Annotated in this window: 50 protein-coding genes and 1 pseudogene (1 of these 51 only partly in view); 9 read left to right on the top strand and 42 right to left on the bottom strand. The window is 43.6% G+C overall.

The window, feature by feature from the left end:
* Positions 1–1,997 carry the 3' portion of a TonB-dependent copper receptor gene (locus Xkoz_RS05545; protein WP_099141224.1) on the top strand. 1 nt of this gene lie to the left of the window's left edge, so 1,997 of the gene's 1,998 nt are visible here — the last part of the coding sequence; the start codon is cut by the window's left edge — 2 of its three bases fall inside, at positions 1–2; its stop codon occupies positions 1,995–1,997.
* Between the two features lie 99 nt (positions 1,998–2,096).
* Here the strand turns inward: Xkoz_RS05545 and Xkoz_RS05550 are convergent, their stop codons facing one another.
* The gene (locus Xkoz_RS05550; RefSeq protein ID WP_099141225.1) at positions 2,097–2,588 is read right to left on the bottom strand and encodes a MarR family winged helix-turn-helix transcriptional regulator; all 492 of its coding nucleotides are present in this window, start codon (positions 2,586–2,588) and stop codon (positions 2,097–2,099) included.
* Between the two features lie 290 nt (positions 2,589–2,878).
* On the opposite strand from Xkoz_RS05550, the gene Xkoz_RS05555 reads away from it, so the two are divergent.
* Both Xkoz_RS05555 and Xkoz_RS05560 read left to right on the top strand, forming a co-directional pair.
* Complete coding sequence (locus Xkoz_RS05555; RefSeq protein WP_099141226.1) at positions 2,879–3,796, top strand: EamA family transporter; 918 nt, start codon at positions 2,879–2,881, stop codon at positions 3,794–3,796.
* Positions 3,797–4,393 carry an NADPH-dependent FMN reductase gene (locus Xkoz_RS05560; protein ID WP_099141227.1) on the top strand — a complete coding sequence of 199 codons (597 nt, stop codon included), beginning with the start codon at positions 3,797–3,799 and terminating at the stop codon, positions 4,391–4,393.
* A gap of 289 nt (positions 4,394–4,682) precedes the next feature.
* Here the strand turns inward: Xkoz_RS05560 and Xkoz_RS05565 are convergent, their stop codons facing one another.
* Together Xkoz_RS05565 and Xkoz_RS05570 are read right to left on the bottom strand one after the other, a co-directional pair.
* Positions 4,683–5,108 (bottom strand): N-acetyltransferase, encoded by a 426-nt coding sequence (locus Xkoz_RS05565; RefSeq protein WP_208615208.1) that lies wholly within the window; start codon positions 5,106–5,108, stop codon positions 4,683–4,685.
* Between the two features lie 25 nt (positions 5,109–5,133).
* Positions 5,134–6,540 (bottom strand): MFS transporter, encoded by a 1,407-nt coding sequence (locus tag Xkoz_RS05570; RefSeq protein ID WP_099141228.1) that lies wholly within the window; start codon positions 6,538–6,540, stop codon positions 5,134–5,136.
* 105 nt (positions 6,541–6,645) lie between these two features.
* Between Xkoz_RS05570 and Xkoz_RS05575 the strand changes: the two genes are divergently transcribed.
* Both Xkoz_RS05575 and Xkoz_RS05580 read left to right on the top strand, forming a co-directional pair.
* Entirely contained in the window at positions 6,646–7,428 is a 783-nt protein-coding gene (locus tag Xkoz_RS05575; RefSeq protein ID WP_099141229.1) for a helix-turn-helix transcriptional regulator, read from the top strand.
* 674 nt (positions 7,429–8,102) lie between these two features.
* The gene (locus Xkoz_RS05580) at positions 8,103–11,183 is read left to right on the top strand and encodes an autotransporter domain-containing protein (RefSeq protein WP_099141274.1); all 3,081 of its coding nucleotides are present in this window, start codon (positions 8,103–8,105) and stop codon (positions 11,181–11,183) included.
* Positions 11,184–11,329: 146 nt separating this feature from the next.
* Here Xkoz_RS05580 and Xkoz_RS05585 read toward each other — a convergent pair whose 3' ends face one another.
* From Xkoz_RS05585 to sbnA, 8 genes are read right to left on the bottom strand one after another with little or no spacing between them, the layout of a single operon-like run.
* Entirely contained in the window at positions 11,330–12,247 is a 918-nt protein-coding gene (locus tag Xkoz_RS05585) for a hypothetical protein (protein ID WP_099141230.1), read from the bottom strand.
* A gap of 3 nt (positions 12,248–12,250) precedes the next feature.
* Complete coding sequence (gene asnB / locus Xkoz_RS05590; RefSeq protein ID WP_099141231.1) at positions 12,251–14,068, bottom strand: asparagine synthase (glutamine-hydrolyzing); 1,818 nt, start codon at positions 14,066–14,068, stop codon at positions 12,251–12,253.
* A gap of 25 nt (positions 14,069–14,093) precedes the next feature.
* Positions 14,094–15,266, bottom strand: coding sequence for a fumarate--(S)-2,3-diaminopropanoate ligase (gene ddaG, locus Xkoz_RS05595; RefSeq protein WP_099141232.1), 1,173 nt, complete (start codon positions 15,264–15,266; stop codon positions 14,094–14,096).
* A 10-nt stretch (positions 15,267–15,276) separates the two neighbouring features.
* Entirely contained in the window at positions 15,277–16,554 is a 1,278-nt protein-coding gene (gene ddaF, locus Xkoz_RS05600) for a dapdiamide A synthase (RefSeq protein ID WP_099141233.1), read from the bottom strand.
* Positions 16,542–16,862 (bottom strand): hypothetical protein, encoded by a 321-nt coding sequence (locus tag Xkoz_RS05605; RefSeq protein WP_244183402.1) that lies wholly within the window; start codon positions 16,860–16,862, stop codon positions 16,542–16,544. The genes ddaF and Xkoz_RS05605 overlap by 13 nt, the downstream gene beginning before the upstream one ends.
* Positions 16,859–17,239: a TauD/TfdA family dioxygenase gene (locus Xkoz_RS05610; protein WP_099141234.1), complete on the bottom strand. Its 381-nt coding sequence runs from the start codon at positions 17,237–17,239 to the stop codon at positions 16,859–16,861. Before Xkoz_RS05610 ends, Xkoz_RS05605 begins: the two co-directional genes overlap by 4 nt.
* 3 nt (positions 17,240–17,242) lie before the next feature.
* Entirely contained in the window at positions 17,243–18,277 is a 1,035-nt protein-coding gene (gene sbnB, locus Xkoz_RS05615) for a 2,3-diaminopropionate biosynthesis protein SbnB (RefSeq protein WP_099141235.1), read from the bottom strand.
* Positions 18,278–18,297: 20 nt separating this feature from the next.
* On the bottom strand, positions 18,298–19,266 hold the full coding sequence (gene sbnA / locus Xkoz_RS05620) for a 2,3-diaminopropionate biosynthesis protein SbnA (protein ID WP_099141236.1): 969 nt from the start codon (positions 19,264–19,266) through the stop codon (positions 18,298–18,300).
* A 672-nt stretch (positions 19,267–19,938) separates the two neighbouring features.
* On the opposite strand from sbnA, the gene Xkoz_RS05625 reads away from it, so the two are divergent.
* A complete protein-coding gene (locus Xkoz_RS05625; RefSeq protein ID WP_244183403.1) occupies positions 19,939–20,727 on the top strand; it encodes an MFS transporter in 789 nt (262 codons plus the stop codon).
* 302 nt (positions 20,728–21,029) lie between these two features.
* On the opposite strand, the gene Xkoz_RS05630 is transcribed toward Xkoz_RS05625, so the two are convergent.
* Positions 21,030–22,973, bottom strand: a complete 1,944-nt coding sequence (locus Xkoz_RS05630; protein ID WP_099141237.1) for a pyridoxal phosphate-dependent decarboxylase family protein — start codon at positions 22,971–22,973, stop codon at positions 21,030–21,032.
* A gap of 460 nt (positions 22,974–23,433) precedes the next feature.
* Positions 23,434–24,300 carry a dimethyl sulfoxide reductase anchor subunit family protein gene (locus tag Xkoz_RS05635; RefSeq protein ID WP_099141238.1) on the bottom strand — a complete coding sequence of 289 codons (867 nt, stop codon included), beginning with the start codon at positions 24,298–24,300 and terminating at the stop codon, positions 23,434–23,436.
* Between the two features lie 364 nt (positions 24,301–24,664).
* On the opposite strand from Xkoz_RS05635, the gene Xkoz_RS05640 reads away from it, so the two are divergent.
* Together Xkoz_RS05640 and uspE are read left to right on the top strand one after the other, a co-directional pair.
* Positions 24,665–25,420: an FNR family transcription factor gene (locus Xkoz_RS05640; protein WP_099141239.1), complete on the top strand. Its 756-nt coding sequence runs from the start codon at positions 24,665–24,667 to the stop codon at positions 25,418–25,420.
* A 118-nt stretch (positions 25,421–25,538) separates the two neighbouring features.
* Positions 25,539–26,483: a universal stress protein UspE gene (uspE, locus tag Xkoz_RS05645; protein ID WP_099141240.1), complete on the top strand. Its 945-nt coding sequence runs from the start codon at positions 25,539–25,541 to the stop codon at positions 26,481–26,483.
* 35 nt (positions 26,484–26,518) lie between these two features.
* On the opposite strand, the pseudogene Xkoz_RS22565 reads toward uspE, so the two are convergent.
* From Xkoz_RS22565 to Xkoz_RS05790, 28 genes and pseudogenes are all read right to left on the bottom strand, one after another.
* Positions 26,519–26,665: pseudogene (locus Xkoz_RS22565) on the bottom strand (class II fructose-bisphosphate aldolase); the annotation flags it as partial.
* Between the two features lie 28 nt (positions 26,666–26,693).
* Positions 26,694–27,932, bottom strand: coding sequence for an MFS transporter (locus Xkoz_RS05655; RefSeq protein ID WP_167386561.1), 1,239 nt, complete (start codon positions 27,930–27,932; stop codon positions 26,694–26,696).
* Positions 27,922–28,956: a carboxymuconolactone decarboxylase family protein gene (locus tag Xkoz_RS21530; protein ID WP_208615209.1), complete on the bottom strand. Its 1,035-nt coding sequence runs from the start codon at positions 28,954–28,956 to the stop codon at positions 27,922–27,924. The genes Xkoz_RS05655 and Xkoz_RS21530 overlap by 11 nt, the downstream gene beginning before the upstream one ends.
* A gap of 134 nt (positions 28,957–29,090) precedes the next feature.
* A complete protein-coding gene (locus tag Xkoz_RS05670) occupies positions 29,091–29,288 on the bottom strand; it encodes a hypothetical protein (RefSeq protein ID WP_099141242.1) in 198 nt (65 codons plus the stop codon).
* A gap of 197 nt (positions 29,289–29,485) precedes the next feature.
* Positions 29,486–30,340, bottom strand: a complete 855-nt coding sequence (locus tag Xkoz_RS05675) for a tagatose bisphosphate family class II aldolase (RefSeq protein ID WP_099141243.1) — start codon at positions 30,338–30,340, stop codon at positions 29,486–29,488.
* Positions 30,341–30,349: 9 nt separating this feature from the next.
* Positions 30,350–30,784 (bottom strand): PTS galactosamine/N-acetylgalactosamine transporter subunit IIA, encoded by a 435-nt coding sequence (agaF, locus tag Xkoz_RS05680; RefSeq protein WP_099141244.1) that lies wholly within the window; start codon positions 30,782–30,784, stop codon positions 30,350–30,352.
* A 9-nt stretch (positions 30,785–30,793) separates the two neighbouring features.
* Positions 30,794–31,654, bottom strand: coding sequence for a PTS system mannose/fructose/sorbose family transporter subunit IID (locus tag Xkoz_RS05685; RefSeq protein ID WP_099141245.1), 861 nt, complete (start codon positions 31,652–31,654; stop codon positions 30,794–30,796).
* The gene (gene agaW / locus Xkoz_RS05690; protein ID WP_099141246.1) at positions 31,644–32,411 is read right to left on the bottom strand and encodes a PTS N-acetylgalactosamine transporter subunit IIC; all 768 of its coding nucleotides are present in this window, start codon (positions 32,409–32,411) and stop codon (positions 31,644–31,646) included. The genes Xkoz_RS05685 and agaW overlap by 11 nt, the downstream gene beginning before the upstream one ends.
* A gap of 10 nt (positions 32,412–32,421) precedes the next feature.
* Positions 32,422–32,904 carry a PTS N-acetylgalactosamine transporter subunit IIB gene (gene agaV, locus Xkoz_RS05695; RefSeq protein ID WP_099141247.1) on the bottom strand — a complete coding sequence of 161 codons (483 nt, stop codon included), beginning with the start codon at positions 32,902–32,904 and terminating at the stop codon, positions 32,422–32,424.
* 14 nt (positions 32,905–32,918) lie between these two features.
* Positions 32,919–34,073, bottom strand: a complete 1,155-nt coding sequence (locus Xkoz_RS05700; RefSeq protein ID WP_099141248.1) for an SIS domain-containing protein — start codon at positions 34,071–34,073, stop codon at positions 32,919–32,921.
* A 1-nt stretch (position 34,074) separates the two neighbouring features.
* The gene (locus tag Xkoz_RS05705; protein ID WP_099141249.1) at positions 34,075–35,364 is read right to left on the bottom strand and encodes a D-tagatose-bisphosphate aldolase, class II, non-catalytic subunit; all 1,290 of its coding nucleotides are present in this window, start codon (positions 35,362–35,364) and stop codon (positions 34,075–34,077) included.
* A 42-nt stretch (positions 35,365–35,406) separates the two neighbouring features.
* On the bottom strand, positions 35,407–36,180 hold the full coding sequence (agaR, locus tag Xkoz_RS05710; RefSeq protein ID WP_099141250.1) for a transcriptional repressor AgaR: 774 nt from the start codon (positions 36,178–36,180) through the stop codon (positions 35,407–35,409).
* 398 nt (positions 36,181–36,578) lie between these two features.
* A complete protein-coding gene (locus Xkoz_RS05715; protein WP_422646079.1) occupies positions 36,579–37,496 on the bottom strand; it encodes a tyrosine-type recombinase/integrase in 918 nt (305 codons plus the stop codon).
* 481 nt (positions 37,497–37,977) lie between these two features.
* Positions 37,978–38,952: an anthrax toxin-like adenylyl cyclase domain-containing protein gene (locus Xkoz_RS05720; protein ID WP_167386562.1), complete on the bottom strand. Its 975-nt coding sequence runs from the start codon at positions 38,950–38,952 to the stop codon at positions 37,978–37,980.
* A gap of 130 nt (positions 38,953–39,082) precedes the next feature.
* Positions 39,083–40,621 carry an NAD(P)/FAD-dependent oxidoreductase gene (locus Xkoz_RS05725; RefSeq protein WP_099141253.1) on the bottom strand — a complete coding sequence of 513 codons (1,539 nt, stop codon included), beginning with the start codon at positions 40,619–40,621 and terminating at the stop codon, positions 39,083–39,085.
* Between the two features lie 25 nt (positions 40,622–40,646).
* Positions 40,647–41,045, bottom strand: a complete 399-nt coding sequence (locus tag Xkoz_RS05730) for a DUF805 domain-containing protein (RefSeq protein WP_099141254.1) — start codon at positions 41,043–41,045, stop codon at positions 40,647–40,649.
* A gap of 137 nt (positions 41,046–41,182) precedes the next feature.
* Complete coding sequence (locus tag Xkoz_RS05735; protein WP_099141255.1) at positions 41,183–42,478, bottom strand: 4-aminobutyrate--2-oxoglutarate transaminase; 1,296 nt, start codon at positions 42,476–42,478, stop codon at positions 41,183–41,185.
* A gap of 36 nt (positions 42,479–42,514) precedes the next feature.
* Positions 42,515–43,267, bottom strand: coding sequence for a cache domain-containing protein (locus Xkoz_RS05740; protein ID WP_099141256.1), 753 nt, complete (start codon positions 43,265–43,267; stop codon positions 42,515–42,517).
* A 36-nt stretch (positions 43,268–43,303) separates the two neighbouring features.
* Positions 43,304–44,053: a FadR/GntR family transcriptional regulator gene (locus Xkoz_RS05745; RefSeq protein ID WP_099141257.1), complete on the bottom strand. Its 750-nt coding sequence runs from the start codon at positions 44,051–44,053 to the stop codon at positions 43,304–43,306.
* A 53-nt stretch (positions 44,054–44,106) separates the two neighbouring features.
* Positions 44,107–44,880, bottom strand: coding sequence for a nuclear transport factor 2 family protein (locus tag Xkoz_RS05750; protein WP_099141276.1), 774 nt, complete (start codon positions 44,878–44,880; stop codon positions 44,107–44,109).
* A 26-nt stretch (positions 44,881–44,906) separates the two neighbouring features.
* A complete protein-coding gene (locus Xkoz_RS05755; RefSeq protein WP_099141258.1) occupies positions 44,907–46,337 on the bottom strand; it encodes a gamma-aminobutyraldehyde dehydrogenase in 1,431 nt (476 codons plus the stop codon).
* A 186-nt stretch (positions 46,338–46,523) separates the two neighbouring features.
* Positions 46,524–47,306 (bottom strand): ABC transporter permease, encoded by a 783-nt coding sequence (locus Xkoz_RS05760; protein ID WP_099141259.1) that lies wholly within the window; start codon positions 47,304–47,306, stop codon positions 46,524–46,526.
* Between the two features lie 4 nt (positions 47,307–47,310).
* Positions 47,311–48,117: an ABC transporter permease gene (locus tag Xkoz_RS05765; RefSeq protein WP_099141260.1), complete on the bottom strand. Its 807-nt coding sequence runs from the start codon at positions 48,115–48,117 to the stop codon at positions 47,311–47,313.
* Positions 48,101–49,156, bottom strand: a complete 1,056-nt coding sequence (locus tag Xkoz_RS05770) for an ABC transporter ATP-binding protein (RefSeq protein WP_244183404.1) — start codon at positions 49,154–49,156, stop codon at positions 48,101–48,103. Before Xkoz_RS05770 ends, Xkoz_RS05765 begins: the two co-directional genes overlap by 17 nt.
* 225 nt (positions 49,157–49,381) lie before the next feature.
* Positions 49,382–50,617, bottom strand: coding sequence for an HlyD family secretion protein (locus Xkoz_RS05775; protein ID WP_099141261.1), 1,236 nt, complete (start codon positions 50,615–50,617; stop codon positions 49,382–49,384).
* Positions 50,610–52,049 (bottom strand): TolC family protein, encoded by a 1,440-nt coding sequence (locus tag Xkoz_RS05780; protein ID WP_099141262.1) that lies wholly within the window; start codon positions 52,047–52,049, stop codon positions 50,610–50,612. Before Xkoz_RS05780 ends, Xkoz_RS05775 begins: the two co-directional genes overlap by 8 nt.
* A complete protein-coding gene (locus Xkoz_RS05785) occupies positions 52,042–53,238 on the bottom strand; it encodes an ABC transporter permease (RefSeq protein ID WP_099141263.1) in 1,197 nt (398 codons plus the stop codon). Before Xkoz_RS05785 ends, Xkoz_RS05780 begins: the two co-directional genes overlap by 8 nt.
* Positions 53,231–53,968, bottom strand: coding sequence for an ABC transporter ATP-binding protein (locus Xkoz_RS05790; protein WP_099141264.1), 738 nt, complete (start codon positions 53,966–53,968; stop codon positions 53,231–53,233). The genes Xkoz_RS05785 and Xkoz_RS05790 overlap by 8 nt, the downstream gene beginning before the upstream one ends.
* A 357-nt stretch (positions 53,969–54,325) precedes the next feature.
* Here Xkoz_RS05790 and Xkoz_RS05795 point away from each other — a divergent pair, with 357 nt between their 5' ends.
* Entirely contained in the window at positions 54,326–54,601 is a 276-nt protein-coding gene (locus tag Xkoz_RS05795) for a hypothetical protein (protein ID WP_099141265.1), read from the top strand.
* 84 nt (positions 54,602–54,685) lie between these two features.
* On the opposite strand, the gene Xkoz_RS05800 is transcribed toward Xkoz_RS05795, so the two are convergent.
* Positions 54,686–54,930: transposase (locus Xkoz_RS05800; RefSeq protein WP_208615210.1), on the bottom strand; the 245-nt coding region annotated here is incomplete at its 5' end.

Below are 54,930 nucleotides of genomic sequence, written 5' to 3' on the forward strand. Positions count from 1 at the left end.
TGTCTACTACACAATTATTTCGTATAGCTCCTCTGACAGCAGCTTTAACTCTTGCACTTGCCATACCAACGGGTGGCTGGGCTGCCAATGCGGAACATTCCAAAGATACAAAAGGAACGCATATTGCCCATGATAATGAAACTGTGATAACCGTAACTGCACCGGCAATCTCACCACTTGAGGTATTTTCTTCACTAAAAACGCCCCGTCAACCCGTGCCTGCCAGTGATGGTGCTGATTATTTGAAAACCATCCCCGGTTTTTCACAGATCCGTAACGGTGGTACTAACGGTGATCCAGTATTTCGCGGTATGTTCGGTTCTCGCCTGAGAATGCTGATTGATGACAGTGAAATTTTGGGTTCTTGCGGCGGGCGTATGGATGCGCCAAGTTCTTACATTTCACCAGAAAATTACGATGTTCTGAGTTTAGTCAAAGGCCCACAAACTGTACTTTGGGGGCCGGGAAATTCAGCGGGAACTATCCGTTTCGAGCGTATTCGCCCGCAGTTTGAACAGGCTGACGCTCAAGGTAATATCAGCACAGTGATTGGATCTAATCATCGTTGGGATGGCAATGCTGATCTCAGTATTGGTAATGAACTGGGCTATATCCGCTTGATCGGCAATAAATCCCGCTCCAATGATTATAAAGATGGTGATGGCAAACGCGTTCCTTCCCGTTGGGATAAATGGAATACTGATATCGCATTGGGCTGGACACCTGATAAAAATACGTTACTGGAATTAAGCGCTGGACAAGGTGATGGTGAAGCCCGTTACGCCACGCGCGGTATGGACGGTTCCCAATTTAAGCGCAAAAGTTTTGGTGTGCGTTTTGAGAAATCTAATATTGGTGACGTGTTTGATAAATTCGAATCCAATTTTTATTACAACTACACCGACCATGTGATGGATAACTATTCCATGCGCCACTCAGAAAAGAAGATGGTTTCAGAACCCGATCGCCTGACAATGGGTGGCCGTATGATGGGAACTTGGATTTGGGAAGATTTCAAGTTACAAAGCGGTATAGATATGCAAACTAATGTTCACGGTACCAACACCGATCGTAAAATGGCTAAAGCGGAAAGAAAGGGATGGGTGAAAAACACCCGTTTCCGTGATTACGGTATTTTTAGTGAATTAACCTGGGATGCAACTGAGCAGAGTAAAGTGATCGGTGGTGCCCGTTTAGATCGTGCTACAGCCTATAAATATGCCACCCAACAAGAGCGTAAAGAAACCCTGCCCGCTGGCTTTATTCGGTTTGAGCATAACCTAAAAGATGCCCCTATCATGTTCTATGCCGGCGTGGGTTATACCGAGCGTTTCCCTGATTACTGGGAGCTGTTTTCAGGAAAAGCGAACGAAAATGCTTTCACTAAGATAAAGACCGAAAAAACGACCCAGTTAGATATCGGGACTCAATATAACGACAACCATCTGAAAGGTTGGGTGTCAGCCTATATAGGTAAAGTGAATGACTTTATCCTGTTCGATTATGACAACAACACTGACCGCAACGTGAATGCCACTATTATGGGCGGAGAAACGGGGATGGCTTATAAGTTTAATGAAAACTGGAAAACCGATGCCAGCCTGGCGTATTCCTGGGCGCAAAATAACACTAATCATCGTCCATTACCGCAGATCCCGCCTTTGGAAGCACGTTTTAGCCTGACCTGGGAACATGGTGATTGGACGAGCAGTGGTTTGCTGCGTCTGGTAAATAGTCAACATCGGGTAGCCATTAATGAAGGTAACGTAGTCGGCAAAGACTTTGATAGCAGTAAAGGCTTCGCCCTTCTATCTGCCAATGCAACCTATAAAGTGACTCAAAACATTCAGGTCAGTGCCGGGGTTGATAATCTTTTTGATAAGACCTATAGCGAGCACCTCAATTTAGCGGGAAATAAGGGGTTTGGTTATTCCGGCAACACGGCAATAAACGAGCCAGGGCGGACTTATTGGGCAAGGGTTAATGTTAAGTTCTGATACTCTCTATTCTTAAACCTATCCCGCCCTGGCTTATGTCAGGGCGGATCTTTTTAAGAAAAGCGATAATTCATCGCGATTATCAAGAAATTTTCAGCTTCAGCCAGTTAATTCATGAGTCAACAACCAATGCCGCAACAGTGTGGCAAGCTGCTCTTGCTGGGTTTCTGTCAAAGGTTCGAGGATCGCTTTTTGATTTTGTACATGGCTTTCCACGGCCTTGTCTATCAACGCCTTTCCTTCTTGAGTCAAAAAAACCTTACAGCTACGTCGGTCTTCTTCGTTGGCAATACGGCCAATCAATCCTCGCTGTACCATATGTTCAATACGGGTGCTCATTGCCCCAGAAGTTAGCATAACGGATTGATACAGTTCAGTCGGTGTAATTGGTCTGTTATTACGACGCAGCGTCGCAAGAATATCAAATTCTATGGCACTCAGGCCGTGTTGTTTGAAGGCACATTGCAGGCGTTGTTCAATAATTTTGTTGACGCGGCATAACCGTCCAATGACGCCCATCGACGACGGATCAAGGTCTGGGCGTTGTTGTTCCCACTGTATCAGTAATCGGTCAACGTGATCGTACTTCATGCACTTTTCCCTATTCATTTTATTTCGACAAAAAGATACTTGATAAAAATCAATTAGGCTATTATTTTAATTTATCTTTATAAAAAGATACTTTTTAAAGTGATATGTGCGAAGGGTAATTTAACGTTATATACCAATCTAACTTCAAGTTGCCGTTTGCAAACCAACGAGAGTGTTTATATCTCCACGCTACGCGGGGAGATATAAGACGCATCTTGAAAGGCGATTGGTATAAATATTGAAAGACGGACATTAAGGATGAAAAATGTACAAATTGGAAGCGCGGCAACATGGTAGAAATTAAATCTATTCGGAATGTTTTATTGACTGCATTGGCCCCGATTATTTGGGGAAGCACCTACATTATTACAACAGAAATATTGCCACCTAACATGCCATTGCTGGCTTCTACCGTCAGAGCATTACCTGCTGGTTTATTATTACTGTTACTTTGCCGTACTGTACCCAAAGGAATTTGGTGGTTACGTATCATGGTACTGGGCTTGCTCAATATCGGTGCTTTCTTCTATTTCCTCTTTGTTGCAGCGGGGCATCTTCCAGGAGGAACGGCATCTTTAATCATCGCTTGCCAACCCATCATTGTTATCTTATTAAGCACTTTCATATTGAAAACTTCCCTCACAATAAAACACGTTATTGCGGCGATATTGGGAATTATTGGGATCTGCTTATTGGTATTAAATGCAACCACCAGCCTGAATTGGCAAGGCGTTATTGCAGGATTTGTAGGATGTGGCTGTATGGCGTTAGGTGTTGTGCTTACCAAATATTGGCATCGTCCCACTAACTTGTCATTACTCAGTTTTACTGGCTGGCAATTAACTTTTGGCGGCTTAATGTTATTGCCTGTCTCCATTTTCATAGAAGGTTTACCGCAACATCTTACTGTGACCAATATTCTCGGTTACGGCTATTTATGCATATTTGGTGCCGTGTTTTCTTATATTATCTGGTTTCGAGGAATTGAAAAGTTGCCCGTAGTGACAATCTCTTTTTTGGGATTTCTGAGCGCGTTATCTGCTTGTGTTTTAGGTTACTTATTTCTAAAGCAAACATTTTCCTTGTTTCAAATGCTCGGAGCATGCACGATAATTATTGCTGTTTGGCTTTCGGTTCCACGAAGCCAGGCAGGAAAAACCGATAATCCTACAACTCAATTAACCAGTAAAAAAATAACAGGAAAATGAATGAAACTGACTATCATTTCAGGCAGTCAACGCCCAGATTCTCATAGCCAACGCATCGCCCGGTATTTGCAAAAATTGAGTGGCGAACAGGGTTTTACCAATATAGACTTTTTCGATCTCTCCAATGTGGAATTGCCATTACATGATGGTTATACAACAGATATATCAGCGGAATCTCATCCCTGGCAAGCCATTGCACATTATTTAAAAGAGAGCGAAGCATTTATCTTTGTGACGCCTGAATGGCATGGAATGGCGACACCGGCATTGAAGAACTTTCTATTACATTGCTCTATAGCAGAATTGGGTCATAAGCCAGCATTATTAACAAGTGTATCAAGTGGAATTAACGGGGTTTATCCTCTTTGTGAATTAAGGATGACAGGTTTTAAAAATAATCACGTCTGTTTCTTACCTGACCATTTAATCTTCCGTCAGGGGGAAAGCCTGATTTCAGAGGATCTGATTTGTAACGATGAGACATTTGAAGGCCGTGTTAACTATACGCTGAAACTACTTAAATCTTATGCTAATGCATTGAAGCAAGTTCGTAAGGATGTTGGCGAAGAAAGCGAAAACTATTTGTATGGTATGTAAATAAGACCCCGTTCTTTCCGCATAAATCTCGGCTCAAATTTTTGAGCCGAGAATAGTATCCCTAGCCAAATCTACGCCCCTTATTTTTATCGAATAAACGACCAATTATCATTTATCTGTATAAAAACACAGTGTACCGTATTTTTGGCATTTTTGTTTAAAAATAAAACACGCCTTGCTTTCAATTTCCCCGAATAGATTAAAATATCAACTCGCCTATCCTTTCACCTTATAATAAAACCTCTCTTTAAGGCCTTCGGGTAATAGACAAGAGAGAGACAGAAATTATCTACCTTTTTAGACCCATAAAATACTCTTGGCACCCAGTGTGTTTATCGATTTCTTCGCTGACAACATAAAAACCTTGCGATAAGTAAAACTCATAACTTGCCTGGTTTTGCTGATAGACCGATAACGTAAGTTCAGTTCTTCGATTTTTGGCATCATTGACTAACGCCTTGCCAATGCCTTGCCCCTGTTTATCCGGTGATACAAAAACTGCGGCCAAACTATTTTCGTGGAGTGCATAAAAACCGACAACGTCCACACCCTGTAAGTAGACATAAACTTCTGAAGCTGGAATATAGATATTCCTCATATTTTTTACTTGTGATTGCCAAAATTTAGCCGCCACAAAATGATGGGCTTTGATAGAGGCTTCCAACCAAATAGATAGAACGGCATCCATATCTGCTTCTGTAAATGGTCTGATCACTGTTTTTACTATCCCCATGGTTAACCTATTTTGGGTGTAATCTCTTCAATAAGAAAAATACAATAAAAGCGGCAATGATATTGTAAAGCATGCTGTGAACAAAAGCGTTTTGATATGTAACAAAAGGCAGTGTATCCATCTCGCTTAAATGCCATTGAACTAACACGCTAACGACGGCAACCCCAAAAGCGGCTCCAATTTGTTGCAACGTTGCAATTATCCCTGATGCCATTCCCGCAGATTTTACGTTAACAAAGGCCAAGACAATGTTGAGCAAGGGGGTCATGACAAAACCTTGACCATATCCAAGGAATATGAGTATCGGTACGATCACAAATAATGGGGTTGTGATTGGTGAACTTGCAGGCGATAGTGCACTGATGGCAACAACTAAGGCAATAAAGGAAAACATATAAAGTAAGCCACCGGCAATAATAGTTTTGCTGCCAAAGCGTCTTACCCAATAAGAGGCATTAAGTGAAGATAAAACAAAACCTAGACTTGCAGGGGCAAAAATTAATCCTGCATCAAATGCGTTGAAACCTAAGCCATTTTGTAAAAGTAAAGCGAAGACAAGGAAAAATGAACTGGAGGTGGAATAGACAAATAAAACCAATAAACAACCTAAACCAAACTGGGTATTTTTCAATAAATCAAAATTGAATAGCGGTATTTTTCCTTGAGCAACATAATGTTTTTCATGACGGAAAAATTGCAACAACGCCAGACAGGCTAACAAAAGAGATAGCCAACACCATATTGGCCAATTCAATGTTGGGCCAACCAAAAGTGGTAGCAACAAAGCAGAAATACCCACGCTGGAAAGTGCCACCCCAGTTAAATCTAATGCCATTTTTTCTTGTGCCGTACTTTCATTAAGATACTTTGAGAATATTAAAGCTAACAAACCAATTGGTACATTAACCAGAAAAATTGAGCGCCATTGTAAATCCCATAAATTGGCGGAAATCATCCACCCTCCCAAAGTTTGACCTGCAATAGCAGCAAAACCTAAGGTCATTCCCAATAAACTAAATGCCCGACGGCTGTTATCATCGTCAAAACTGACACGGATACTGGCATAAACTTGTGGAAATAATAGCGCTGCTGATAATCCTTGCAACCATCGGGCAAAAATCAAAAAAGGGGCTGTGGGCGCAAGACCGCAAAGCAATGATGTTAAAGTAAAAGCAAATATTCCTAACTGAAATAACCTCCTCCGCCCAAATAGATCCCCTAAGCGCCCTCCTGTAATCAGTAATAAACCAAATCCAATTTCATAGGTGACGATAACCAGTGTAATTTGGAATAAATTTGCTTGTAGATGTAATTGAATATTGGCAATGGCAATGTTGACAACGAAAAGATCAAAAATAGTCACAAATCCAGCCGATAACAAAACTGACAAGGCTAAATAATCCCTTTTAGTCATGATACAAATCCCCACAATATTTGAGATAAACAGACTTTAATCGCTCTATTAGCCTGTTACAATTTAACCACTTATACTGTTACTAAAAGTAATAGGGTGAAATAAATGACAGAAATGAAAAGATCCCGTACTGAGTTAGCCAGTTTTTTACGCACGAAAAGAGAAAGTATCAGCCCTGAATCTGTTGGATTGCCACACATTGGACGTCGTCGTACGCCAGGATTAAGGCGTGAAGAAATAGCCGCTTTGGCCGGTGTTGGTGTCACTTGGTATACCTGGCTGGAGCAAGGTCGGGAAATTGGAGTATCAGCGACTTTTTTAGATAATCTTGCCAAGGTATTAAAGTTGACTACCGCTGAACGTCGGCATCTATACCTACTGGCACATATGCGTGAACCTGTGGAAACTGGGCAAACCTGGTGCGTTGTTTCTCCAATGATCCAACGAATTATGGATGATTTATCTCCGCATTTGACTTATGTGCTGAACTTGCATTGGGATGTTTTAGCTTTTAATCAACCAGCGGATGAATGCTTTCGTTTCAGTCAATTTGCAGGTGAACAGCGTAACTTTTTATGGTTATTGTTTACCAATGAGCATTATCGTGAGCTTTTTTGCTATTGGGAACGAGATGCTTATCGTTTACTCGCGAGTTTTAGGCGTGATTATGCCCTTACCGCTAAGGATAACGCTATTCAAGAAATGGTGAATAAGTTACTTAAAATATCACCTGACTTTTATGCTATGTGGCATAGACATGAAATCTATGAACCTTGTAATGGCATACGGGAGTTGAATGTGAATGGACAGGAAACGACTTTCGACTATGCATCAATGGCCACTGATTTAGAAAGACATTTGCGTTTGATTGTTTATGCAAAAAGATAACCCGATTATCTATACCAATCCAACTTCAAGTTGCCGTTTGCAAACCAATGGAAGTGCTTATATCTCCCCGCTGCGCGGGGAGATATAAAACGCATCTTGAAAGGCAATTGGTATATACCTATTTTTATGAATAAATTGTCATGGATTTAATATCTATTAATATAAGGTGATTATTCCAAGTATAAATCACCTTTCAATCATTACGATAAAAACCGCTGACAATAATGTCTTAATTAATAAATTTTATAACAAGGGAAATAAAAAACTTGATGTCAATAAAATAAATCATCACCCAGATAAAATCACAGGTAAAGCCATCAAAAAAACACACTTAATTAACATTTATTATACATTAAATGTTCATCACACCATAACAATATCAACCAAATGGGTTTTATACGGTACGTATTACGTCTGTGATTTCCTTGTTGTTATAAATCGGTTATAAGAAAGTTAATATTTTTCCTTGCATTTTGGTTTTAATTATTATGCTATAGCGACTTGTGGGTAGAGGATAATAATGATTTTCATAGTTCTATAGTCAATATGGAAATATGAATTGTTCTCACCACAATCTACTTATTTCAGTTCAATTATCGGTTTTATTAATAATGAGCAATGCGCTAAACAGCGCATTTAAGGTTGCCAATTTTTTGAAAAATGGAATCTCTATTATGAAAGAAAACAATTCGGCAAGACCGGTTTTTCTGTGGATGACATTAGTTTTAGGATTATTACCCGCTAGCGCTTCAATAGCATTAACTAACTATCAGGAACAAGGGAAAAAAAACTCACCAGATAGTTGGTTATCGGATGAATTTAATCATCAATGGGGATTGGCCGCTATTGGTGCCCATTATGCTTATGCCCGTGGTTACACGGGGAAAGGCGTTAATGTTGGCGTATTAGATGAAGCGGTTACCCGGCACCCTGAGTTCGCGGGGAAACTGAAAATTCTCAGCCCAAGTGACCCCTGGAATTACGATATAAATCCCCAGACTGGGGAAATCAGTTTTGGTGCTCATGGTAACCATGTCGCGGGGATCATTGCAGCAAACCGGGATGGCAAGGAAATGCACGGCGTAGCATTTGATGCGGGCTTAATTACGGGGAAATTTTTGCAAAATCCCTATAACCGCACAGAAGCGATGATCCAAAGTAATGTCCGTGTCATCAATAACAGTTGGGGGGTTCGCCCTCGCTATGAAATTGATATAAACGGGAAACCCAAGCGATGGGAAAACGGAACTATCAAGTACTATCCAATCACTCTGCAAAACCTGATTAATTATGTCACACCGATTAAAGGTGATTTAGATCGGTTAAGCCGCTCCCCTATCCCAGAATTGGAATTTGATGACGATCTGTCGAGCGATGCTGGCCTATTACGCGCGGCACGTCATGGAAAATTAGTGGTTTTCGCGGCAGGAAACTCAAATAATTATAATGTCACTTGGTTACATGCGGGTATGCCCTACTTCTTCCCTGATGCATTAAAAAATTACCTCAGCGTTGCCAACCTGACCAAAGAAAATGAAATTAACGTTTCATCAACGCGTTGTGGCTATACTGCCAGCTATTGCTTGTCTGCACCCGGTACAAAAATTTATAGCAGCACAGGCAAATTCGTTTCTAAAATTAATGGAAAAATCGATGAAGATGCTTTCCAAGATGGTGAACTGGCGATTGAGCCTACCTACGATGCCTATACCGGTACATCAATGGCGTCACCGCATGTGGCTGGAGCGGCTGCCGTCTTGATGCAACGTTTCCCCTATATGACGGCAGGACAGATCGCAGATGTCCTCAAAACCACGGCCACCGATTTGGGTGATCCTGGCCTGGATGACATGTATGGTTGGGGAATGCTGAATCTGAAAGAGGCTATCGATGGTCCAAAGATGTTCATCACCGAAAAGGATATTCCCAAGAAATACTATATTCCAGGTTCTTATTCTGACACCCAGTTTATCGCCAATATTCCTGGTATTGGCGGCATCGTTGAGAAAGACACTACGGTAGAACGAGTCTGTAACAGTATTGAATGTGCTTATGATAGTTGGAGTAATGATATCGCCGGTCATGGTGGATTGACGAAAATCGGTAACGGTACACTCGAACTTGCCGGTAATCGCAATACCTATAAGGGACCCACTTTGGTGGAACAAGGACGTTTATTGGTTAACGGCTCCGTGACTTCGGATGTGACTGTACAGGATGGCGCGATCCTTGGCGGGAATGGTACGGTTGGTTCCATTACGGCTAACCGCGGTGCCAATATTGCACCGGGCAATTTTAGTGCTAATCCCAGCTTAAGTACTAGCGGTACGCTTAAAGTTGATCGTGATGTGACCTTCCAAACGGGTTCACGTTATCTGGTAGAAGTTGCACCAAATCGTCTGGGCCGTAGTGATCGTATTATCAGTCATGGTTTGGCTACATTGAAAGGCGGTGAAGTGCAAGTCTCGCTGGAAAACAGCAGTAACCTGTTATCGAAGCAAGAAGTCCGCAGCGTACTTGGTCAGCAATATAATATCCTGCAAGCGAACGATGGCATCGATGGCCAATTTACCGCTGTCGCGCCAACCTATTTGTTTGTGGGTACTGAACTGAGTTACCAACCCGATCGGGTGATGTTGGATATCAAACGCAATTCCACGTCATTCGCCAGTTTGGGAATGACCGCCAATGAACGTGCTGTCGCTAATGCTGCTGATAACCTAAGTTTGGGGCATCCGGTTTATGAGAGTATCTTGATGCTTGATACCGCGGCACAAGCCAATCAAGCATTCCAGCAATTTTCTTCCGGGCAGATCCATGCAGATATCGCAGCGGCACAAATCAATAACAGCCGCCATCTGCGTGATTCACTGAATACCCGTTTGCGTCAGGCTAATGGTGGCACTATCGGGCAGGATATCAAAACGGATAAAAACGGCGTCTGGGGGCAAATCATAGGTAACTGGCAGCGTGCTAGTGGTAACAACGAAGTCAATGGTTATCGTGTATCCAACTATGGTGTGTTATTGGGGGCAGATAAAGAATTGGGTGATGACTGGCGGCTTGGTATTGCTACCGGATATACTCGTTCTTCTTTGAATGGTGGATATCACACTTCAGCTCGCAGTAACAATTTCCATTTGGCCCTATATGGTAGCAAACACATTGATGACTTGGCATTGCGTGCCGGTGCTGCTTACAGTTGGCATCGTTTTGATACCAAACGTTCGGTTGTTTTTGGTCGCCAATCCGACAAGTTAGAAGCGAAATATGGTGCTCAGACAGGGCAATTGTTTACTGAGGCGGCTTACGGGTTCAGTACTTCGTGGCTGGATCTGGAACCCTTCGCCAACCTGTCTTATGTTCATTTTCGCAATGAAAGTATTAATGAAAATGGCGGCGGTGCAGCATTGAACGGCAAAAAACAATCGAAGAATGCAACCTTCTCCACATTAGGCTTACGAGCCGATCAAAAATGGCAAACTGAAAATGAAATGACCATAAGTATATATGGTGAATTGGGTTGGCAACACCAATTTGGCAATGCAGATCGGGGTACCCAACTCAGTTTCAGTAATAGCAATGCCACATTTACTCTCAACAGTGTTTCAGCTTCACGTGATTCGGCCGTAGTTAAGGCAGGCACGGAATTAGACATCAATGAAAACACTCAACTGTCACTGGGATATAGTGGCGTTTTATCAGACAAACATAAGGATAATGGTGTATTCCTGAATGCCCATTGGAAATTCTAGTCAGTAAAACGTGATAACAGAAGCTCACTGCACCAACGGCTGGTGGTGAGCTTTTTAAGGTTTTGTATTCGGATACACTAGCTTATATTCAACCCTGAAATATGAAGATGTCGCGCTTCTACATTCTACTTAGCGCGATTGATCGGTTATTTTCTGCCAATTTGTCGTGCATCGTAGATCATCGAAACGACCGATACTGTGACGATCGTGACTATCATCATAAATAACGTCGGGCTAAACGGCGTATGTACATTAAACAGTTGGATCACAAACACGACCAATGGCGAAAGTGCCAGTACAGTGGAAACAGCCAGTGGTGTTGCGAATTCAATCCCCTTTTGCAGAAAATAGATTGATGCACTCACACCAACCAGCGCGATCAGCAGGATTAAGTAGATGATTTTGCTATTAACAATGACATTATCCTGTGATAGCAATATTCCCAGACACACCATGATCAACAACGGAAAGCGCAGCGATAATAATGCTGATGCGGGGACTTTGCTGACAGCGAAACGCTTGGAAATAATCACGGTAGCTGTGATGCTGATACTGCACAGAATGGCAATGACAATTCCCATTATCATTTCACTGCGACTATAGAGAGTGTATACATCTCTGAACATCACGGTATACACGCACATGGCCGCTGCTGTTATAAAGATCACCAGATGACAGCAACGTGTAACAAGGCTGATGGATTGACGCGTCAACAACAGGTAAACCGTCATGCTAACAGGCCCTAACCCTTGTGTCAGCGTGACGGCGACAGAAGGTTCAAGGTACTTAACCGCCAGAAAATAAAACAGCCAATTGAACATCGAGACGATATTTAGGGCTATCAACATACGCCATTGCGAAAACAACTGAGCATAAGCCGTCCGCTGGCGAAAAAAGCCGATTGTGGCGAATAGCACAGTGACGACCACAAAACTCAGGCTAACAACCAAAAAGACATTAACGCCGAACAACCAGATGTTCAGTAAAACACTTTGTGTTGAGGCAATAAAAATATACAGTAATGTAAAAAATACACCGGATAAGTACCTACCTTGCTCTGTCATTCACTACTCCTGCTTGTCAATAAACTGCTGGTGCCATTTTTCTAATATGTACATCGTCCACAATGCATAGCAGTTGCTACCATCGAACTCTTTGACAAACTGGCGCATTCGATCCGGATTAAAGTATCCACGCGATAATGCCTGCTCGCTGATCAGTGTATCGGCAATGTTTTTTTTCATTGACGATACCATCCATTGTTCAAGCGGCACGGCTAACTCCTGCTTTTTACGATTAATAATATAATCGGGAAGATAGCGTTTTGCCAAACAGTGAAGAAGGTATTTTTCTTTGCCTGAATGAAGCTTAAAGCGTGCAGGCAAGCGGCTACCCAATCCCACCACTTGTTTGTCAAGGAAAGGGACTCGCACTTCAAGTGAATTGGCCATTGAGGCGATGTCAACCTTGACCAACTGCGCTTCCTGCATCCAATGGTTAAAATCATACTCCATCGCTGCGGAGAGAGGATCAGCATGTCGTTTCAGCTCATCGCTGTGTGCCGCGCCATTTTTTTCGGGCAGGTGTGACATTATCTCCTTACTGTATAGTTGCTGCCGCAGTTGACTGCTAACGCCATCAGTCAGTAGCGCCTGATAAAACTCAGGGAATGCCTCTTTCTGCCATACCTTGTTAAATAAATCGACCTTGCGTGGCAGATTGTACTCCGCAGGTAAATTGGGGAAATTCGCTGCCAGCGAATAGCGGGCATAACCACCGAACAGTTCATCCGCCCCATCGCCGCCCAGTACTACGGTTACATGACGACGCGCCATCTGATACATAAAGTGACTGGCAATCGAGGATGGAAAAGCAAAAGGCTCTCCGAAGTGTTCAATCAGTGCGTGAGCCGCATCGAATGCTTCTTGTGGTGTAATAATGTAATCATGGTGATCCGTTCCAAGATCTTTAGCCAGACGCCGGGAGTAGTCCAGCTCACTGAAAGCTGACTCATTGAAGCCGACAGCGAAAGTTTTCAGCGAGTGGCACCCCTGTTTACACGCCATGGCAGTAATCAAGCTGGAATCCAGTCCGCCACTGAGCATCGCACCGACAGAAACTTCTGCCTTTAATCGTTTCTCGATAGCCTGATTCAGATATTCGTCAATTTCATCAACCCACTGCTCTAGTGGTTTATCATCCTCCATTGGCTGGTAGTCAACGCGCCAATAGTTTTTCCGACTCTCCTTACCTTGGATAAAACTGACACTGCCACCAGGAGGCACTTTGCTGATACCCTGAAAAATACAACGATCGCGTGGCACGACTCGAAAGCGCAGATAATAATCCAGCGCCCTAGGGTCAATACAGCGTGGAATAGTATTGTTCTTCAAAAGTGAATTCAGTTCGGATGAAAAACTGATTGTGTTGTCGTGCAAGGCATAAAACAGCGGTTTTTTGCCGGCGGGATCGCGTGCTAAGAGCAGTGAGTCATTGACGCGATCGTAAATAGCCAAAGCAAACATGCCATCCAAATAGTGATAAAACTTCTCGCCGTCACGCTGGTACAGATTAACAATCACTTCTGCGTCGGAGTCAGTACTAAATTGAAACCCCTGTTTAATTAATTCCTGGCGCAATGAACGGTAGTTATAGATTTCACCATTAAATACCAATACATATTGTCCATTGTTGCTGTGACAGGGTTGAGAGCCGTTATCCAGTGCGATGATTTTTAACCGCCGCATACCAATACTGACATGCCCATGATGATAAATTCCCTCCTGATCGGGACCACGATGCTCCAGCGCGCTTAACATGGATGCTAATCGCTGAGGTTGTGCTGATTGATGATTCAAGTGGATGACGCCTGCGATTCCACACATAAATTTTCCTTGTTTTCCCTGTGAATTAATAACGCCGTTTGCCGATATTGCTGGTGATTTTATGTTCATCGATACGCTGGATACGAATATCCCCGACCAGCCCGGAAGCAATCATTTGTGCGATATCAGGGTTACGCGACAACAGATCACGCTTAATGGCATCACTGACTTCCGCCGGGAGCGACGGTATCGCGATACGGATCACTAATCCGCCATCACGGTCATCAAGATCGTATCGGTGATAAGGGAGGTGCTTTGCCATAGCGTCATTGATATCGCTGAGGTTGATTTTTTCACCGTGTTTAAATTCGCTGGCAAAACGGCCGAGACAACGTTGATAGGTGTAAAGGGTTTTTCCCTGAACAATTTTCTTTTCAAAGCCTTCAACCAGATCGTTAGTGACAAAGCGTATTGCTGGAAAATATTCACGGGCAAACGAGGTGAGTAATAAAATACCGCCGGTTCCCCGATAATCGGCGTTAGGATAAATTTGTTGTACGGGCACCACCTCCGGTATCAGATAGGGATCAAACTGATAATATCCTTGCGAGTGGTTGTATAAAGCAATGGAACCAATTTCAATGCTGCCTAATAGATCAAGTACCTGCGTTGGCTCGATGTGGAAATAATCCGCCACCTTTTTTTGCCAGACCAAAGTCGCTACATCCCCCAGTACGATGATTTTTTTCGGTCGGAAGTCCAGTTTTCCGGTTGCAATCAGACAATCCAGAATCATCGGCATGGTGAAAAAAATGTCTGGTTTGAATCGGTTTAGCACTTCAATATGTTGCTCAATCGGGCGGGTAAAATCGATCAGTTCCACTTCACATCCCATGGACTGAAAAATTTCACCCGCTGTAGCAGCCGCATGGCCAGTGCCCAAATCGGCACAGGCACGGATATTCCCTTCGCCACAGAAATCCTTGATGATACCCATGCGCTGTTGCAGATAAATGCGCTGATCATTATCGGAATAGATAATGCGCTTACGTTTGCCCGTTGTAGTACCGGAGGTCTGATAACTGTGGTAACGGTCAGGAAATGCATGTTCCGCATGGTAATAATGTTGTGTCAGCAACTCTTCCGTCATAAGAGGCAGAGATTCCAGTTGGTTAACCTCCGCCTGATTTTCTCTGAGCAATTGAGCATACCAGGGAAAAGTTTTGCTGATCTTTTTTATCCATAATTCCAAATTCATGTGGTTTCCTTTATTCAATTACCGTTAAGCCACTATGATAAAAATCGCTTTCAGTGGAACGAATTTCAGCAATGATCTGATTGAGTGAAGCTGGGTCATTGCTGATAGCAATAACAACGCCCGGTGAACTGAGAAGATCGTTAGTTTCTCGCTGAATGTCGCCGGGGGAATGGTGATAATTGACACTTATAACACCTTCAATCTTGATAAATTGCTCTTCTGGTGACGTTTGTACTTTACCTTTAGTGGGCGAAATCATGTAAACATAGGCCGCACGTTTGTGACCCAGAAAGTCGCGAGGTTGATGGATTTCCTGCTGGAATCTCACCGGGTAAAGGACGGCTTGCACCAGTTTGCTGATCTGTGAATGCCCTAAGCACTCTTCGATAATATAAGGATCGGCTCCACCCGCAACTCTGGCGCCAATTTCAATCAGTATCGGCCCGCGCGATGTCATCATGACCTCTGCATGAAATGCGCCATTTTCAATGCCAAGCGCCTGGCACACCTGTATGGTATAGCTGGTTAGTGTGTCGAAGTTCTCATCGTGCTGATAATAAAGATATTGTGTCTCATAAACCGGAGAATTTTTGAGCTGTTTCTTTTTCGATTGCCACAGGTCGGTAAAGAAGTATTGCCCCTGGCAGGCAATGCCATTAACAACAAACTCTTCTCCTTCAAGAAATTCCTGACACAGCACTTCGTGATTCTGATTTCCGAACAGATCATTTTTACTCTTAATGGCAGTAAAAGCCTGCTCAGCCTGGTGCATATCGTGGCAAATAAAAACGCCATCCGTACCCGCGCTTTGCACGGGTTTTAACACTACCGGCCAGCAGTCATGGTTTTTTAGCCAGCACAATAGCTCATTGTGATGCGCAATCAGGCATTGCTTGATGGAGGCAACATGATGGTGCACAAGTTGTTCTTGCATCAGAAACTTGTTGCGCCGGGCGGTTGAAAACTCCATTGGATTGCTGAAAGGAAGCGCCAACGTAGCGTTTAGTTGATCCACCAATGGAACGGCGCTCTCGCTGCCAGCCAGAATCGCCTTGATGGCATAAGGTTGTAGCTCGCGGAGTAGCGCCTCTATGTCTCCATCATAAACGATATGCCTGTCACTCCGGATACTGGCCAACTGGTTATCGCCAATAAAGATTGCAGGCAAAAAGGCAGATTGAATATGCAGACAAAAATATCCCAGCGCCTGAAAAGCTGGAATCAGATATTTGCTTCCGGACCAGGCATCAATAATCACAATAACTTCTTTGTTGTTCAAAATCGGCATGGTTTTATTCCTAACATTTGTTGATTTGCTGACAGCCTGACAATCGCTGAGATATCTGTCGCGACCTTACTCAGACAGTGATACCAGTAAAAATGATCACCGGGATAGGCCTTGCTTCCTGCGAAAATGTGGCTGTAATTTACCCAATCCTGCATTTTTTGGTTACATTCTTCTTCTTGCTCTCCCCAGAGGGTATACAGAGGGAAAGGCAGCGGTGAACGAATTGCCGGTTGATACTGATGATAAAGCCGATAATCTTGCCGAATTAAGGGCAAAGGGTCTCCCGTTAGCACGAATGATAATGTCATAGTGGTGCTTGATGGGCGTAGAACAAAATCTTACCAAGAACCACGTATTGAAATGCATTTTCACTGTGGTTAGCGATGGTTTTTGCGGCGGGATATTCCGTGCTCGTATAAACACCTTTAGCGGTCTTCTTGCGCTGGGTTGACCGTTCCTGATAAGTCAGCTCTTCTTTCGCTAAACAGCTCACTAGTTGGCTAAAGTCCTGATCTTCTTTGACAGGAAAGCCCCGAAACAGCAACGCGCCTCTTTCAGCCAAAATATCATCGATGTTGTGATTTAAGAAAAAATCAGCGATGGATGCGTCCTGGCAGTCAGTCGTCACCAAAGAGACATGGGAAACGCCGTCTGCCAAAAGACGGATAGTATAAGAGTTATTCATCAACTAGAGGCTCCAGCGTTGAGTATCAGGGAAAAAATTGGGGATGATATATCGACCCGGTATCTGCTGATTTTTTTGGTAAATAAACATCGCCAAACTCAGATCAAGCACGCCGATCCCAAAAGGAGAAAAAATGGTCGCTTTGGTTTTATCAAGCGTTATTTCACCCTTTATTATTTGTGCCAGAGTACCGTTGATAAAACAGCGGTGACCATATTTTTGCTCAGCCAGATGAGGTGAAGTATTGGCTTTCATGCAATGGTTAATATCGTCTAATACGTTATTACTTGCGTAAATAATTTCCGGGGATAGATCACGCAAGGAAATATTGAGAACCAACTGATGGGGAGCGAATGTCTTTTCATCCGTGATATGGGGTGAGGCTGCCGTTGTTGTGAAAACCACAATATCGGCAGCTAACGCTTCGACCTGGCCTGCAGCCGCCCGTACCTGATAGAAATCTTGTACATTGATATTACTAATAAAACTATCACGATATTCTACAGAGATATCGTGAACTAACACATCATCAAACTGCCATCCTTCATGTTTAAAAAAGGCCATAATAGTTCTGGCTATCAAGCCGCCACCAATTATCGACAAGCTTTTGGCTTGCTTACCCGCAGGCCCAAGGTGATTGGCGGCTAATACGGCAGAAGCAGCGGTACGGGCAGCGCTGATTTGGGAGGCTTCCAGACATGCGAACGGGTAACCTGTCTCATAATCATTTAACAAAATAACCGCTGAAGCGCGTTGCAAGTTTGATTCGATATTACGCGGATAACTGGCAATCCATTTTATACCAGAAACAGAGATATTTTCCTCTGGATTATCAATAGCGGCCGGTAACGCGATAATCCTTGCTTCCGGTTTATTTTTAAAACGTAGAAAATAACTGTCAGGATTCTCCGTTTTACCTTGATGGTGAGTCAAATAACTCTGGCAAACCAGACTGATAATTTCAGGCCGAGAAGAGGAGATAACTTGATTGATAAAATCGCCAGTAATAACTTCAAAATTCATTTGTTCGTTAGACATATTCTTTAACTCCTTCCATATCAACATGTTTTTTCAGTCATTTTCCAACGGGTGTCAAACGTGAGGTTACACCATTCATCGTTATAAACGGTATCGAGGTAATTACTGCCCATATCGGGTGAAATCGCGACCACAAGGGCATCTTTTGGGATATCAGGCTGAAGGCGTTTTACTGCGGCTAATACAGTACCCGTAGAAGCACCCGCAAGATAACCGAAACGACGCGCAGCATCGCGGCAGCTTGCAACAGTTTCTGCTTCAGGGATCTGAATCAACATATCGACGCGACTTTTGTCAAAAAAATGGGGCTGTACGCTGGAACCAAGTCCTGGCAAATAACGTGGGCTACCGGGTGTACCAAAGGTAACAGAGCCGATAGAGTCAACGGCGATGAGTTGGGTTGCAGGGGAACAGCGGCGAAAAAAATTGGCACACCCCATCAACGTTCCCGTAGTGCCAGCGCCAATGAATAGATAGTCAACTTTGCCAAATTCGGTCAAAATAGATTTGGCTGTCATTTCGGAGTGTACTGTCGGATTAGCCATATTTTGGTATTGGTTTAACCAAATAAGATCAGGATCCTGTTTTATAGCGGAACGAATGTATTCCAAACGATTGCCTAGATAGCCGCCTTGTGCATCTTTTTTTTCAATAATTACGATAGCCGTCCCCAAAGCGCGCATCATTTTAATATTCTGCAAAGACGTATTTTTATCTACTACACAGGTAAAATGTAATCCTTTTGACGCGGCAATAATGCTCAATGATAGCCCAAGATTACCAGAGCTTGACTCAATAAATCGCTTTGTTTTGTCTAATCCTTTGTTGGCAATGGCATCGCTGATAAGTGCGATGGCCGTTTTCATTTTTATGGAGCCACCAGCATTCAATCCTTCCACTTTGATAAAGAGATCGGTATGATCACAAAATTTATTAAATTTTATGAAAATATTATCGTTAATTATCTTATCCACTGAGCTAAACTGCATAATTCCTCTTTATTATAAATATATAAATTTAATTTCTATACCAATCCAACTTCAAGTTGCAGTTTGCAAGCCAATGAGAGTGCTTATATCTCCCCGCGTAGCGGGGAGATATAAGCTGCATCTTGAAAGGCGACGGGTATATACTTAGAGTGATTAGTGATTTATTCAGTAATAGATATTAATTTGCTCAATATTTTATCGGTACAATATAATATGTTGTTTATCTTATAATAAATATTTTCAGGTTAAATTACGCAGTTCCGGTTCCCAAATATTGACAGATGATGTCATATAACACCCCCTTGGAGTTAGGAAGATAAGAACGTTATCATGTAAATATACAAAAATCTGGGGGGGATAATTTAGGGTGTTGTAATTCGTTGATATTGATATTGCACAGTGAATTGTGTAATAGCTTGATCCTAAGCAACCCACGTTTTTGCATCACCAATCGTTGGGGATTATAACGACAACCCGATAGCTCTCATCAAACCTTGAACTTCTGCAAAAGAGTTCCTGCTGGTTACCGAGCTGAAACTGGAGTACGGAAATTTCGGTGGCTCCGGCGTACAACCCCATCATCTTTACTATCCCCTAAGCATAACCCCGCAATGTTCATCAAGTAATTCTCTTGTTACCAATCCTATTTTTTATATCCAAGGAGGCTTAAATATGCCACCACGTACTGTTTTGCCTATCTTTTCATTCGTTGTATTTCTCATTGGCGCGACAGAATTTATGTTATCACCTATGCTCAAGCCCTTGGCCGAGGCATTTAAAACAACAACAGATAAAGCTGCTTGGCTGGTATCGGGTTATGCCTTTGCTTATGCCCTTTCAGCACCTATTTTTGGTTGGTTATCTGATCGGATCAATCGACGTAAATTATTACTGGTATCCTTACTGTTTCTTTTTCTTGATGGACTAGCATTGACGATAGCCCCCAATTTAGCGATTGCTGTTGGGTTACGCATTTTTGGCGGCATTGCTTCTGCTGCGTTGATTCCAACTATTTTTGCGTTAGTTGCCGAAATTTTTCCGTCTGATAAACAAGCGTCAGCGATGGGAGTCGTTATGCTTGGTATGACCGCCGGAATTGCAGTCGGGCCTATTTTTGCAGAGGTTCTGACTGAATTATTTGATTGGCAAGTACCATTTTGGGTGAATGCAGCGGGAGCTCTTTTGTTCTACGTTTTAAGTAAAAAATATATTCCAAACCAGATGAGTGCCAAAAAAAAATCATTCCTTAAAATTTCAATGGAAATGGCAGAGAAATTTAGGCCTTCCCCTTATCGCAAAGGGGCTTTGGAATGGCACTGCCGTGTCTGCTTTTATATTGGCCGGCGAGGTCTTGAGATGCATTTAATGATGTTAAATAATATTTTGATTCATGCCTACGTTAATTGTATCTTAATTTTTTTTGATGCCTTTGAAAGGCAATACTCAATAAATCAAGTTTAAACTTATATTTTATTTTCTGTTTTCCTATCAAAAAAGATTATGTTTTTATTTTTGTGTTAATTTAATGGAGATAATTTGCGATTTAAGCATCAATGATTTTAATTAGCATTGGGAAATGTTTTGTTTTGTGATAAATATCACGATATTACATTGATTAATTATAGGCTTTAACTGTTTGTTATTTTTTAATTACAGAGGATGTTGAAATAAAAAAGAGCTTAAACAAATATAAGCTCTTTTAAAATTAATAACTGATTTTCAATTGGTTAAACAATATTGATGAACATTTAGGCTTGTGTTCATCAATCAATAAATGGTACGTCTAATTCTAATCTTAACCGTGATTTTCTCTCTTCTTCATCGACAATCTGGTCTAATTTTTTAATAAAGATAGCCTGAAGTTGCTGCCAGAACTCTTCAAAGTGCTCTTCATTGCGTAAGCAATAAGTCATTACTGCCGCCCGTAATACGTAGATATTGCGAACCTTTTCCCATTCGCTACGGCTAAAACCACATTTCTCCACATAGTGCCATGGTGTATCACCATATTCCTTATAATCTAATATGGTTGATGATGTGAGAAAATCGTTGGTATAAGCACGTCCGGCAGAATATGAACACAGCTCGTATAGACGCTTATTAAGCGCATTTTGGTTACTCAGGCTTTCGTTGCCGATTTTCTTAAACGTAAAGTTTATCATATGAAAATCAGGGGATGAAAAAGCATGCACTTCAAATAGATGTTTACCGATTTTTATCGGTGGTAAATTTGCTAATTTATTCAATAACCTCTGTGCTGTGACAATACCAGCCGCAATGATTTTCCCATACCCATTAATATTTAAAGGTAACAGACGATGCGCCGCCCAAAGTGCTGCTGCTGTCGCCCCCGATTTTGAACCTTCCATAATAGATGAGCCAAGAATTCCCCGATTGATAAGGTTTGGTTTATCATCACGGTCTTCAAATACATATGCTGCATGTGAAGAGATCAATTTGAGAATACGTTTGTCTTTCATGCAGATGGCGCCTGCGGCGTATTGAATAAAGCCAACTTTATGCGGATCTACGGTAATCGAATCAACGTCTTTCAATGCCTTGAAACTTTGATAAACTTCGGGTTTGGGCCAACTGATGTTTTCCGGCATGATCCCCGCCGAACGGTGGTAACTGGCTAGCTCATCATATTCTACAAATTCTCCTTGCTCATTAAGGAGCATGGAACAAGCATATCCTGCATAAGCGGCATCAACGTGAATATAGAATGATTCGCCATAACGTTCCTCGCACTCTTTCCTCAAGGCAATGACTGCATCAATGCGATCAATGGCGCCAACCTCTGTCGTTCCCACCACAGCAATCATCGCCAGGATTGGTTCACCTTGTTCAATTAATTCAAGGATGATTTTCCGCATTTGGGCAACGTCAGTTTGATAATTGTCATTTACCGGTAATGGAATAATGTTTTCTTGACCAATGCCGAAAATATCGGCAGCTTTCATCCAAGAATAGTGCTTGGATTGTGGAACCAGTAATTTGCCTAGGATTTCCGCCTTAACGCCAGTCCCCCGACATGTCATATCGCGAATTTCTTCAAACAATCCACGTTGTTGCAATTCCGTCATCAAATTCAATAGTTCAGCGGTTGGCATATTTTTCAATTGCCGGGATGTCTTATGTTCGATGAGATCTTTTGCTTTAGGGTGTTGAGATATCGCAAAGGACAAAGTTTTTAAGTTCCTGGCTACCCACAATCCTTCATAGTTAGCCACTGTGCCGCCAGAAGTAATATGTCCCCAGGATTTCTGAGGGTCATAGCCAAACATGCGGCAGAGATCTAACCCTGACTCAAGCTCTAACTCTGTTGTTGTCGGGGATGCTTCATAACTACAGTTATTCGGGTTGTACATCATGGCCATAACGTAGGCAAGATTAGAAACCATTAAGGTATCGCTGCTGATATGGCCGAGGTAACGGGGAGAAAAGAAAGGAATAGACGTGTTTTTCAGTTTTGCTGAAAGCTGATTTAAGATCCCTTCTGTACGATAAAGCGTTTCTCTATAGTTATGTTCATAGCGATCAACGGATGTGACTAAGGTTGAATCTTCGGGATGAAAACCTGAGCGCCAATGTAAATGTTCGCTTACTGCATAATCCATCATCTCTCTAAAAAAACTCGCGTTCTCTGATTTTGGACCTAAAAACAACGCATCTACATTTAAATTAGGATGAAAGGGTTTATTCATAATCATGTAACCTTTTAATTGGTTATTGTGTCTTAAATTAAATATTTATTATTAATAGATTGTTTTTTATTTTCTGTTTTTAATGACAAATGCCTTGCGAAGGTGAAAGCCCCCACAGTAACTAACTGAAAATAAATTGTTTGCTTTTCGATCATTACAATTGCATGAAAAACATTCTGCAACATATTACCGAATTAATCTATTTTATATCTATCTAAAATATATTTCTTAGAATATTAATAATAGGTTAATAATTAACTTTAAAATTGTGCACTAGCACAAAGAAATGAAAATAATATCTTATATGGCCATATTGGGAATATTTTTTATAAAATGATAAAGAGGGTTATTTTTATACACAACAGGAATCGTGACGTTGTCACAGATTCTGTTGTGTCGAGTGGAGAAAGAAAGGAATAGGATAATCAAGGGAGGTAATATGATTTATCGGTCATATATTTCACATAATAAAAAATGTATATTGATTGATCATCTCAGCAATGAACATGAAGGCAGATCCTATAATAATAAAATGATTATTAATCAATGAATTAACTCTGTTTCTCCAGAGAGGGCAAGTCCAGATTACCATTGCAATAATATAGAGACACCATGAAAGCATTCTTAATCCAAAGGCGCTTTTGATATTGAATTCAGATTGTTGTGGAAAAATGGCATTATCATTAACTATCGTGATTTCCGCTAACCACTCCATATAAGCCGGATGCTCAATCAGTCGCATGGTGATGCTAATAAAAACAACTAACAGGGCAACCATTACCAATTTGACAGGCAACTTTCCTCGGAGATATTTCCCCAGTGGATAGGCAATAAATGATAACGCCAATGCAGGTCCTAACGTAAATACTGCGCTATAAAATAGAAAATAGGTGTTAATGTTTGCCCATGTGATCATGGCACTATTGACATAAATAATCGCCATAAAATAGAGGTCGGTTAAACCAATAAACCCAATTATCAACATGATATAAACATGTGCGCGTTTTTTGATTACAAAATAGAGTGTGTATAAAGCCAGCAAACCAAAATAGATGGCAGCAAGAATTGTTTCTATATTGACCCATTCCTGTATTACGTTCTGTAATGCATGATAAACACTAAATGGGTATTCTATCATGTTTAAAGAAGCAGCCAGCGCTATCCCTGCCAATATACTGCTGACCAATAATGCCCTAAGTAATATTTTTTGTACAAAAAATATGCTTAACTCATGCTTAAACCAGTAAATATAAATTCCGCTCATCAATACAAGCCCTACCGAGCTTTGTGCTACCATTGTAAAGGCAATTAACGACCACTCACTCATGTCAACCCTATTCCATTTATCTGTAACCAAATAACATCATCTACGCGTATTATATCCATATATTATTAATTCAATTTCAGTTTGATTGATATATTATATTGAGTAACTAAAATTTTACGCAAATTCTATGTTAATCCCCCCAATTTTCTTTTTTCACTAAATCCCTTTTCATTAGAGTGAATGCACTGATATTTATGAATTTTCCTTACTTCTCATGGTGTGAAGAGTGAGGAAGCGTCCTACCATTTTGAATGGTTACTCAGTGATGATAAATACCGTGATTAGTGACGGTATCTTACTCTTATCAGAGCAACCTAAATATGTTAAGTTTACCCATATCAATCACTTCTAATGAGCACTCCCTATGATCCCGGAAAAACGTATTATTCGTCGGATTCAATCTGGCGGTTGTGCAATCCACTGTCAGGATTGTAGCATTAGCCAGCTTTGCATTCCTTTCACCTTAAATGAACATGAACTTGATCAGCTTGATAACATCATTGAGCGTAAAAAACCCATCCAGAAAGGGCAAACGTTATTTAAGGCTGGTGATACGCTAAAATCACTCTATGCCATCCGTTCTGGGACCATCAAAAGCTACACGATTACCGAAGAAGGTGATGAACAAATTACTGGTTTCCACCTTGCAGGCGATTTAGTGGGTTTTGATGCCATCATTAATACTGAACATCCGAGTTTTGCCCAGGCTTTGGAAACGTCAATGGTATGTGAAATCCCATTTGAAACACTGGATGACCTCTCAGGGAAAATGCCTAATCTCCGCCAGCAAATGATGCGTTTGATGAGTGGGGAAATTAAAGGCGACCAGGACATGATCCTGTTACTTTCCAAAAAGAACGCAGAAGAGAGATTGGCGGCCTTTATTTACAACCTGTCACGCCGCTTTGCACAACGTGGTTTCTCACCGCGTGAATTCCGCCTTACCATGACTCGTGGTGACATTGGTAATTACTTAGGCTTGACGGTTGAGACAATTAGTCGCCTACTTGGCCGTTTCCAGAAAAACGGTATTTTGGCTGTCAAAGGTAAGTACATCGCGATCGAAGATATAGATAAGTTATCGGCGTTGGTCGGAAAATCCCCCGCTAACGTGAGTTAAATTTTAGGCCAGATCACTATATTTTACTGATCTGGCGTATCCTGCCCCTGTTATAGTTGTCTATATTGGTTTATCTTCTGTATGAAAGCGGCATCCCAGACTCAGCGAGGAACTCAATATGGCAAACTACCAAAACCTCATAGTTGCAATTGACCCCAATCAGGATGATCAGCCCGCATTAAGGCGTGCAGTTTATATCGTGCAACGTAATGGTGGGAGGATTAAAGCGTTCTTACCTATTTATGATCTTTCATATGAAATGACCACCTTGCTCTCTCCAGAAGAAAGAAGTGCTATGCGAAAGGGAGTCATAGGCCAACGAGTCGCTTGGATAAAACAACAAGCCCATTACTATCTTGGATCAGGCATTGATATTGAGATCAAAGTGGTTTGGCATAATCGTCCTTATGAAGCCATCATTCAAGAAGTCATCACTGGAAATCACGACTTATTATTGAAAATGGCACATCAACATTCCCGCTTGGAATCGATGATTTTTACCCCGCTTGACTGGCATTTGCTACGGAAATGCCCTTGCCCAGTCTGGATGGTAAAAGATCAAGTATGGCCAGAGAGTAGTTCTGTTATTGTTGCTGTCAACTTATCCAATGAAGAACCTTACCATACTGAACTGAACCTGAAATTGGTGAGTGAAACACAGGATCTTGCCAACCGAATTGTGAAAGACCCCCTGATCCATCTCGTTAGCGCTTATCCCGCCGCGCCGTTAAATATTGCCACTGAATTGCCTGATTTTGACCCTAATGTGTATAACCATGCATTGCGCGGGCAGCATTTGATTGCCATGAAAGCGTTGCGCCAAAAATTCTACATTGATGAAAAGCAAACCCACGTTCATGAAGGTGTACCGGAAAACGTGATCCCTGAAATATGTGATGAACTAAATGCTGGTGTAGTTGTTTTAGGCATTCTTGGTCGAACTGGGTTATCAGCCGCATTTCTGGGCAATACTGCCGAACATGTTATCGATCGACTAAAATGTGATTTATTGGCGATAAAGCCAGATGGATTTGTTTGCCCAATCAAGATAGATGAAGAATAACGTACTGGTTGCCCGAACTCCATTTCGGGCATTTATTACATCATTTCTGCGCTGCCACAAATACGGATTTTAGTTTCCACCACCTTGCGCATTGCCTCTTTACCCGGCGTGATGTATTTACGCGGATCGTTTGCATCAGGGTGTTCAGCAAAATATGCTTTAACTGCGTCGGCAAAAGCAATTTAGCGAAGAGTGCACAACTAAAACAATTCATGAATTTGGATGGTAGGCTTTTGGATACAACTTAATGTAATAATTATTTAATTCGATATCATCTAGCCGAGCCATTTTTTGAAAGTCTTTCGATATAAACACTGCGATTGCTGACGCAAATATAACCAATGAAAATAAAGCTAACGACCATTCTAGATTGCCAGACTCAACCATCAAAGTTGAGAGCGCAATCCCAACAGGAATAGGAAGAATACATATCGCCAGAAAGATAGATTCAAAAGATCCCCTTATGGAAGGTGGCGTTGCAGAGCAGCGGATCTTTGTTGTATTGATGTTGTATATCACGACCCCAAGTCCAGCAAAAAATAACCCTACATACAAAGAAGCAACATTATTTATAATTAAAATTATTAACAGACTAAAGCCAACCAAGGAAATACTACACGCCGTAGCAACTCTTACGCCCAATATGTAATTTAATTTTCCACATACAACTATACTTCCTATAAACATTCCGATACCAAAAGTTGCTTCTGACAAACCAATCGTTAATGCAGAAAATTTATATTTCTCAACTACCAATATTGGAGTGATGTACATGAGTGTTGGTGTGAGAATGAAATTGGAAAGCGTGGAAACGATGACCAGCATCCTCTCAACCTTGTTTCCAAGCAAGGCGGTGATAGCCGCAGAACTTGAATAGCCAACCTCTTTGATCGCAACTTTATTGGTCTTAATTGATAAGAACATTGCGACAGAGATACCAACAGATACTGTCAAGATAAGCACAGTTTGATCTGCAGAAAACGATTTAATAACCACCCCTGAAATTGCAGCACCTAGTACCGTATTAATGGAGTTGACAAAACCTCTTATTCTAAAAGCTCTTTCTATACTATCACTCTTATAGAGATCAGGGATAATACTTGCGCCAATTGGCTGTATGGCAATACAAAGTAGTGAAGTGATAATATAGATAGAGCCTAATTTTAAAGGTTCGGTAGTTCCATCAATGTTTAAAATAATGAGACACATAAAGCTGGTAATTGAACAAAAAACGGGGATTATATTTTTACTTACTCTTTCTGAAAATAGCCCCAGAACGATTAATGTACTGACTTGCACTAACCAAGATAAGGAAATAAACCACCCCAACTCTACCTTTAGTGCGTAGATTTCTATCATAACCCAAGAAAGCAACATCCCTATAGCTCGACAAGAGGAAGTAAAAATGACATCAGCCGCTTGATACAAGTAAAAACTTTTATGCTTCACTATCATTTCCTTTTTGGAATTTTTCCCATGTTTCATTGAAAATTACAGCAGCATTCATAGCCCTAGTGAAACCTGAAAAAATCGAATTTTGGATCAATATTTCTTCTAAATCTTCTTTAGTGAATCCCATTTTGTATGCGGCGTAGCTCTGAAACGATAATTGTCTCTCAGCACCTCCTATCGCAACCAGTGCAGAGAGAGTTGCTATGTGTCTTTCTCTCGTTGTCAACAGATCCCTTTGGTAGGCATCTTGATATATGCCTCTTATTAATCTCTCCACAAGATTTGGTGCGATTGGATATAGATCATTTCTAAGCCTCCTAAGTGAATCTCCATTGAATTTTTCCATTATTTCAATGGTTTTTTCATCTAGTGAATCAATAAATTTCATATCTAATAGACTTATATCATTGTTACAACCGTCAATAAAATCTTTGCCCAAGACGGACAATCGACCTTTTTCGCTAATAACAGAATAACAATCTTTAAATTGAGATATGTTTTTTCTAAAAATTATTCTTGCATTATTGTCATCTGGATTAGAAATGACGACTTTATTAAAAAAACATGCTATTCTATACAGAACAAAGGCAGCATGATAAATGCCATTCATTGTTCTTAGCCCAGTTCTAAGAGGAGATGGATACTTCTCACTGTCATCATTCAAAATAATTTCATCGTGTATCATTATAGAAAGAAGAATCTGATGTGCAGATTCGTGTATGATCTTATCAACAAGAAAATACAAGTCAGAATTGCATGTTTTTTCATTAATAAAAACTGTTCCTAGCTTATTAAAATCACTCCCAGAGTACACTACTTCCCCATCATTTTCCTGAGTTTTAAATATAAAGAATTCATCAACAATATTCATTATTTCAATATATAATTCATAATCGGTGTTAGATATAAACCTAAAGGCTTCATCTAGTTTTTCCTTGATAAAATCCTCTCTACCGATTTTAATTGGCGTATACTTAAATTTGTATACGTCGTCATTTATATTTGAGTAGAAATAAAACAATTCTTTTCGTAAGCATACTTCATTGCCTATAATTATCTTACTATCTAACCTCTTGTCTAAAAAGCCAATCAGGTTGAAACATTGTTGTATACGTGAAATTGACTTATTTTCAATGCCCTTGCCAATCTCTTTGACTATATAAAATAAAAATCCACTAGAGTATGACTCATTGCTGCCTCATCAATAAATTCAACCACACATTGTTTAACTTTAGGATCTAGAATTTCTTCACAAACATCTAATACATATTGAAGAGAACAAATGACGTTTTGTTGTGTGTGTTTTTTGAGGTAAATAGACTGATCTTTGTTTGGTTGGCGACTGAATTTCATATGATCCCTTAACAAGAATAAACAACCATAAGGTTGTGAAATAAGAATTAGTTTTTGGAGTTGCGGCTTAACTCATAAATTTGTCGAGCAATATTTACTCTACAAAAATAGAACAGAAAATTCAGGTTACTGGCTCTGAGAATGGGCATAAATCCCTAACAAAAGAATCTCCATCACAGCCAAAAAACGGGTTGCGCTCACATCATTCCTGCGCTGCCACAGATACGGATTTTAGTTTCCACCACCTTGCGCATTGCCTCTTTACCTAGCGTGATATATTTACGCGGATCGTTTGCATCAGGGTGTTCAGCAAAGTACGCTTTCACTGCGTCGGCAAAAGCAATTTTCAAATCTGTCGCCACGTTCACCTTACAAATCCCGGAATTAATCGCACGTCGAATCATCTCTTCAGGGATACCCGATGCACCATGCAGCACCAGCGGAATATCGACCTGCTGCCTGATAGCGGCCAGACGATCAAAATCGAGGTGCGGCTCCCCGTGATACAAGCCATGCGCCGAACCTATCGCAACGGCTAATGAATCAATTCCTGTACGGGTAATATATTCTTTCGCAGCCATAGGATCAGTGTAAAAACTATTTTTGCTATCGACGACCAAGTCATCTTCCTGCCCGCCGAGCCTGCCTAATTCTGCCTCAACACTCACATCGTAATTCTGGCAAAACCGAACCACCTGGGATACTGTCTCGATATTTTGCTCAAAAGGCAGATGTGAGCCGTCTATCATCACCGAACGGATACCAGACCGCACTTTATGACAGATATCATCATACTCTTCATGGTGATCCAGATGCAGGGCCACTGGCAGGCGGTTAATGTAGGCCGCTTCACGACAGATGGACACCATATATTCCAGTCCGGCGTAGATAAAAGTGCTAGGTGTTCCCGCTAATATCACTGGTGATGACAGTGCGGCGGCAGTTTCTACCACCACCTGCACTGTTTCAAGATTATGGACATTAAAGGCAGGTACAGCATATCCGTTCCGCTGCGCTTTTTTCAGCATTTCCCGATTAGAAATCAGATACATGTTACCTCCTCAGATACCATCAATACCTTGTATTGCCTGTTTTTCACGCCGTTGCTCATGCCACAGGCTAGTCAGTCCGCGATGCCCGCACTCCAGTGCCATATCGCGAAATTCGGTTGCTGTTATACCGCCACGTTCAAGCATCATTTCCACCACCATTTGCATATTTGTACCGGTAATGACCTGATACGCAGGATGATTTAATGTTATCTGGGAAGCCTGTCTGAACGGAGATCCGCCGAGCAGATCAGTGAGAAAAACCAGTCCTTTTCCCTGATCACACTGGCGACACGCGGCCGCCAGTGCTTTTTTCAGTGTTTCGGTACACATTCCCTCTGAAAAATCCACCGCCACACACTGTTCTTGTGAACCGATGACCTGTTCTACTGCCTGCAATAAGCCACTGGCAAAACCGCCATGGCCGGTTATCACTACACCTAACATCAGCGCTCCTTATAGAAAACCGACTAACTTACCCGCAACCCCGAACACCACGGTGATGCCAATCAGCTTCACCGGCGATATTCCCTTCTTCATCAGCCAGTAAACCAGCAGAGTAAAAGCCAGGGGCAACAGGTTAGGCATCAGTTTATCCAATACCTCCGTCTGTAGAGCGACCTTGGCCTCGCCAGCCTTCATTATCAATGGTGTGGAAAGGTGAACATAGGAAGCCACCAGTGCGCCTATCACGGTCATCCCGACAATTGAAGCAGCATGGGAGATGTTCTTGGTATGCACTTTCAGCATGGCAATCGCTTTAGTGCCTGCCCGATAACCGTAATGGGCCAGTCCGAAACGCAGGGCAAAGTGCACGATGTTGAACATCAACAGAAAAATAATCGGCCCGAATAAACTGCCTTGGAGCGCCAGAGAAACACCGATGCCGGCACAAATCGGCAATAGCGTCAACCAGAACAAGGCATCACCGATCCCGCCCAGAGGCCCCATTAATGCAACTTTCACTGCACGGATGGTGGGCACTCTTTCTTTATTCTTTTCCATCGCCAGCACAAGCCCAGACAGAAAAGTGACGTCAAAGGGGTGGAGATTGATAAACTCCATATGCATTTTCATGGAGTTGGATAAGTCCTGTGGATTTTTATGGATTTTGCGCAGTGCCGGTATCAGGGTATATAGCCAGCCCCCCGCCTGCATACGTTCATAGTTAAACGATGCCTGCAATAATAGTGAGCGTAGCGCCATGACGTTAATATCATAGTTTGTCAGTTCAGGACTGGGCTGACTATCGATATAGTCGTCCCGAACAACCTGGCTGTCTGCCACCTGAACTTCATCAGAGTCATCAAATGCCATCGTTCATCTCCTGTGTGGTAACACCCTGATTGTCGTCACGGGTACGGTGAAAGAAATCAATCAGTGCGATTGCGAACGCGCCGAGTGCGACTGCAATAATCGGCATTTTCAGGAAAGTGACAGAAATAAAACCCAGAATAAAGTAAGCCACGTAAGTTTTTTTCATCATTAACTTCATCAGTAATGAGAAACCGATAGCCGGCATCATTCCCCCGGCGACCGCAAGTCCATCAAGTAACCATTGTGGCGCTTTCTGAACGATTTCACTCGCGACATCTGCACCGAAATAAATGGGCAGGAAAGCAACAATGAAGTAGAAGAAGAATAAAATGAGAATACCGAAGTAGTTGACCCATTCGACGCCACGCCAGTTCAGTTTTTTCACCATATCATCGCACTTGTGCATCATTGGTGAATAGAGGGTAAATAACAGGGTAATACAGCCCTGTACAGCTATCGAAAATGGCACAGCGATGCCGATTGCCACTTTCGGATCGGCATGGGTCATGATCGCAAATGCTGTCCCAATTACTCCGCCGATAACCACGTTAGGTGGCTGCGCGCCGGCCAGCGGAACCATTCCCATCCAGACCAGTTCCAGTGTTCCGCCAACCAACAGCCCCGTCTGTACATCGCCTAAGATCAGTCCAACCAAAGGGCCAATGACCACAGGCCGGTGAATGTGTGTCAGCCCATTGAACAAATCAACCCCGGCTATCCCTGCCAGAAAGGCTATAAGTAGTGCATCAGTAAGCATACTGACCTCCTCAGCTAATCAGCTTAGAGACAGGTTCACCCGCTTCATCCGGCACCCGACGGATTTCGCAAATGACGCCTAATTTATCCAACTCACGAAATGCATTGACATCAGCATCATTAACAGAAACCGTTTTGTGGATCTGTTTTTTTCCTTCCGAGAAATGCATATTTCCGACATTGACAAATTTGATAGGGATACCTCCTTTAACCAGGGTGAGTACATCCTGAGGCGTTTTGCAGACAATAAAAATTTTCTGCCTGTCCGCTGCCTTGTGGATGACATCAACGGTTTTTTGCAATGTGAAATAGCGGGTCTGCATACCCTCGGAAACCACCATATCCATTAAAGATTGTGCAATAGGATCGGCTGCGGCTTCATCATTTGCGACCACAATTAAATTCGCACCCAGTGAATTTGCCCAGGTCACACCAACCTGACCATGAATCAGACGGTTATCGATTCGGGTCATCAATATATTTGGGGTAGACATACTCACTCCTATTATTATTTTGTGTGTTGGCAAGGGTATAGCTGGACACCTTTTACAACCCGATTGACTTCCCCGGTCGGACAAGGATTATCAGGTGATAAGCCATGTGCCAGCGAGGTATTGAATGCCAGCAACTGGAAAAAGATCAGATACGGGAAGATCAGCCAGGCATCAGGAAGCCCGCGGTTTAATTCAACGGCTCCTGGTAATGGCAGGCCGCTAAGCGGAATAATCTGTTTTGCCTGTTCATCATGTTTGAGTTCATTGAGCAGATCGAGATCATAACGGCGGCAATACGCTTCAGACGACAACATGATGACAACTAAAGTATTGTTATCGATCATGAACTTAGGCCCATGACGCACGCCGAGTGTCGAGTCAAAACGAGTTGCCACTTTCCCGGCTGTCAGTTCGAGCATTTTCAGGGCGCCTTCTTCCGCGATACCGGTAAAACAGCCGGAACCTAATGCAACCATTCGGCTAAAACCGGACTGTGATATTTTCTGAACCAACGGCAACCATGCTGCCAGGCCTTTTTCACAAAGAGCCGCCACCTCCTTGACTGACTTCTCGGCTTGTGCAAAATCCAATTTGCCAAGCAGTAGCAACGTCGCCAACGCCATACAACTGAAACTGGATGTCATGGCAAAACTACGATCATGGGAACCTTTCGGCATAATAAGCGAGCAAGCATTGCTCTTATTTTCTGCATAACGGGCAAGTGCGCCATCAGGGTTACAGCTAAGCGTTAAATGGTAGACATCCCCCACCCCTTGATCCGCCAGTTTGATTGCCCCGATGCTTTCCGGGCTGTTACCGGAACGTGCATAGGAAACCAGTAAGGTCGGGCGCTGTTTTTCAAGATATTGCCAGGGTGTTGGTACAATATCCGTTGATGCATAGGCGTAGACATTTAACCCGCAATGTTCACGTAACCACGGCGCCATCGCTTTACCGACAAAAGCGGAAGAGCCAGCACCACAGAGGACAATCTGTAAATCCGGCTTACCTAACAATGAAGACAAAAACGGCTGCCACTGTGCCGCACTGTCTTTCAGTTCACGATAGAGTTCACGCCATAAACGGGGTTGATAGGCAATCTCTTCGGCGGTAAACAGTGCATGGTGTTCTTCCAGCCATGATGGTGGATATGACAGTATCGTCCTCATGCTACTCCCCTTCACCCTGCCCTTCGCATGCCAATGCGTACTGAAGTAAAACGGTTCTTACTTTATCCATCACCCACGCTTTCGGATCATGCCCTAATCGTCCTCCTTTTATTGCCCTGACTTGCTCGGGCAGATACTGACTTAGCATTGATAGAGGTATTGGGTGATTACGCAAGTTATTCAATAGCTTATTGACTGCTGCTTCTGCCTCTGGCTCCGTCCAGTAGTAACGGATGCGGTCACTAAGGCTGTATTGGCGGTCAATATATTGCTGATGTGCATTGCCCTTATAATAAGGACGCCAGTGTTCAGGCTTTTCCTGCATAATTTGCTCCAGCGTATCGTGCAGATGGGCGGCATTCAGCTCGCCATTCCATTCACGGTCTAGCTTATCGAGGGCAAATAAACCTTCACGCAAGGCAAATGTCAGTGCAGGCCCCACCTTTAGGATGGCAAAGTGATCACGCACTAATTCACGGTAAGCACTTGGCGTCTGATAATCCGTAGAATGCGCCTCATAGACCAGATGAGGGACGGTTTCGATAAACTGGCTTAATTCTTGTGTCCTTGCTGGCTGATAATATTCAACATTATGATGATCAAACTCGACGCCGGGCTGAACGACAAGGCCAATGACCCGCGGCCAAACATCGGCCAAACCGTGCTCTTTCCATGCATATTGATGAATTTTCAGCGTTTTTTCTGCTGCCTGAGATGAAGTCACCTGCATCCCCGCGATTGACGTTTTGGCCCCCCCCGGAACAGGCACTTCGGTGCCAATCACATAAACAGGGCGTTCACCGCCGTGCGCTTGCCAACTGCGCTCAGCAACTTGGCACAACCTTGCTGCACGGGACGCCACGATTGCATCACTGAGCGGCACTGGATCATCAATGCAGGACATCGAACAATCGAGATGAATTTTCCGGAAACCTGCTGCGACATAATCGTAAATCAGCGTTTCAGAAAGCTGCATTGCCTCTTGCGCGCTACGGTTCTGCCACGCATTAGGCCCCAGATGGTCACCACCGAGCCAGATTCTTTCGCGGGGAAGATCTATTTTGTCAGCCATTCTCCAGACCATTTCACGAAAACCTGCCGGTTGCATTCCGGTATAACCACCGAATTGATTAACCTGGTTAGAGGTTGCTTCAATAAGTACCGAAGAATTTCTCTCTTTGGCAAAACGGATTGCACTTTCCAACACCCAGGGATGTGCCGAACAGACAGAGTAAACGCCAACGTTCTCGCCGGATTTATGGCGACGGATCAACTGCAATAGCGGTTGCATAGTATCTCCAGGCTATTCAGATAGGGTTAGAAAAAAGATGACTTATTCATCAACGACAAGGACGTCGACACCAAAACCCGTCAGCGCCTGCCGATAATGTGAAGGAATACGGCTATCGGTTATCAGGCGATGAATTTGTCTGGCCTCACGTATCAGGCAAAAACTCTTGCGCCCGAATTTTGTACCGTCAGCAACGGCAATGATTTGATGGGCAACATCACACATGATCCGATTAAGGTGAGCTTCACCGCTATTCGGCGTGGTAATTCCAGCGTCAATATCAAAACCGTCCACCCCAAGAAATAGGATGTCAAAACGATATTGCGATAACTGCTGTTCCGCTGCCGAACCATAGAGGGAGTAAGAATTTTTGCGTATATGTCCGCCGAGAACCATGACATCTACGTTGTCGAAACTTGCCAGTTCATATGCGATATTGAGGGCATTGGTCATTACGACGAGATCACGGTAATTTTTCAGGAAGGGAACGATTTCCGCGGTTGTAGAGCCTGAATCGATGATCAGGGTATTGCCATTATTGACAAACTCCGCCGCTTTTTTGGCAATGCGGGTTTTAATTTCCCGATCTATCCGTCCCTTAACCTGTAAAGGCCGGTCAAAGGCAAATTTATGGTTGACCATAGCCCCGCCATACGAGCGAAGTGCGCAGCCTTTCTTTTCCAGATAGCGTAAATCATTACGGATAGTGACACTGGATACATCAAACTGTTTGCTCAGTGTATCGACCCTGACCCTGCTTTCTTGGCAGAGAATATCGATAATTGCTTCACGTCTTTTTACGGTATCGAGACTCATTATGTTCTACTCCTGAAAACAGGATTTACCATGCCAACAACATGCCTGAATTACAGCAGAGTAGGACAAACGAAAATGTGATCCTTATTGAAGTTCATTTTTAGCGCAAAATGCCCCAAAAAACCTTTCATTTCCCTTCAAGTAGAAAGAATAACCTTTCATTTGGCTTGTCTATTTTTTGTAAAAAGGTAGTAAAAAGCGAGAACTAAAGAAATTTAAAAAATTAACAACGAAAGGTGCAGGCATGAATGCAGGAGTGAGGGGTGTCAATATATGAAGTGATTAAGATCACATTACTGAAAATAAGGGGGCATATTTACTGACAGACTATCACAAGTCATCATCTTCGGGTTCTCAGGCAGAACCCGTATAGCATCAAAAAACCAAAAACCTCCCCGTTAAAAATCCAAATTTCTGGCGGCGTTCTTTAAGCGTTCGTCTCCACGTCGGTCATACTTCTGGGTTGTCGTGATGCTTGAATGCCCCATCGCATCCTTGACCGTGATGATATCTTCCCCATTATCCAGCATGGCTGATGCAAATGTTCTGCGCAGATCATGCGGGGCAAATTTTTCCAGTCCGCTTTCTATCCTGCGGGTTTCGAGGATGTGGTAAATCGCCTGATCTGACAACCGGTTATCGGTGACATCATCGTGGCGACGGATTCGGGTAAAAAGCGGTCCGGGATGATCCCCGCGCACTTCGTCTATCCAATAATTTAAACGCTCCCATGTCCCTTCCGGCATATAGGACAAGCGTTCTTTATTCCCCTTTCCCATCACCCTTAATGCCTGTTCACGACGAATAATGTGTTTTATATCGAGTGAAACAATTTCTGAACGGCGAAGCCCACACCCTAGCAGCACACCAATAATCGCAGCATCACGTAACCCTTTTGTGCTGATATCATTTTCGCAGGTAAAAAATAAGGTTCTGATTTCATGACGCTCAAGCGCCCGGCCTTTTGGTAACCGGTTTCCCCTGACCGATCTCACTTGTTTTATGTGTTGAAAGGTCTCGGTATCGAGCTGTTTCATTGTCCATGCTTCTAATGCCACACCTTTCAACGCAGAAAGATAAGTATTAATGGTGGCGGGCGCTTTGCCCGAATCTGAAAGCATTTCCATAATTGCCTGGATGTGGTGGCGGCGAAGTGCATGCCAGGTACAGTCTTGCACATTTTGGTATCCCAACATTTTTGCCACGATATCCAGAAAAGATTTCATGGTTTGGCGACTGCGTTTTGAACCCAGACTGACAAGATAGGCAATCGCGGGATTGTCATGTATTGGTTTTCCCGATGCTGATAGCGACATCAGCATTCCCTGCTTTTGTTGGGAATTGATCGGCACAAGCTGTGATGTTTCATCACGATTATTTTTGTGGTTAGACGGAACAGACATTTCTACTTCCCTATTCTGGTGGTTTGTTTTTTGTGCAATTTACTGCATTTTGATGATTGCGCTGTGTAAAAATGACGGATAATCCCTCACGCCATCTTATGCAATAAATCTTACTTTTTCAAATGGTTCTTTTAATAAGTAGAAAAATAATTCACATATATTCAGTTAGTTATCATAGCATCTATGGTTTTCTAAAATGGCCGGTGGGTGGTAGAGTTATAAAAAGGCGCTAGTGGGGAAACGTCCATGTCATTACACGCAACGGATAGAAAAACACAATTTAAACTTGCGCTAACATCTAGCCAGCCCCGCTACTTTCTACATTGTTGATAACTTTTGGGTACAAAAGGTATGGGACATATCAGGTGACGCTGGTTAACTCTTTAGGTTAAAATTAGAAGCGAGGATTATTTTCCGGTGAAAAACCCTGCAATTCCAAATTTGAGTAAAATTCGCGCAAACCCTCTATTGAGTGAATATTAACAATACGTCCGCCAGGAAGAAAAAATGTTGGTCTATCTTTAGGATCAAAGCCAGCAGTAAAAGGGTTCCCCGTTTCATCATTATGCCATATTAGATCTCCCCCTGAATATCCGCAGGCTCTTATCTCAGCGTTTAGAACCTTAATAATTGTTTTTCCTAAAAAATGCACATTTCCTTTATTTACATCCTCCTCCTGTTTTAGGTGGGAAGTTGTTTTCAAAAAGTCCACATTAAAAATATCTTTATTCCATCTGGGGTGGTTTGGATCTATATGTTTTGGCAGCTTATTTTTGATTATTCTTGGAGCTATTCCTTGTGGACGCAAGTTATAATTCTGCTGTTTTCTTGGTATGATTGTAAACAGGTCATAGTCTGCGGTGATGGGCTTTGATGAAGCGTTTACACCACCAGGACCGATCTCATCAGGGTTTGTCATAACTTTTACAGGTTTTCCTCCACGATCAAACACTTTCCCATTTTTATCAATGTGAAATTGATAATTTTCACCATGATATGTAGCGGAATATACCCCTTCCCTCTGCATTTTAAGCTCATTTTTGGCTTGTAAATCATTTAATCTTGATCGTGATATCACCAAATCGACTTCTTTAGCTCCTTTCCTTATGGCACTTGTTATTTGATCACGGTATTGATTTTGTTCGTTAATTGACCTACCAATCTTAGAATATTTCGGATCTGCCGTAATATAACCAGCCGTTGGCCCGGTAGAGCTGGACTTTGCTTTCATATGAAAATTTTTGGAAGGAGCACCCTCTTCCAGAAGGGGAAGGCTTAACGGGTTTGGTTTTCTGACACCTATAACAACTTTGTATCTATTTGCTACCCTGATGAAAGCGTTCTGGTATAGGAATTCATTTGATTGCATTCGATAATTCTCTTTATAAAAATCACAGCCTTTAGGCAACGGAGTTGGTTTTATAAACACATTTATCATGTTTGAAATTTACATGTCTACTTATTTTTAGTTAGCCCCCCAGCGAGTGGAGATCGGACACTCAGAACGAAATCATATCTGCTGGGTTGAGTGTGCTTATCACGCCCAAAGCACCTTTGACCATAGGGATTGCCACCGGAGAGAGATAGGCACCCAACGGAATACTCAAGTGTTCAATACGGGTGAGCATGGTAAAGTCGTGGTTGCGTCCGGTGAGATCATCGCTGATGGCCTTGCCAATGCGCACCGTCTGTGCCACTCCATGGCCGCTCCAGCCGTGCACCATATACACAGGGATGTTGCCATCACTTTTGCGGGCATCGGTGGCACCGTTCAGCGTCAGATCGCTGATCCCACCCCAAGAGTATTCCAGTTCAGGTTTTTCCAAATGCGGGAACACGGTTCTGATGCGATCAAGCAAATAGTTGTTCACATCACGTGGTGACCAGGAATTTCCTGTACCCTGCCCACCGAACAGCAAGCGGTTATCGCGCACCGCGCGATAATAATCTATCTGTAACTGTGTATCGTAGACTGGCAAATCTGACGGGATGAGCTCTTTAATATCCACCGGCAATGGCGGCGTTACCGCCACATAGGTAAAAAAAGGCACGGTAGTGGAGGGGCCGGAGATAAATTCAGCCGTGGAGCCATGTACTCCCAGTACCACCGCTTTACTCGCCCTGATAACACCTCGTTCAGTTTCGATGACCGTGCTACTGGTATCCGGCCTGATGCCCTTCACTTTCGTGTTTTCATAGACTCGTCCCCCCAGTCTGGCAAAGCCATAAACCAGACCTCGCAGTAATGCCAGAGGCTGAACCTGTCCGCCTATGCTATCGATATTCGCACCATGATAGAGACTCGAACGCACATACTTTTCTTGCAATTCGTGTGCCCCAATAACCCTCACCGCCGTATCGCCTAGCTGGCGTCGGGCATCGGCATTGGCCACCAATGGCCCCATATGACCTGGGTGTATCGCTGCGGTAATATGACCATATTTGCGGTCACATTCAAAACCGTAACGATCGCGAAGTTCATCCACAAGATCCATCGCTTCCACCGATGCAAGACGCCATAAACGTTTGGCCTCATCGGGTGAGAATTTTTCTAGTATGGTTTCCGCTTCCCAGCGGGCAATGCCGGGGGTCATTTGTCCCCCATTACGACCAGAAGCGCCCGAACCCATGTTATCCTTTTCAACCAGGATCACATCGACACCGGCTTCAGCAAGATGCAGCGCCGTAGAAGCACCGAGTAACCCACCACCAACGACAACAACCTCACAGCTTTGATCGGCAGGAAGGTTTCCAAAAGCCGAATAATCAGCCAGGGAAGCTTCATAATAGTTGGCTGGCATGGTGTTGGTTACCATGTCTCTGTGCCAATTCCAGATACGCGAGTCCAGCCCCAACCGACTGATTCTGTACTGTGCATCCCGCAACAGCGTCGGCCGGAGTTGGTCAATATGAGTCGGAGCATCGGCCTCAGTTAAGGTCTTGGCGAGCAGAGATGTCGTGGGAAGTATGGATGAAAGTACGCCTACCCCTGCAAGTGTTGCAGTCGTAGAGATAAAATCTCTTCTGTTCATGGCCATTTCGGCACTCCTTTATGACCGGAAATCACCCGTTAGTCTGGACTGGGGGATTTTCCTGTGCGTGAACCGGGTTATCTGAACTGTATTTATTGCTGCCCGCCTGCCCTTTCAAAGCGGCGAGGATCAGTAAGATAACCGTACCGACAAACGGGATAACATGTAACAATAGCCATCCGGCGCTACAGTTGATATCGTGCAAGCGGCGGGCAGTTACCGCCAGCGCTGGCAAAAATGTCAGCAGCAAATAGATGGCGCTGAACCACCCCATATAAATTTCGGGGTTGGCAACAGCAAACTGCCTTTCCAGAAAAGAAATGATGAGAATGGCCAGGATTTGAAACAGGACAAAATACCAGAACTCCTTACGCTGGGCCCGTCCTCTGAAACAGGCATAATTCTTTAACACAGTTAAATACCAGTGCATTGTTATCCTCTCTTATCAACCAGCGGGTTTCGCCTTGCTGCCACGCAAGCGGCAGAATAGCCATTTGAGGTAAAATACTGAGTAAGCCAAACACTGACTCACTCAGCATCACGCTTACACTGACGTCACGTCATTTGTTAACGAAACGATGACTTTTCCTCCTTACCGTTCAGTTCGAGCAACACAGATCCCAGAATGTTGAGCGCCTCGTCAAAAACATCGTCTTGTATGGTCAGCGGTGGAAGGAAGCGAATAACATTGCCGTGTACACCACATGTCAACAGGATCAGGCCATGTGCTAACGCTTTCTGACGTACCGCATTGGTAAAGTCGGCATCGGGTTCCTGACTGTTCGCGTGGTTGAATTCCACCGCAATCATCATCCCAAGCCCACGTACATCGGCGATCTGCGGGACTCGCGGCCGCAGTTTATGCAGACACTGTTTTAGCCGCTCTCCGAGTTGCGTCGCACGCTCAGCCAGCTTTTCTTCTTCGATCACATCCAGCACCGCATGGCTAGCCGCAATCGCCACCGGATTGCCTCCATAGGTTCCCCCCAAACCACCCGGCACTACAGCGTCCATCAACTCTGCTCGTCCCGTTACAGCCGCCAGCGGCAATCCCCCCGCCAGACCTTTTGCCATCGTGGTCAGATCGGTTGCAATCTGATGATGTTCCATCGCAAACAGTTTTCCTGTACGCGCGAAACCGGTCTGGATCTCATCGGCAATGAGCACAATACCGTAGCGATCGGCAATTTCACGTAGGGATTTGAGCAGTTCGGGAGGTGCCGGATAGAAACCGCCTTCCCCCTGTACCGGTTCGATGATAATGGCCGCGACGCGCGCGGGTTCAATATCGTTTTTGAAGAGAGTTTCCAGCGCGTTCAACGTCTGCTCCACGCTGATACCATGCAGCTCTACTGGAAATGGGATACGGTAAATGTCGTTAACCAGCGAACCGAAACCCATTTTGTACGGCGTGACTTTGCCGGTTAATGACATGCCAAGGAAGGTACGGCCATGAAAAGCGCCGTTGAATGCCACTACGGCGCTGCGTCCAGTTGCGGCACGTGCTATCTTCACGGCATTTTCTACGGCCTCAGCGCCGGTGGTAACAAAGACAGTCTTCTTCGCAAAATCACCCGGCACCAAATGGTTCAGTCTTTCGGCTAGCGCGACATAATTCTCATAAGGCACCACCTGATGACAGGTATGGGTGAACTGTTCCAACTGTTCTCTGGCTGCGGCAATAACGCGTGGATGGCGGTGGCCAGTATTCACCACGGCGATACCGGCGGCAAAATCAATATAGCGTTGCCCCTGAGCATCCCAGATTTCCGCATTTTCCGCCCGCTCAACATAGACTTGTGTCGTCACGCCAACGCCTTTTGCGATAGCCGCGCTGCGCCTTTTAGCTAAAGATTCAGTCATAAATAAAAACTCCTGAGCAATTTGAATAAGTCAATTTCAGCAAACAACCGCCCTGTGTGATTCAGAATGTGATGACGGCAGGATCACCAGACGCAATAAAGGGACTTTACCCTCGGCCGACCAATTAACATCCTGATTTTTCAACAGTGAACCTGAACGCACTTCCGGCACGGTTGAAGTCACGACCCGCGCATCGTTATTAATGATTAATGCTGGCTTACCGATAGCGCCCAGCGCCGGCAGAAGTAACCGATCCAGCGTCGAGACTAAAATATCTACCGCCGTGACACCGGCAAACTTTTCACCGATAAGTACTGGGTGGGCTATCGTAATCGTGTAGGCACCGTTGCAGACATAATCCACATAGGGACCGTCGATGACAGGAAGATGACGGCTGGCAGGCTGGCGGAACCATTCAAACAATCGGAAATCCAGACGCCTGCGCTGTGCCTGATTGTGTTCCAGTTGGGCATACTGGATGGTATTCCCTTCCTGACGCCACCACTCCAGCGTCCAGTAACCCCCCTCTTCCCCTTCTGCTGGCATCGCCGCATAGCTGGCAAATCCTGCCCCGTTACACCAGGCGTTGTGATGCAGTACATCATGGATGTGTTTTTGCAATGCACCGCGCTGTTCCTGCGCCAAGCGAACACCTTTCGCATGATATAACGGCAGTCCGTATAAAATCTGGGCTGTCTTATCCGCCAGCATGGCGGTGGCCTGCTGCGCCGTGACCAGAATATCGTCCAGCATGTTTCTGGCTCGTTCTACGTGTCTATCGTTGTACATATGCCCCCTCTGCTGGGATGAATGCAGCCGCGTTACTCACTCAGAACGCGGCAAAAATGGTGCATCAGTGTCCATACGTAATTTGCATTCAAGCAGGTGATCGGTAATTTGAGTCATCATCTTCTGTGCCAGCAAGTAACAGGCTAAGTCATCCCCCTGATGCAGTGCCGCCAAAAGTGTACGCCAGACGGCAACAACCTCGCTGTGGATAGCGGCCTCCCGGTACAAAAACACGACCAAAGGCGTCCATTCGGCCTGAATTTCCAGCTCCTGATTGGCAAGCCGGGCCGACTGTGACTGAGATGCCAACGTTAACAGACAGCGCATATCTGTCTGTATACGGGTATCCGGTTGCGTCGCGGCGGCAAAACAGTCGATCAGTTGCTCCAGTTTTCTCAGTTCATCTGGCGTTGAACGCTGGGCTGCAAGCCTCGCACTATGGCCTATCACTGCACAGTGAAACTCGCTGAAATCTGCCAGTTCGCCCGAAGCCATCAGCCGCAACGGGTGATATTTCCGCATTGTTTCAACAGAGACCTGGCACACAAAACTCCCACCATGACGCCCACGCCGAGTATCGATCAACTGTCTGGCACGTAGGGTGTTCAGCGCGTCGCGAACAGTGACGGGTGACACACCCAACAGACGCGACAGCTCGTTTTCGTTAGGGAGCTGTTCATCCGCCTGTAATATCCCGGAGATGATCGCGTTACTTAAACGTTCAACAACCTGTTCGGTTCGGGTCGCCTGATCGAGTGGTGCATAGACGATGGAATAAGCCGTCATTTTCTAATTCCTGATTGAAATAACACGGGATTTCAGCACGTTCATCAACAACGCTAAAAAATGCCGTGACGATGCAGCGCTTGCGCATCTTCCGGTACTGGCGTGATGGCATCCCAAAGCTCCACCACTTTGCCGTTCTCGACACGCCATAGTTCAAAGTAACTGTGACGGATTCCGGCGATACTCCCCTCCGAATGGCTAAGAACAAACTGCCCGTCGGCTACTGTACGGTGGAGTTTTGCATAATGCAGTCCCTGCCCTTCATCCTTGAGTTGCTTAAGGAATGCAACGACCGCCGCCGTACCATCGGCAATATCGGGGCTATGCTGACGAAATTGTTCACCATTGGTGTAGTTTCCAAAGTCATCATAGTGCCCTTCGATCAGGCAGCGGGTAAAAAAGTTAACCACCCGTTCACGGTTTTTCTCTCTGTCATGGTCATGCTCTGTTTCAGTCGGTCCGTCTAGCTGAGTTCGGCCACTGGCATTGGGCGCGGATTGCGGCACTAAGCCATCCCAATGCTCCACGATGAAGCCATCGGCAACCCGATACAGATCGAAACCAACCAACGGCTGCTTATCTAACCCGGTAAAACGGCCGTGAATAGCAACTAAATCACCATCCTGTAATACGCGATACGCTTCATGGTGCAGTTCGGGATGTGTCTGGACCAATTCGCGCAATCCGGTAAGACCCTCTTTGACCAACGGGGAGTGTTCGATGAAATTTGGCGCAAAATAACGCTTAAGCGCCTCCACATCACGGTCAGTAAATAGCTCGTGATGCGCGCGCGATACCAGGTCGCGTGAAGATCGATTTTGATTCATTATCATGGTGATCATGGTGTCCTGTATCAGTCGTTGGAACTCATCACGTGTTTGATGCGGGTATATTCATCGAACCCATAAGCCGACAGATCTTTACCGTATCCAGAGTTTTTGAAGCCGCCATGTGGTGCCTCTGCTGTAAGAGGAATGTGGGTGTTAATCCAGACAGTGCCAAAATCCAGTTCACGAGACAGGCGCAGCGCGCGGCCGTGGTCACGCGTCCAGACACTGGAAGCCAACCCGTATTGCACATCATTAGCTTTCTCAATAGCTTCCGCTTCTGTCAGGAACTTCTGCACGGTGATAACCGGGCCAAAAATCTCGGTCTGGATCACTTCATCGGACTGCTTCAAACCGGTAATGACCGTAGGTTCAAAGTAATATCCCAAGCGATCGGCTTGACGGCCCCCGGTTTCGATGCGGGCATGAGCGGGCAGACGCGCAATAAATCCTTTGACCTGCTCCAGTTGGCGAGCATTATTTAGCGGCCCATACAGCGCCTCTTTATCTTCCGGGTTCCCAAAACGGGTGGCTTTAGCGGCCGCCACCAGTTTAGTGACGAAAATATCGTGAATAGACTCATGCACCAGCACACGTGAAGCGGCTGTACAGTCCTGACCGGCGTTGAAATACCCTGCGGTAGCGATGGTCTCCACGGCTTTGTCTATATCGGCATCGGCAAAAACAACCACCGGTGCTTTGCCACCCAACTCCAGATGCGCCCTGGTGAGATTGGCCGCTGCCGAAGAGGCAACCTGCATACCTGCCCGTACAGAGCCGGTAATGGAAACCATCGCCGGCGTTTTGTGTGAAACGACCAGCTCGCCCGCACTGGCATTACCCAGCACGACGTTAAACGCGCCGACAGGGAAGAACGGAGCCGCCAGTTCAGCCAACAACAGGGTACTTTCCGGCGTGGTATCGCTCGGTTTAAGCACCACGGTATTACCGGCCGCCAGAGCAGGCGCTATCTTCCACACCGCCATCATCAACGGATAGTTCCACGGGGTAACTTGCCCAACCACGCCCAGCGGCTCGCGCCGGATACTGCTGGTCATCCCCGAAAGATATTCAGCCGTAGCCTTGCCTTCCAGAAAACGGGCTGCGCCGGCGAAGAAGCGGATATGATCCACTGATGTTGCAACTTCCTCGGAGGCAATCAGGTGCTTGAGCTGCCCTGTATTGCGGCTTTGGGATTCAATCAGGCGTTCAGCATTTTTTTCCACCGAATCAGCCAATGCTAGCAACGCCTGCTGACGTTCTGAGGGGGTGCTGCGTCCCCATATTTTAAATGCCTCTTTAGCCGACGCATAAGCATCATCAACATCCACCGCCGCCGCGTTAGGGGAACGCGCATAACATTCCCCCGTGACCGGACTGACTAAATCAAAATATTCAGAACCCTTAGACTCAACATACTGACCATTAATGAAATGCCTGAGCGTTGATAGCGGCATCGGTGACCTCCTTGATGGATTAAATGTATAAGATATAACCTATGACTTAATATATTTACCGGTTGCATTTTAGTCAAATTTGTAGCAAAAATGTAAAAACAAGAGGAGAATTAGATACATAGATGTAACTTTTGGGGTTTCCATCAGAAAAAATTATTCAAATCTGTGAGCGGGGTCGAGGATAAGCTAACTACTTGCACTACTATATTTTGAAATTGCTTTCAACCAGAATAAGCGAGTTAAGATAAGAGAACCAATGGCATATATAAAAGCCAATAATAACGTTTTCATGCTTACTATTCCTAATGCAGCCTGAGCCGGCACATTACTAACAAAGAAAACAGGCAGTAAAAAACTCAATAAAAACCGTAAAGCGCCCGGATATGCACTAACCGGGAAACGCCCAACATCCATTAATGAATAACAAATAACCCACACATCTGACACTTTAGTGAACCAGAAGGCTATTAGATTTGAACACATAAATAGGGAATAGAAAATACACGCACCTAATAATAAGGCGAAGTTAAATTTTAATAAATTAACAATCGTTAACGCATCCTGCTGAAACATGGCTAATAATACAACTATATAGCCCACAATAAAATTAGCGCCATCCCATATATTAAAACGATGGAAACTAATAAAAAATTGAGTGTCTACAGGGCGAATAATAATTAAATCCAAATCCCCACGCCTGATATATTCAGAGAGCGAATGAACACTTGGAAATAACCAACTATCAATAAAAGACTCAATAATGAGTGTGACTCCTAATAAAGCAACCATCTGATAGTAAGTCCAGCCGCCGACCTGAGATACTTGGCCGAAAAATCCTGTCAGTACTAAGAATGCCAACAAACAAGAAAGGCTAGAGTTGATTAAATTTACTACAGCATTAAAGCGAAATTCAAATTCTAGCAAAAAAGAATGTCTTAGTAAGACTAAGAATAATGAAATATATCTCATTGCATTAAGCTCCAGATGCCGAATATCTTTTTAATCCTGCATTCCATAATAACATCCTGATAACCGTTAATAAAATGACCCAAAATAGTTGCACTCCAAATCCAAATAGCAGGAGCAAGTTATCCAATTTCCCCAATATTATTTGAACTGGAAAATCTAGTGCTGACGCAAAAGGGAGTAATTTCAACCATGAAGCAATATCTTCTGGATATAAATCAAGCGGTATCAATACCCCACCCAAAATGGTATAAAAAGCCCAAAGCAGTGGATCGAACGCCATCGAGTTACTGATCCAAAATGCCAGTAATCCGAGACAATAATAAAGGTGAAATATAATAATCCATGCCAAAATAAGCGCTGGAATAAAAGTCAGTAAATTTCCAATATTCAAACGATGAAAATTATCTGTCAGAAAAATACCTGATATAAAAACCAGTGAAATAATCGGTCCCCTGACCATCATTTCCCCTGTATGATCAGAGATATAATTATAGAGAGGGGAAACTGGCCGTAGCAACAACATAGATAATTCTCCTCTTCGAATATCACTATCTAAACGCCGCATAACCCAAATTGCTGTGAGTTGGCGAACAAGATAAATTGAAAGAAAATAAACGGCAAAATCACTTGCAGTATAACTGCCAACATCCCCTCCTTTTGCCAGCCCCAGCCAAACAAACATCACAGCTATAGGCATGATGCCACCTAATAACCAAATAATGGATTGAGCGCGGTACGCAATGACTCTCGAAAAAGATTGACCGATAAGCATTCGCCATAATAGCAGACTTCTCTTAATATTCTTCAACATGAGTTTCACCATATGAAGATAAATAACTTTCTAAAACCTTTTCAATCGGTTCATCATGAATAGAAATATCAAGTATGATTTTCTCTTCCATCAATTTTGCAACAATGGAAGGAAGTAAATCTCGTTCTACAGTTAACTCGATATCTTGACTATCGTCGGTAGATGAACTCATTAGAGATCTTAATTCAGGTTTTATTGGACCTGAGAGGGTGGCCTTCAATATTTTCTTTGGCGATCGTTTTTTAATTAAGTGTGATAACTTTCCATCATACACAATCTCACCAGAGTTGATAATAATGACTCGCTTAGCAAGCGCTTCAACATCAGCCATGTAATGAGATGTTAAAAGGATCGTTGCATTATTTGTTTGATTATAATGAGCAATAAATTCACGCACTGAGCGCTGCATATTTACATCCAATCCAATAGTCGGTTCATCTAAGAACAGTACGGATGGTTTATGCAGTAATGACAAGGCAAGTTCACATTTCATTCGCTCACCCAATGATAAATGGCGGACTGGCCTATCAATGACGGAGTTAAGGGAAAGCATCTCCACAAGTTGATCACGATATTTAGAAAAATCTTTTTCGTTAATAGAATAAATAACTTTATGTAGGATAAAAGAATCATTTGGTGTTAGATCCCAAGCAAGTTGCTGTTTTTGCCCTGCCACAAATGATATGGATTTCAAGTATTCGTTCTTACGTTCATAGGGAATATAACCTAATACACTCACATTGCCTGAAGATGGTTTAATAATGCCAGTTAACATTTTCATTGTGGTCGTTTTTCCTGCTCCATTAGCCCCAAGAAATCCCACAATTTCACCTTCCTCAATAGAAAAATTAATTGATTTAACGGCCTCTACTATCGTGTATTCTCTTTTAATGAATGACTTCAAACTCCCTAATAATCCTGGGCTTTTAGTATAAACTTCATAGGACTTACATGAATCATTGACTTGAATAATGGACATTATTTGCGTTTTTCCGTTGGAATTTTGGTGCAAAAATTCATTGCCATCAGATTTTTCCATTATGAATTCATATAATTTGAGGGCATATCACAAAAACATCTTTCCAAATTTGTTCTGGTATACTTTGATAGAAAATATCAATATACGATTTTGAATCTACCATAGGCCGGCCAGAATCAAAAATTAATTTTTCTGAGGAGTCAAATAATAGAGTCCCCTTCCCTTATATCAGTAAAAATCAGGGAGCCTACCATTAATTTGTTTACCTATCTCGGATTATTGTTTTTAACGCGGCAGTGCGATAAATCCCTTTTCCAGTCCATGGACTTCTATACCTTCCGGCATCGCCTCCCCAACAGTCACCTGGCGAGACACAGGTTGATTTTTTAAATTCTGCCGCCAGTTTACGGTTAATTGTCCATGGTTAGCGCGAGTGAGTGCTGCTTCTGGTATAACAATGCCCTGTTCGTTGCGATAAATAACAATATTGACTTTAGCACTCATGCCCGGCCTGATGGGGTGGCTTTGATTCATGGGGGAAATAACTTTAATCACCACATCATAATAAATCGCCGATCCGGGTTTGTCCGTACTCACGCTTTGCATAGCCATGGCTTCAATTTCTCCGTCCATGGGGTGGCCAGAAAATCCCTCTCCACTAATTTTTACTGCCTGCCCTTCTTTGAGTTTGGCAAGATCGGTTTCTTCAACCTGCGCCAGTACCTGATATTGGGTTGTATCCATAATTTCCAGTAAGGGCATCCCTTCAGTGACTCGAACGCCTGTCTGAATGGTTAAGAGCTTTTTGCTTTCTCCCTGTGTTGCCCTGAGCACGATCCCTGAAAATGGCGCTTTGATTTCTTTATGCGAATATTGCTCCCGTAGCGCCTGATAACGGCTTGTTGCATTTTGCAGCTCCATCTCGGCAACGCGCACGTTATTAATACTGCCTTTTTGTCGAGTGGATGCAAGATCGTCTTGTACTGAAGCGAGTTCGGTGAGTTGTCGGCGAAGTTGCTGCTGGAGGGTTTCCACCTCCATTTTGGGAACGATGCCCCGTGAAAAGAGCGCCTGTGTTTTGGCAAGATTATTTTTCAGTTCCATCACCATATGGTTTGCATTTTCAACATTTCTTCTGGCACGGATAACTTCCTGACTGTTTTCCCAGTCATGCAATTGATCGACAACAGAGGCGGCTTTGATCATCTCAACTTGCGCTTGCCGAAGTTCAATATCAATCTTTCGGGTATCAAGTGTGGCTAATGTCTGACCCGCTTTCACCGACTGTCCTTCTTTGACTAAAACGTGTTTGATAATCGCATCAAAGGGCGCGGGTATGGTTTCAAGACGTGCCGATTGTAAGTGGCCGACCAAGCCAAGGCGTTTTTCTATGACTTCTGGTTTTACTTCAATCCACTGTACCGATCCCTGAGCCGGCGGTTGTTTTGAGGATAAAAAGATAAAAAAACAAGCCACCACAACCAATAGGCCAGCGATGGCCCCTCGATAACGTTTAATCATTGAGTGTTATCTCCCAGCTTTCCAGTGTTGTGCCAAGAATTTGATCGAGTTCAGCTTGCGCATTGAGATACTGAATAAGTGTATTCAGGCGGGCATTTTCGGCATTTCTGAGGTCGGTTTCAAAACTCAGAACCTGAAAGTTGCTGGATCGGCCAGCCTGTAACTTTTCCTGTTCAATGTCGAGTTTCTTTTGGGAAAGTGAACGGGCTTTTATCGCTAACTGATATTCCTGCCAGCGCGATTCTGTGTCGCGGATCGCATTAATGACTTTTTGTTCCAGATTTGTTTTTGCCTCCTCCAGATGTAAGGCTTGTTTCTGCACATTGACTTTAGCCTGAACTTCGGTTTGCTTCTGTGTCATATCACCGATTGGAATATCCAATTGTATACCCACAACATTTTCCCAGTTTCGGCGTTCAGAAGACGATGAACGATGCTGGGACACCCCGCCGATCAGTGATACATCCCAGAGCCGGTCATTGCGGGCCTGCAATAATTGAATCTCTGCCGCTTTGGCAGAAAGTAATTGAATCAGGTAATCCGGTTGCTGTGCTTGTGCCTTTTTAATGGATTGTTCAATATTTAGACTAACGTGAATTCCTTTTCGCGTATCTGTCGCATAGATGGGGGTTTTGTGGTTTAGGGCGAGTAACTTAAGTAATGCCAGTTTCGTGGAGTGCACATTGTTTTCCGCCTCTTTGGCCGAAAGCGCCTGCATAGCCAAATCAGCCTGCGTTTGTATTATATCTGTCTGTGCCATTCGGCCTGCATCAATCAATTCCTTGTTAATCTCCACTAATTTCTGCATCCGCTTAAGGGAAGCGGCAGAGAGTGATTGCTGCTCCTGGGCGCGAAGTAACGCATGGTATGCGAGAATAATTTGCGTGATGGCATCGGAAATCGTCGCCTTTAAGTTCAACCGATGGGTTTGTTCCTGAAATTTGGCAAGTAAGATCGGGGCATTATTTACATCGGTTCCGGCTCCCCGCAAAAGAGGCTGTATCACAGTAATACTGGCACCATCATTATAAAAATGGTTTACGTTTTCACGCGTCCAGGCAAGCGTAAAACGCGTGCCCAAAGGCGTGAGCAATGTGGCGTTTGGGGAAAGATTCGTTTTCCTGAAACTTGAATCCTGATTTTTACCCGCCATATAACTTCCGCTTAGCTGTAATTTTGGTGTAAACCGATCTTCTGCCACCCGTAAATCAAATTTTTGGGCGATACGATCCAGATAAACACTGCGTATCGCGTAGTTATTTCTTAAACCAAGTGATATTGCATCACTCAACGATAAGCCTATAGCCTCTCCTGAGGCTTCCCGCCGCAGGCTGTAATCAGGCTCTCGTACCTGTTCAGATGCAGGAAGCCCCGTTCGAGGAAAAAGGAAAACCAAAGCCAACGAGCTATAAAGAAAATATTTTTTAATCATCGCGTAATGCCTGTACGGGTTCCATTTGGGCGGCTTTATGGGCGGGATAAAAACCGGAGAGAAGTCCCGCCATGACTGAACTCCCTATTCCTAAAGGAATGGATAAAGGAGCTAAAGAAAATGACCAACCGGAATAAAGGACAAAAAGGAAAGAGACGATCACACCTGCCAATGTGCCAAGAGTGGCGCCAGCTAAAGTCAAAGCCGCTGCTTCATACAAAAAAAGGCGCCGGATATCCTGAGTTCTTGCGCCTAAAGCCATACGTAACCCGATCTCTTTGCGTCGGGCTGAAACGTTCATCAGCATCACATTTGAAATTGCAATGCCGCCGGTCAGTAGCGAAATGCCCGCCAGCCCGATCAACATAAAAGAAAAGGTTTTGTTCTGTTCTGTTTGCCCTTTCAGGAGTTGTTGGGCTACCCGAACATCAATATCAACCGTGGGAAACTTGCGTTTGAGCAGCGCCAATAAATCCTGCGCATCGGTTTCTGTGGTTGCAGTCGTTATCGTGCGGGCGATGATGCCATTCAGATCCGTATTGGGTGAGATTTTGCGCATGGCATTGACAGGTGCAATTACCACCGAATCCAAAGAAAAAGGAAAGATGGGGTTTTGCCCTTTTATCTCGAAAATACCAATTACGGTATATAAATAGTTGCCAAGTTGGATCTGCTTGCCCAGTATACGGGCTGGCTCCCCTTCACCAAGGGTAACCGCGATTTCATTACCCATGACCACATAAGGAGAGTGCCGATCATAATCAGTGATAAATCGGCCATAACGAAGCCGCAATTGCATCACCTCCTCAAGTTCCGCCGAGGAGCCTATGAGGGTAAATGTTTCTGTTTTCCCGTTATAGCGGCCGGGAGAAGGATAATAGATCCAAGGGGCTGCGGAAGATAAACCCGGAATAGCCTTCGTCAGATCGGCCATATTCAGTGACTCACTACCAATCCCATGATTATAGGAATTCAGATTCGCGGTAATGACATTAATATCCAGCCCGCTGAACATCTTCAACGCAGCCAGTGTGGCGTTATGTCCGGTATTCACAAATGCCACAACCGAAGCGCAACCAATAGCAATACCCGATAAAGCAAGCAGGGAACTTCTGCCCGTTGCCATTAAGTTACGCCAGGCTTCTCTCCAGATCATGAATACCGACATGCCATAGTTGCTATCATGCATGTATTGTCATCCTTCTGGTTTCATGCAACTGGCCGTCAGTGATGCGTAATTCACGCTGCATATGGTTCGCAACTCTGGCGTCATGGGTTATGACAACCAGCGTCATCGCCTTGTCTGTGTGAAGAGAAGAAAGAAGCAATAAAATGTCTTCGGCGGTCTGGCGATCCAGGTTACCGGTAGGTTCATCGGCCAGCAGTAACGAGGGTTCCCCGGCCAGCGCCCTGGCGAGCGCGACTCGCTGTCGCTGCCCGCCGGATAAGTCTGCCGGATAGTGAGCAGCGCGATGTGAAAGGCCAACCAAATGCAATTTTTCTTTGGCAATGTTATAGGCTTGTGAAGCAGAAATCCCGCGATAAAGAAGCGGCAAAGCGACGTTTTCTGTCGCTGTCATGCCGGCTAGCAAATGGAAACTTTGAAAAACAAAACCAATTTCTTTATTACGCATTCTGGCTCTGAGGTCAGCATCGGCTGTTGACATATCAACGCCACAAAGAAAATACTCACCGGAAGTAGGTTTATCCAGCAAGCCGAGAATATTCAATAAGGTGCTTTTCCCTGAACCCGATGTTCCGACAATCGCGCAACTCTGGCCGGCATAAATTTGTGCCGTTATATTTTTTAGAACGGGTATCGGGTTCTCTCCACCCTGCTGATAAACACGGGTTAACCGCTGCATATTGATAACCGGTGATAGCGATATTGTGGGCTGAATCGAATTTAGAGTATCCATTATTTTTATAATATCCCCTTACTTTAATTTCTCTCTTTCTCAAAGAAATCCCATTCCCAGCTTAATTAATAAGTGGATAATTAGATTGCATTAAATCAATATTGTTATTGTGTATGATATTGCAATTTCCAATAATTCATTTTCCTTGTGAAAACAATAGCAAAATAATCATTGATCATAAATTATGATAATAGAGATGATATTTCCAATCCAGAATATAAAAATATAATCATTTTCTAAATTTTGAAATTGCAATGTCATCAGGTGGTGATTTAGATTTAGCGTGCGTTATCAGTTAGAACCTTATAAGTAATATATTTAAATTGCAAATTCTAAAGATTTTACAGGAGAATGTTTATGTTTAAGAAATTATTGACAGTTGGGGCGTTGGCCGCAGTTATTGCATTAACTGGTGGAATTGGCAGTGCATCGGCATCAGGAATGAGATACATTTGTGGAGGGGAAGAAATTATTGATCACGAACCTGTTCCTGGTACGAATGAAATGTGGGTTGTTAATCCTTATAGAAATTTTGCACAAGAATTTATACAAGATTGGAAAAAATGGAATTTTCACGGACCTATTTTACATTGTGGTACCAATTACTGGGCCGGTAGATATGTAAGTAGTTAATAAATTATATATTTTAGTGAATTCATGTAACAGGTACTGCATTCAATATATTGAATGCAGTACCTTACAATTGCAAATAAGTCCTCAAGAGAAATTAATTGCAAATTTGTCGCCATAACCCGCCAATAACGTATTTAACTCATAGTCCATTGTTTCCTGAGTCCAAGTAATAAAACGTCGCCAGTGGTATTTGGCCTGTCTCCAGACGATTTCAATCAGATTCAGCTCTCGGCTGTAGGTGGGAAGGTAAAGTAAAAACAGGTTGTGCTCCTGTAACCCGCGACGTTCTATTTTTTTCTCGATCCCATGGTGAATACGCGCATTATCTA

The organism is Xenorhabdus kozodoii, from assembly GCF_002632875.1.
GTDB classification, from domain to species: Bacteria; Pseudomonadota; Gammaproteobacteria; order Enterobacterales; family Enterobacteriaceae; genus Xenorhabdus; species Xenorhabdus kozodoii.

Bases quoted from the DNA above. Each gene is read 5' to 3' on its own strand.
- Xkoz_RS05550 (WP_099141225.1), bottom strand. From the start codon at position 2,588: ATGAAGTACGATCACGTTGACCGATTACTGATACAGTGGGAACAACAA.
- Xkoz_RS05555 (WP_099141226.1), top strand. From the start codon at position 2,879: ATGGTAGAAATTAAATCTATTCGGAATGTTTTATTGACTGCATTGGCC.
- Xkoz_RS05560 (WP_099141227.1), top strand. From the start codon at position 3,797: ATGAAACTGACTATCATTTCAGGCAGTCAACGCCCAGATTCTCATAGC.
- Xkoz_RS05570 (WP_099141228.1), bottom strand. From the start codon at position 6,540: ATGACTAAAAGGGATTATTTAGCCTTGTCAGTTTTGTTATCGGCTGGA.
- Xkoz_RS05575 (WP_099141229.1), top strand. From the start codon at position 6,646: ATGACAGAAATGAAAAGATCCCGTACTGAGTTAGCCAGTTTTTTACGC.
- Xkoz_RS05580 (WP_099141274.1), top strand. From the start codon at position 8,103: ATGAAAGAAAACAATTCGGCAAGACCGGTTTTTCTGTGGATGACATTA.
- Xkoz_RS05585 (WP_099141230.1), bottom strand. From the start codon at position 12,247: ATGACAGAGCAAGGTAGGTACTTATCCGGTGTATTTTTTACATTACTG.
- asnB (WP_099141231.1), bottom strand. From the start codon at position 14,068: ATGTGTGGAATCGCAGGCGTCATCCACTTGAATCATCAATCAGCACAA.
- ddaG (WP_099141232.1), bottom strand. From the start codon at position 15,266: ATGAATTTGGAATTATGGATAAAAAAGATCAGCAAAACTTTTCCCTGG.
- ddaF (WP_099141233.1), bottom strand. From the start codon at position 16,554: ATGCCGATTTTGAACAACAAAGAAGTTATTGTGATTATTGATGCCTGG.
- Xkoz_RS05605 (WP_244183402.1), bottom strand. From the start codon at position 16,862: ATGACATTATCATTCGTGCTAACGGGAGACCCTTTGCCCTTAATTCGG.
- Xkoz_RS05610 (WP_099141234.1), bottom strand. From the start codon at position 17,239: ATGAATAACTCTTATACTATCCGTCTTTTGGCAGACGGCGTTTCCCAT.
- sbnB (WP_099141235.1), bottom strand. From the start codon at position 18,277: ATGTCTAACGAACAAATGAATTTTGAAGTTATTACTGGCGATTTTATC.
- sbnA (WP_099141236.1), bottom strand. From the start codon at position 19,266: ATGCAGTTTAGCTCAGTGGATAAGATAATTAACGATAATATTTTCATA.
- Xkoz_RS05625 (WP_244183403.1), top strand. From the start codon at position 19,939: ATGCCACCACGTACTGTTTTGCCTATCTTTTCATTCGTTGTATTTCTC.
- Xkoz_RS05630 (WP_099141237.1), bottom strand. From the start codon at position 22,973: ATGAATAAACCCTTTCATCCTAATTTAAATGTAGATGCGTTGTTTTTA.
- Xkoz_RS05635 (WP_099141238.1), bottom strand. From the start codon at position 24,300: ATGAGTGAGTGGTCGTTAATTGCCTTTACAATGGTAGCACAAAGCTCG.
- Xkoz_RS05640 (WP_099141239.1), top strand. From the start codon at position 24,665: ATGATCCCGGAAAAACGTATTATTCGTCGGATTCAATCTGGCGGTTGT.
- uspE (WP_099141240.1), top strand. From the start codon at position 25,539: ATGGCAAACTACCAAAACCTCATAGTTGCAATTGACCCCAATCAGGAT.
- Xkoz_RS05670 (WP_099141242.1), bottom strand. From the start codon at position 29,288: ATGAAATTCAGTCGCCAACCAAACAAAGATCAGTCTATTTACCTCAAA.
- Xkoz_RS05675 (WP_099141243.1), bottom strand. From the start codon at position 30,340: ATGTATCTGATTTCTAATCGGGAAATGCTGAAAAAAGCGCAGCGGAAC.
- agaF (WP_099141244.1), bottom strand. From the start codon at position 30,784: ATGTTAGGTGTAGTGATAACCGGCCATGGCGGTTTTGCCAGTGGCTTA.
- Xkoz_RS05685 (WP_099141245.1), bottom strand. From the start codon at position 31,654: ATGGCATTTGATGACTCTGATGAAGTTCAGGTGGCAGACAGCCAGGTT.
- agaW (WP_099141246.1), bottom strand. From the start codon at position 32,411: ATGCTTACTGATGCACTACTTATAGCCTTTCTGGCAGGGATAGCCGGG.
- agaV (WP_099141247.1), bottom strand. From the start codon at position 32,904: ATGTCTACCCCAAATATATTGATGACCCGAATCGATAACCGTCTGATT.
- Xkoz_RS05700 (WP_099141248.1), bottom strand. From the start codon at position 34,073: ATGAGGACGATACTGTCATATCCACCATCATGGCTGGAAGAACACCAT.
- Xkoz_RS05705 (WP_099141249.1), bottom strand. From the start codon at position 35,364: ATGCAACCGCTATTGCAGTTGATCCGTCGCCATAAATCCGGCGAGAAC.
- agaR (WP_099141250.1), bottom strand. From the start codon at position 36,180: ATGAGTCTCGATACCGTAAAAAGACGTGAAGCAATTATCGATATTCTC.
- Xkoz_RS05715 (WP_422646079.1), bottom strand. From the start codon at position 37,496: ATGTCGCTATCAGCATCGGGAAAACCAATACATGACAATCCCGCGATT.
- Xkoz_RS05720 (WP_167386562.1), bottom strand. From the start codon at position 38,952: ATGCAATCAAATGAATTCCTATACCAGAACGCTTTCATCAGGGTAGCA.
- Xkoz_RS05725 (WP_099141253.1), bottom strand. From the start codon at position 40,621: ATGGCCATGAACAGAAGAGATTTTATCTCTACGACTGCAACACTTGCA.
- Xkoz_RS05730 (WP_099141254.1), bottom strand. From the start codon at position 41,045: ATGCACTGGTATTTAACTGTGTTAAAGAATTATGCCTGTTTCAGAGGA.
- Xkoz_RS05735 (WP_099141255.1), bottom strand. From the start codon at position 42,478: ATGACTGAATCTTTAGCTAAAAGGCGCAGCGCGGCTATCGCAAAAGGC.
- Xkoz_RS05740 (WP_099141256.1), bottom strand. From the start codon at position 43,267: ATGTACAACGATAGACACGTAGAACGAGCCAGAAACATGCTGGACGAT.
- Xkoz_RS05745 (WP_099141257.1), bottom strand. From the start codon at position 44,053: ATGACGGCTTATTCCATCGTCTATGCACCACTCGATCAGGCGACCCGA.
- Xkoz_RS05750 (WP_099141276.1), bottom strand. From the start codon at position 44,880: ATGAATCAAAATCGATCTTCACGCGACCTGGTATCGCGCGCGCATCAC.
- Xkoz_RS05755 (WP_099141258.1), bottom strand. From the start codon at position 46,337: ATGCCGCTATCAACGCTCAGGCATTTCATTAATGGTCAGTATGTTGAG.
- Xkoz_RS05760 (WP_099141259.1), bottom strand. From the start codon at position 47,306: ATGAGATATATTTCATTATTCTTAGTCTTACTAAGACATTCTTTTTTG.
- Xkoz_RS05765 (WP_099141260.1), bottom strand. From the start codon at position 48,117: ATGTTGAAGAATATTAAGAGAAGTCTGCTATTATGGCGAATGCTTATC.
- Xkoz_RS05770 (WP_244183404.1), bottom strand. From the start codon at position 49,156: ATGGAAAAATCTGATGGCAATGAATTTTTGCACCAAAATTCCAACGGA.
- Xkoz_RS05775 (WP_099141261.1), bottom strand. From the start codon at position 50,617: ATGATTAAACGTTATCGAGGGGCCATCGCTGGCCTATTGGTTGTGGTG.
- Xkoz_RS05780 (WP_099141262.1), bottom strand. From the start codon at position 52,049: ATGATTAAAAAATATTTTCTTTATAGCTCGTTGGCTTTGGTTTTCCTT.
- Xkoz_RS05785 (WP_099141263.1), bottom strand. From the start codon at position 53,238: ATGCATGATAGCAACTATGGCATGTCGGTATTCATGATCTGGAGAGAA.
- Xkoz_RS05790 (WP_099141264.1), bottom strand. From the start codon at position 53,968: ATGGATACTCTAAATTCGATTCAGCCCACAATATCGCTATCACCGGTT.
- Xkoz_RS05795 (WP_099141265.1), top strand. From the start codon at position 54,326: ATGTTTAAGAAATTATTGACAGTTGGGGCGTTGGCCGCAGTTATTGCA.